The sequence below is a fragment of the Carnobacterium sp. CS13 genome, from assembly GCF_016653495.1.
GTDB lineage: Bacteria > Bacillota > Bacilli > Lactobacillales > Carnobacteriaceae > Carnobacterium_A > Carnobacterium_A antarcticum.
In genome coordinates this window covers 1940318-1997988 of record NZ_CP067364.1, presented here as the reverse complement: position 1 = coordinate 1997988, position 57671 = coordinate 1940318, and the positions used below count along the sequence as shown (strand labels likewise).

Sequence of the window (57671 nt, the reverse complement as noted above, 5' to 3'; positions counted from 1 at the left end):
CTAAATTGCGTTACTCAGCGATTAAAACGGGAGATATCAATATGGTTGATGCATATTCGACTGACAGTGAATTGGCTCAATATGATTTAACGGTTCTAGAAGACGACAAAGGGTTGTTTCCACCTTATCAAGGGGCACCTTTATTGTTGACTAAAACGTTGGAAAAACACCCTGAGCTGGAAAACGTGTTAAATCAATTAGGCGAAAAAATCACAGATGAAGAAATGCGCCAGATGAACTATGAAGTCAATGTAAACAATGCGAATCCGCAAGCAGTCGCGCATCAGTTCTTAATAGAACAACAATTAATAAAAAAATAAATCTGTAAAGTATTCTAATGACGAATTAGAATACTTTATTGATTTTTGCGGCTTAAAAAGTTACTGTAAATGAAGCAGTTAGGTAAAGAAATGGGGCAAGACAATGAAAATTGGTGTATTATCAGATTTGCATATCGATACAAACGGGAAGCATTTACCCGAGAATGAGACATTTGCGACTTTGTTGAATAATCAGATAAAAAAACAGCAAATCGATCTTTTCTTAATAGGTGGAGATATTAGCAGCGATTACCGCGTGTCGCAAGCTTTTTTAGATGAACTTGGGCAATTAAGCGGTATTCCGATATTGTTTGTACCTGGCAATCACGATTATTGGTCTAGGAACAATGGAGAAACCGATACGAAAAAAATTTATGATTATTTTAAAAGCCAGCCGGAAAGCATTTTAGAGCGGCCTTATATTATTAACGATCAATGGGCTGTAGTGGGCAATTCAGGCTGGTATGATTATGGGTTTGCAGATACAAACCAATACGATGACCTGGATTTTCAAAAAATGAAATTGCGTGTAGGTACTTGGCAAGACAAACGGTACTGTGACTGGGACGAATCAGACCAAGCAGTAGCTCAATGGATGTTGGAAAAAATGGAAGAAGATCTGGAAAAAGTCGGAGATCGAAACGTTATTTTAATGACTCATGTAGTGACACACCCTAAATTTGTTGTAACTTTACCGCATAAAATCTATGATTATTTCAATGCTTTTTTAGGCAGTTCTTCTTATGGCAAGCTGTATGAAGAGTATCCTAACATTGTTTACAGTGTTATGGGACATGTTCATTTCCGAAAAACTTTTTTTGCAGACCATGTTCAATTTATTTGTGCTTGTTTAGGCGGTAAAAAACATTGGCCGACGAAAAGCACAGAATCAGAAATTCTAAATGCCATGTTTACTTTCAATTTGCCGGACTAAAAACAACGATAGTTTAATCGTTGTTTTTTTAGAGGGATACATGCATCAAAAGCAGTTAAAAAGAGTTTTTTTGAGAAAACGAGTAAGTATCTTGAAAGAATATTTTCTAGAACGTATGGAACAGCTTGGAGAATTCTCTAAAAAAGGATAGAAAAATTAGGAAAGATTAAATGTTTTATAGCACGTTCATTTTGTTTCTCAGTTAATAAAGGGTGAAGTGTCAGTTAGAGGCGGTCTAGCGAACAAAAGAACTAGAAGAACTAGGAAAAAAGCTCCTCTTAAGAAATAAAGAGGTTTTCAAGTGTTAGTCGATTCGGATTATTAAAGCGTTATCATTCAGTCTTTTTATTTTCTAATTCATCAAAGATTTCAAGCAGCACGCGTATGTACTTAGGTGATACAATGTTAATTTACTTATTCTCAGCAAGGCTAAAAAAATTCAATTGTTTCAACATAGTTCTAAAGGTGCTTTTGTGAAACAAAAAGATATATGCTAAAATAAGACGGGTAAGATGGAACGAGAGAGGAAGAACTGAATGACTGAAACAGCTGAAAAAATAGTTTTAGATTTATTAAAAAAAGAATTAAAAACGTACTCTACCAAACAATTAACTACTGTTTTAAACTTATTAGCAGAAGGCAATACAGTGCCTTTTATTGCCCGTTACCGAAAAGAAATGACAGGCACATTAGATGAAGTACAAATCCGTGAAATCGAAGAACGGTATACGTATTTACAAACTCTGGAAAAACGCAAAAGCGATGTTATCCGGACAATTGAAGAACAAGGAAAATTAACTGCAGAATTAAAACAAGCTATTGAAAAAGCAGATAAAATGCAATTAGTGGAAGACTTATATCGTCCATTCAAGCAAAAGCGCCGGACGAAAGCAACGATTGCCAAAGAAAGCGGCTTGGAACCATTAGCAGATTGGTTGCTGACTTTTTCAATGGGTGATGTGACAGCAGAAGCAGCCAAGTATATAGACGCAGAAAAAAACGTAGCTTCAGTTGAAGCTGCTTTGGCAGGGGCTCATGAAATTATTGCTGAGAGAATCAGTGATGAACCGCGTTACCGGACTTGGATCCGTGATTACACAGCTAAAAATGGCACAATAACAACAACGGTTAAAAAACAAGAAAAAGATGAAAAAGGCATTTTTGAAATGTACTATGATTACAATGAGCCGGTTAATAAATTGGTTTCACATCGAATATTGGCCATCAACCGCGGTGAAAAAGAAGGAATTTTAAAAGTAGCCTTGTTAGTTGACGAGCCTAGCATCCTTAAGTATATAGTTAAGGAGATGATTAAAGAGGAAAAGTCGCCTGCTGCCCCATATGTGACAGCAGCTATTGAAGACAGTTATAAACGGTTTATTGGGCCGTCGATCGAACGTGAAATTCGGTCTGAGTTGACGGAACAAGCTGATGAACAAGCGATTAATATTTTTGGCGAGAATTTGCGCAACTTATTGTTGCAACCGCCGTTAAAAGGTAAAATGGTATTGGGATTAGATCCGGCTTATCGGACAGGCTGTAAATTAGCTGTTATCGATCCTACTGGAAAAGTTATCGATATTGATGTAATCTATCCGCATAAACCAGCTGGCAACGAAGCTCGAAATCAAGCAGCCGTTAAATTTAAACAATTAGTCGAACAATTTGATGTAGAAATGGTGGCAATCGGAAATGGCACCGCTAGTCGAGAATCTGAAACGTTTGTTACTGATAATTTAAAAGAAATCGATCGACAAGTTTTCTATGTTATTGTCAACGAAGCAGGAGCCTCTGTTTACTCAGCTAGTCCGGTTGCTCGTCAAGAATTTCCAGATCTGCAAGTGGAACAAAGAAGTGCTGTCAGCATCGCCCGTCGTTTACAAGATCCTTTAGCCGAATTGGTGAAAATCGATCCTAAATCGGTCGGTGTTGGCCAATATCAACACGATGTGTCACAAAAACGTTTAGAAGAACGGTTGGATTTTGTTGTCGAAACAGCGGTTAACCAAGTAGGTGTCAATGTGAATACTGCAAGTGCACAATTGCTGCAACATGTGGCCGGTTTAAATAAGACAACTGCCAATAACGTTATTGCTTATCGTGAAGAAAATGGGCGTTTTGAGAGCCGAGCACAATTAAAGAAAGTGCCGCGCTTAGGACCAAAAGCGTATGAACAATCGGTTGGGTTTATGCGAATCGTTGATGGAAAAAATGTATTGGATAATACTGGAATTCACCCCGAAACGTATAAAGAAGCTAAAGAGATTCTAGAATTAGCCGGTGTAACGTTAAAAGACGTCGGCAGTATGAAAGCTAAAAAAGCTTTAGAACAATTAGATCAAGCAGAATTGATGCAGGCAACAGGATTAGGCAAGGAAACACTAAAAGATATGCTGCAAGCCTTATCCACACCAGGGCGTGATTTGCGTGATGAAATGCCGGCTCCTTTGTTACGGACAGACGTGCTAAGCATGGAAGACTTGCAAGCGGGAATGGAATTAGAAGGAACCGTCCGGAACGTAGTCGATTTTGGTGCATTTGTCGATATCGGCGTGAAACAAGACGGGCTAGTGCATATTTCAAAATTAAGCAAAGGTTATGTCCAACACCCGACAAATGTAGTAGCTGTCGGTGATGTGGTGACGGTTTGGGTAGAAGACATTGATGTCAATAAAGGTCGTATCTCTTTAACAATGCTGCCGCCTAAAAAGCAAGACTAAAGCAATAGAACACATAAGGAAAATAAAAGGAATTTGCTTTTTGGAGCACGTTTAAGAAAAATAGTTCAGAAAGAGGATGAGACTTTTGTCTCATCCTCCTCCTTTTTGTCTAACGGAGGAAAAAAGCTTTTGGAAGTAGTGAATAGTATAGGAAGGAATAGGAAAATTGAATCAAAAAGAATTGCAGAAATTAGTAGAAGAAACGTCAATAAACGATTTTGGACAACCATTTAAATACCAAGCGACTTTTAATAACCGTCTGCGTACAACCGGAGGAAGGTATCACTTAGCAACACATAATTTGGATTTTAACCTCAAGATCTTAGAAACTTTCGGCATGGAAGAGTTTATTAAAGTGATAAAACATGAATTATGTCATTATCACTTACATTTAGCAGGTAAAGGCTACCAACACAAAGATGTTGATTTTAAGCAGCTGCTGAAAAAAGTAGACGGAACGCGTTATGTTCAATCATTAGCACCCGTGAAACAACCGAAAAAATTTTGGGTTTACCAATGTCAAACATGTCAGAATGCTATCTATCGGCAAAGACGTTTTAACACAAAACGATATGTTTGCGGAAAATGTCGTGGGAAGCTCATTCTTTCAGGGCAGACAGAATGAGCTTCAAAATAAAAGAGACTAAAGCTGATACGAGTTATTAACAGTTAAACAGCTAAATTTGTTATGCTGATAGCAGTAAGCATAAGCAAAATTTACCGCATGGGGGACGACCGTATGAAACAAACAACCGTCATTCAAGAATTATTAAGTGCAACGTTTCCAGATTATTCTCAAGTAGCTAAAAAGCAAGTAGCGATCGAGGAAACAGAAAAGCAATTTAACCTGTTAAAGGGGTTAAATAAAATTAGAAAGAAGCCTGCCCGTTATTTGAATAGCTTTATATGGTCTAAAGAAAAAACTGATTTTACAACAGAGCCGGCCGTAACGGTCGATGCTGCTGGTCAAGTTTTCCCAATCTGGAAAAGCCAGTTAGACCAGGCAATGACTCGTTTAAGCCAGCAAGTCAGAACAGTATCTGTTTTGGATTATGGAGCAGTTGGGGATGGGAAAACAGATTGTACTGCAGCTTTTAAACGAGCTATTTCATCTGGCAGGCGTCGGGTAATCATTCCACCTGGAACGTATCGAACAAGAGGGATTAAGCTTCCTTCTTATACAGAATTGATTGGCAGCGGATCAGGAACGACTACTTTGGTTTTGGCTGATTCCGCGCCAAAAAGAGAACGATTGGTCAGCAATTTAAGTTATTTAAAAGGCAACCATTTTCTGAGGATAGAAGGTCTGTGTTTAGATTGGAATATCCAACGGTTTTCTGAAGCGGAAAGAAGTGCCTCAGGTGGGACAAGTTCGAGCGGACTTACACTAGCTCATGTCCAGTATGCTCTCGTTCGGGATATCATTGTTAAAAACCCTGGACTTCATGGCGTCGATGTTACTTCAGCTTTTTATAATTATTTTGGTGATGGCAAACGTGCTCGTTTAGGCAGCCGTTATGTTTGGATCGATCAAGTAGAAGTTTCTGGTTTCGGTGATGATGGGATTACAACTCATCACAGTGATCATATTCTGATTTCAAACAGCTTTTTACATCATCCATCCGGCCGTGCGCACAAAACAGGGCAATCCAATTCAAATGGCATTGAGGTAGATGATGGATCCCAACACGTGACGTTGACCAACAATCTTACCGCTTATTGTTTTGGAGGGATTGAAATCAAAGCTCATGAAACAAGTTCAGCTGCTTCGGATACACAAATTATTGGACATTATTCTTATCATGACAATCGGTCGTATAACTTTAGACATATTGGGCACCATAGTCTGACAGATAAAGCGTCTCGATCGGCTTTTGGAATACGAGGGACCTATCTAGCTGCTTATTATCCACAAGAAACGCAACTTTATACAGCATCATCACCAAGAGCTCTCGTTATTTCAGCTTATCAAAAAGTAGCGATCAATCATTTTTTTGCGCAAGCACAACCAGTTGATGATGCTAATCATATTGCTATTTCAATACAATATCGAGCAGGAGAAGTCAAAATCAAAAATATTCAATTGGAAAATTACTCTAAAAGGAATCGAATAGTTCGAGTTAGTGATACAACTTCTCATGTTCAAATAAACTATAAATAAAAAACAGCATCACATATTTTTTGTGTGGTGCTGTTTACTGTATTTGGGATAGTTTACGAAAGGTCAGCTTTTATCGTAAAGTTCAGATCTTATTCTTTAACCTCTTTTTTTAACCATTTTGCAGTCAATGTATTAGCTAGCAATAAGTCTTTAGGAAGTCCTTCAAAAATAATAAAACCGCCTTTTTTTCCGCCTTCAGGTCCCATTTCAATAATCCAGTCGCTTTTAGCTATAAAATCAAGATTATGTTCAATAATAATCACAGAGTTTCCTTTATTTACAAGATTTTGAAAAACTTCTAAAAGTTTCGCGTTGTCTTTCATATGCAAGCCTAGTGAAGGTTCGTCTAAAAGATAAATTTGACCTTCTTTTTTTAGATAACTTGCAAGCTTAAGTCGCTGAATCTCTCCGCCGCTTAAAGAACTTGTCGTTTGACCTAGTGTCAAATAACTTAAGCCGACCTCTTTTAGTGTGCTTACTTTTTTTATGTTTTTTTCTTTTTCAAAGTAATACAGAGCTTCGTCAATGGTAAGTTCCAATATTTCAACAATATTTTTTCCTTTATACTGATAAGAGCGTGCTTTATCTGAATAACGTGTACCGCCGCAAGCTTCACAGACGACAGTTACCGGATCTGCAAAAGCTACATCAGGTTGAGTAACACCTTTTCCATGACATACAGGACAAGCGCCTAAAGAGTTGAAACTAAATAATCCAATTGGCTGGTTAGTAACTTTCGCGAGAATAGCGCGTATATCGTCCATTATCCCCATATATGTGGCAAGCGTAGAACGGCTGGATATTCCAATGCTGCTTTGGTTTACACTGATTGTTTCTGGATACTTTTGCATAAATGCTTCTAACATTAATGAACTTTTGCCAGAACCTGACACTCCCGAAACGGAAACCAAAACGTTTTTAGGAATGCGTACACTCACATCTTTTAAGTTATTATTAGTAACATGATCAAGCGAAAAAAAGGTGTCTGTTTTTCTAGGGTTTTTATTAATTTCTAATTGTTTTTCTAAAGAGGTCGAAGCTCGTTGGCTATTCTTTAAGCCAAGAGGAGTGCCTTGATAAATAACTTCTCCACCTTTGATACCTGCACTTGGTCCCATTTCAATGATTTCATCAGCAGCTTTTATAATGGATAAGTCATGTTCAATTACAATGACTGTATTATGCTTATTTTTTATACTATTTAGCATACTGATTAGCATACCGACTTCTTCAGGATGCAAACCAGCACTAGGTTCATCAAAAATATAAGTCATATTATTTAAGCTGCTGCCTAAATGTCGAGCAATCTTTACTCTTTGAGCTTCGCCTCCTGACAACGTCTCCATTTTTCTCGATAAGCTTAGATACCCTAAACCCATTTCTATCAGTTGTTCTATTGGAGAGACAGCTTGTTGTGCAATAGATTTCCCAATAGAATCCGTTATATGATTGAGCTCGTTGATTAGTTTTGTCATTTCTAAATCAGAGTATTCCAAAATGTTGAACCCATTAATTTTAGAGTCTAAGACTTTGGGATTTAGTCCCGTTCCGCCACAAAGCGGACAGACAGAATGTGTAGAGACTGCCAAAACGTCAGCTTGAGACACTTGTTTTAGCTTTGTAACATCTCTATTAATATAAAGTCTTGTAAATCTAGGCAACAGTCCGTCCCATTGTGCATTTTGAGGACCGTCTTTAGTATGGAATGGTGCATAAATAGTACCGCCGCCAGGAGGTCCATATAAAAATAAATCTTGATTTTCTTTTGAATAATTCTTAATAGGCTTATCCGGATCAAATAAACCACAAGTCATCATCCATTGACCTTGCCAACCTGAAGGTGATAAAGGTTTAAATTGAACAGCATATTCTCTAAGAGACTTATCAAAATCAACTAACTTACTTAAATCAGCGGTTACTACTTCTCCAAAACCGTCACACGTTGGACATCTCCCGAAAGTGCTTTGCCTGGAAAAATCCGTAGCACTTCCAATTTGAGGTTCTCCAATTCTAGAAAATAAAAGCCGAATAAGCGGATCAATGTCCATATAAGTTCCGACTGTTGAATGAGAATTTGATCTTATAGATCGTTGTTGTATTACCACAACAGGACTTAAATTTTGCATTAGATCCGCGTGAGGTCGTTCGTATCTTGGCATCTGATTTCTAACATATAAAGGATAATTTAAAGTCATCTGCCTTCTGCTTTCTCTTGCAAGCGTATCAAAAGCCACTGAGCTTTTTCCTGAACCAGACAGACCTGTAAAAACAGTGATTAAATTTTTGGGGATAGTTAAATTAATATTTTTTAAATTATTTTCTTTAAGTCCTTTTAATATAATTTCGTCTTTTTTATTTGGCATATTATATCCTCCTTGATATTTTTTATTGATCATCTCGTTGAATATTAAATTATTTCATTATAAAAGTTGTATCAAATCAAATTTCACCTATAAGGTTAACAGAAATAGAATAAAGGTGGAAAATATTAGCTTAAATAAGAGGACTGCTTTTTATCAGATCTGCTCTTATTTTGGCTTTGTATGTTGCGGTATGTGTAAAATAGTTCTCGAGAGTTAATAATTTTACTAGCAAAAAGAAAGAAGGCGTTCTATCATAAATGTATGCTTGACCGGCAAATACATAAATGAAAGAGGCCTTCTTATGAATAAGATTATATCAAAGGTTTACCAAATAATAAAGGATTCAAGTAACTTAATAGAGACAGAAGAAGCTATTCAAGTTTATATGTATGAAGTATTTTCTGAATTAGTAGGAGATGTCTTCACTCATATCAATCAGGTGATCAAAGAGGAGAAACAACTTGAAGGTTGGAAAGTGAAACGAGAAGATTGGAAAACGGTCCAATTTATTTTCGGTCCCGTTCGGTACTATCGTACCTTAATGGTAGATCACACGGATCAGAATCATTATCCACTAGATGAGTGGTTAGGCATTCGAAAATATCAGCGTCATAGTCCATTAGTAGAAGTAAAAGTGGCTGAGTTGGCGAGTAAAGCTACTTATCGAGATACTGCAACTATTCTAAATGAATGGACGGCTGTCACGATCAGCCACCAAACAGTTGGCAGTCTTCTTAAACGCGTTGGATCAGCACAAGCACGTGAAGATGAAGAAAGCGTATTGGAGCTAGAAGAAGCAGCTGAATTGCCTGAAGGAAAAAAAGTGGACTATTTCTATGCCGAGGCTGATGGAGTTTTTGTTCGTGGAACAGAAAAGAAAAAAAGCTTAGAAGTTCGTCATGCCATTCTTTACGAAGGCTGGAATAAAAACGGAGAACGCGTTTCCTTAAAGGAACCTAAAGCCATTATGACGACTAAAAAAACCGCTGGTTTTTGGGCAGAGGTCCAAGCCTTTACAGCGAATCATTATGCCTTACAACAAGCCCAAGTCATTACCAATAGTGACGGTGGACAAGGCTATACTGCAGATAGATTCCAAGAAGCTTTTTCTCAATCGAATTATCCCGTTTTCAATCAGCTAGACTCTTATCATGTCTTTCAAGGGTTAAATCGTGCATTTGGTGTGAAAACGACTGTCTTTAAACAACAGGTCAAGCAAGCGATAAAAACACACGATTTAGATGATTTAACTATTTGGTTAGATACGTATGAAAGTACGTTAGACGAAACTTCAGCAGTGGAAAAACTGAATACATTTAGAACCTATGTCTTACGGAATTGGGATCGGATTTTCGATTGGCGCGAAAAAGTAGAACAAGCACCAGAGGATGCAAGAGGTTTAGGCGCAATGGAATCGAATCAACGACACATCTCTTTTCGCATGAAAAAGCGTGGGATGCATTGGAGCGCAGAAGGTTGCGAAGCTATGGTAAAGGTAAAACAAGGGATGTTCAATCACACCTTGCGTGAAGCCTACCTTCATCAACAAAATAGAAGTGCGAGACAACAGCGCAAGCTGAACCAAACGGTTCGTTTATCGTCGTTATTGCATGAGAAAACACGGCAGTCAGTCGGGGCAAAGAATGGGACCATTCCCTTGTATGCCTCTCGTTCATCGGCAATAGGACAATTAATTAAAAGTTTTCGTTAATTCCTGTCTTTTGGGAGAAGGTTCCTGGTTTTAGGAACGTTCTTCCAAAAGATGGGCCAGCAAGCGGCGGAGCCGTGCGGTAGCTGATGGGTGTACAAAAATAGAGTGCCTAAACTAGTGAAGGAATAGGACACTCGAGAAAAACTTGACACAAACTATGTTGCGGTACCTATTGCAAAATTACTTTTGTAAATGTATAGTTATGACTATAAGAAATAAACTGAGTTTTAGAAGGGTTAGACTAAGCGGTCGTGGCGGAATTGGTAGACGCGCCAGCTTGAGGGGCTGGTCGAGAAATTCTTGGTGGGGGTTCGAGTCCCCCCGACCGCATATTGAGAATAGCAAGTTAATAGGGTTTTACCCTTACAGGTACTTTTTTCTCTTTTATTAAAAGGGAGAAAAGTACCTGTTTCTTTGTGAAGAGAGAAATGCAGGACTCTTATTTTATTAAAAGTTTAATTTTTCGATTCGATCAAAAGCTTCTTTCAATAATACAAGATTTTGTGTTGCTGCAAGTCGAATATATTGATCGCCAGATTCGCCAAAAGCTTTGCCAGGAATCACGAGGACTTGAGTTTCTTTTAATAATTTTTCTGTAAAAGCAACAGAATCCAAACTGGTTTTTGAAATATTAATAAAAGCATACATACTGCCTTTAACTGGATGCAATGACAAAAACGAAATTTCAGCGACACGCTCAGCAATATATTCAAGACGTTCTTGGAAAACAGAGGTCACTTTAGGCACCAATTCATCTGCATGGTCTAAAGCATAAATTCCAGCACGTTGAGAGAGAGTTGGTGCCGAGTAAGTAATGCTTTCGTTGATAAGTTTGGCGGCTTCATTTAAATAGTCTGGGGCAATCATATACCCAATTCGCCAACCTGTCATCGCAAATGCTTTTGAAAAACTGCTGAAGGTAACTGTATGTTCAGGCGCGAATGTTGCCATAGGGACAAAATCATTATAAAAAGTAAAAGCTTCATACACTTCATCAGATAAAATATAAAAATTGTGTTCGATAGCCAAGTCAGCAATTTGTTTGAAGAGTTCCGGACTAAAAACGGCGCCCGTTGGATTATTTGGCGAATTGATGATGATAGCTTTGGTTTTATCTGTAATAGCAGATTTTAAAAGTTCGATATCAATTTGAAAACCATCTTTTTCATAAGTTGGCATGAAGACTGGAATCCCACCAGAAAAAATTACTTGATCCTTGTAAGGAGAGAAGTAAGGCTCGTGAATAATGACTTCATCACCAGGATTTAAAATAGTTTTCAACGTCAAATACATACCATGAAGTGCGCCGACTGTAGCCCGAACTTGATTCGGTTTGAACGTTAATTGGTAATGTTTTTCATAAAAATCAATCACTGCTTGTAAAAAGTCTTGGCTGCCGCCAGAAGCCGTATACTTCGTATGTCCTTGTTTTGCTGCTTCGAAGGCAGCATCAATGATAGCTTCATCGGTGATTAAATCTGGATCACCGATCGATAGATCAATGAGGTTTTCTGTTTCACTTGCGAGTGTCGCAATTTCCATCAGAATGTTTTCATCAGGAAACTGGTGAGCTAAGGCTGTATATGTTTTATCCACTTTTAAAACTCCTTTTCGATTTGCTTCTGCTTTATAGTACTTTGCTTAGAAAATCCTGTGTTCGGGCATGCTGCGGATTAGAAAAAATATCTTTTGGTTTTCCTTGCTCAACAATCATTCCGTCATCCATAAAAATCACTCGGTCAGCTACTTCACGGGCAAAGCCCATTTCATGCGTAACAACGACCATAGTCATACCGCCTTCAGCTAAGTTCTTCATTACAGCTAATACTTCGCCAACCATTTCTGGATCCAACGCTGAAGTCGGTTCATCAAACAACATGACGTCAGGTCCCATCGCAAGCGCACGAGCAATCGCTACCCGTTGCTGCTGACCACCAGATAATTGGACAGGAAAGCTGTCGCTTTTATCGCTTAGGCCAACTTTATTCAATAATTCTAAAGCATTTTTTTTGGCTTCTTCAGGATTTTGCCCTTTAACTTTAAGTGGACTGATGGTTAAATTTTCTACAATCGTTTTATGTGGAAATAAGTTGAAGCTTTGGAAAACCATTCCCATTTTTTGACGCAATTCATTGATGTCGGCATTCTTTTCTAACAGATTTTTACCTTCAAATTCAACGCTGCCCTCAGTTGGCTGCTCTAATAAATTTAAACAACGGAGGAAAGTACTTTTCCCGCTGCCAGAAGGGCCAATGATAACAACGACTTCACCAGTTTTGACTTCTAAATCAATGCCTTTTAATACTTCATTTTTACCAAAATTTTTCTTTAAGTTTTTAATATTAATCACTAGTATTCATGCCCCTTTCAGCAAAACCTAATAGACGAGATAAAGTAAAAGTCAAAATGAAATAAATGACCGAAGCAATCAAAATAGGTAAGAAGGGCTTGAAACTAGCACCGGTTACCACACCTGCTTGGAACATTAATTCAGATACTCCAATGACAGAAACAACAGAAGATTCTTTGATAACAGAGACAAATTCATTTCCTAACGCAGGTAAAATATTTTTAATGGCTTGTGGAAAAATAATATAGCGCATGGCTTGTGTATGGTTCATGCCTAGAGAACGAGCAGCTTCTAGTTGGCCTTTGTCCACAGCATTGATTCCAGAACGGATAATTTCGGCCACATAGGCACCGCTATTTAAAGCAATCGCGATACAACCAGCAGTGAATGCTGAAAGATCTAGACCTAGAAATGGCGAACCAAAGTAAACTAAGAAGATTTGAACTAAAAGCGGTGTGCCACGAACGTATTCAATATAAGCAACGGAAATAGCTTTTAAGGGAAGCTTCTTCGATAATTTCATTAAAGCCAGCGCACTGCCGATTATGGAACCGAAAAGTACCCCGATGAAGGCTAAGACTACTGTATAACCGGTTCCTTTAAGGTAATACGAACCGTATTTCTGGAAGAATGGACGATCGTCTCCCATATGAGTCGCAGCTTCTTCAATATAACCTGGTAAAAGATTTTCGTCACGAATGACTTTGATGGTTGAATTGATTTTTTCTAATAAATAAGGTGCTTCTTTAGAAATGGCGACAGCTGTTTGTTTATCCGCATCCTCAAATTGGACATCGGCAAACATAATATCATTATTTTGAGAAATATAAGCTTCCGCAACAGGTCCTTCTAAAATAATCGCATCAACTTTCTTTTGTTGCAGGTTAACGATAACGTCAGGTACTTTTTGAAGTGAGACAACAGTTGAACCGATTAGTTCGCTATGAGCTAATTCTTCTTGTGTGGATTGTTTTTGTGCACCTACTTTAACACCGTTGAAATCATCGACACTTGTAAAGCGATCTATATCGGTTTTCCGAACGACAACTCTTTGCTGTACATCCATATAGGCGTCAGAGAAGTTAACTTCTTTTAATCGTTCAGGTGTTGGCGACATTCCTGAAATAATAATATCGATTTTGCCAGTTTCCATAGCCCCTAACAAACCATCGAATCCTAATTCTTCAATTTTTAATTCTACGCCTAAATCATCAGCGATCTTTTGGGCAATTGAAATATCGAAGCCAGCGATTTTATCTTGCCCATCTACGGTAGCATGAAATTCATAAGGAGCATAATCGGCAGATAAACCAACAATCAACGAACCTCGTTCTTGAATTTTTTCGTAGACTGGATCAGTATCCGCTGCAGAAACGGATGTGAGAGGTACTAAAGTTAATAGTAGTGTCATAACAGAAAACAGGATAGCAACTAAGGTGTTTTTTTTATTTTTCATTTATCTTTCGCTCCCTTTTTTATCTTGTTTCATACTATAAATGAAAGTGTAATAATATGCAATATTTATTCTTAATAAACATTATTTATGCATGGTTAAATACAATTAGAACGATTGTATTGATGAGTTAAATATCTTAATAATGTTTTTATTTATGCATTGTTAGGTTTTTTTGTTTGGTTGAACTAAAAAAACACAAAATATAATATTCATTAAAATATTCATTTTAAAAAAGTTATTATTTAGAAAGACTCATTACTAGAAGCTTAAAAGAAATTAAAGGCTAAAAAACAGCTGAATAAAGGCAGCAACTATGAAAAAAATAGACGAATAATCAAGAAAGAAAAACCTTTCAGCACTTACCATTAGGCTGACAGGAGATTAATCACTCACATCCCATTATTATTGGACAAAGCAAAAAAAGCCTAAATTTACCAATATCCTTTACAATGGGATATATAATAGCAAAAACCGATGATAAAGGGATTTAACGTTAAAGAGAAAAAAGATGTGAGGAAGCGATGCAGATGAATAAAATTTTTTTCCTGAGATTAATATTAGCCAGTGTTCTCGGGGAGCTATTGGAATCAATCGTGAGTTGCGCGCAAAAGAAGCCGGTATAAGAACACATTTTTTAGTTTCATTAGGAAGCGCATTAATAATGATTATTTCTCAACATGGCTTTAATGATGTGATTGATTTAGCTGGGTATGAGCTGGATCCGGCTAGGGTTGCAACTCAAGTAGTAAGCGGAATCGGTTTTATTGGAGCTGGGATGATCATTATTCAAAAACACACGATCAAAGGACTGACAAGCGCAGCCGGAATATGGACAACAGCTGGAATTGGTTTGACAGTAGGCGGAGGTTTGTACTTTGTAGGAATCAGTGCGACTATTTTAATGCTTATCGGTTTTGAATTGACCACAATCATTTTCAAACAAATTGGCACAAAAACTACTGCTTTTGTCGTTTCGACAACCGAAAAAGAGGCGTTGCAAGAAGTCATCCAGCTGCTTCGAAAAAAGCACAAATATCTTCAAAAATATGAAGTGTCGGATAAAATGACTGGAGATGAAAAAGTATATTCTGCGACTTTTGAAGTGCGATCTAACAGTACGCGAGACGGAACGGTTTTGTTGGAAGAAATACAAGCTATTCCTCATGTGATCGTAGAAAAAGCTGATTTTACTGTAGGCGAGTAAGCCAATCTTTTGACAGAAAACCGGAACATCGATAAACTGAGCATAGTTTAAAAAGCAACTGTAAGCGTTTAATTCTGTTGAATAGGACGTGAATAGAAAGGAAGAGTGTAATGAAAAAAAGAAAATTTTTAATGGGGTTGGTCACTTTGACTACTCTAACCGTTTTATCTGCTTGTTCATCCGGAGACAATAATGAAAATTCTAGCAGCGAATCAAGTATCGATTCCATCATACCTTCAGTTTCTAGTGAAATGAGTGATGCTGATATGGAAAGTATGGAGAGCATGGAACATGAAGATTCAGGAGAAATTCCAGATGGACTAAAAGAAGCAGAAAACCCTAAATATAAAGTAGGCGATAAAGCGATTATTGAAACAACGCATATGGCCGGTATGAAAGACGCTGAAGCAACGATTGTAGGTGCATTTGACACAACAGCCTATGAAGTCACTTATACTCCGACCAATGGAGGCGAAAGAGTAGAAAACCATAAATGGGTCGTCCAAGAAGAAATTGCGGATGCAGGTCAAGAAATGTTGGAACCTGGCACTGAAGTAGAGTTGGAAGCGAATCATATGGAGGGCATGAAAGGCGCAACAGCAACTATTGAAGACGCAGAACAAACGACAGTTTATATGATCGATTATATGCCGAAAAACGGCGGAAAAGAAGTCAAGAATCATAAATGGGTGACAGAAAGCGAACTTTCGGAAAAATAAGGTTTCAATAAATTAAACGAAAAGAAAAAACCATTCCGATAGGGTTCAGAGAATACTGAGCTCCATCAAGAATGGTTTTTTTATAGAAAATTATAGTTAATTGTTTTTTTAATTTACTTCGTTTAGTTAGTCTCGTCTTAACGATTCAACTGGATCTAATTTCGCAGCCTTAGTAGCTGGCATGACACCGGCAATCATACTGATCACGATACTTAAAACAATTCCAGCAATAGCAAACGTAGGTGGCAATGTAACAATACTGACATCGAATAAGTTATTGGTGGCAATGTTGGTTACTAAAGCCAATAGAGCAGCGATACTAACACCAATTGCTCCACTGAATAAGCCAATCACAAATGATTCAGAAAAGTGATCTTCCGATTTTGTTTGAGGAGAGATGTCTTTTTCAGAAATATAATCCATAATAGAAGACATAATAAAACGGAAGGTAACAGGATTCGGCCAATCTTCGATTTGCCCATTTTTTTGTAATGATCCAATATGTTGAAAAGCGAGGTCAAGGTATTATTCGGTACCAACGCCAGCATTTTTTCCGCATGTCTTCATGATAGATGAGCTTGGTAAAGAAAATTTTTGTCATTTTATAGTGTTGATCGACTACTTGCAATCGGTCGTAAACGATGTAATGTATAAAATCTTTGAAACTGAGTTCTTTTAAATTAGGTTGTTCAGCTTCTGCTTTTTTGATCATTTCAGGTAAAACGTCGGTCATCATTAAAGGAATAACCGTTGCGTACAACAAAAATTTCTTTATTTCCAAAATGCTTGAAAATCGTACCTTCAGCCACATTAGCTTGTTTGGCGATTTCATTCGTAGATGTATTAGCAAATCCTTTTTGTGAAAAGAGATCGATACTGACTTTTAAAATTTGCTGTTGTTTTAAAGTCATTTTTTTATTATTGCTTACTTTCTGTTTGAACAATTCAATAAAAGAATCCATCGTTTGTGTCAACCGCTTTAATTGTAATTAATGATTCATCTCTTACATCCTACTCTATTAAGAATCGTAAATGCAAGAGGTTGGGACAAAAGTCCCAACCTCTTGCATTTACGAATATTTATTCTAGAACGTGTTCCAAAAAGCAGACCAGACGTCCACTTCACGAATAAGCGCAGTATGGTCTGTGACCATACTGCGCTTATTCGTTCCAGTTTCATTAGCCCTTGCAGCTTTAGCTGCTTAGGGATACGGTATGCGAAGTAGAAGATTCGGGTCTAAACGCTTTTAGTCTCACTCCCTTTAAAACGAAGCTATTCAGTTTGCTTTCTAACTAATTTTCTTCGAAATAATTATTTTCTATTAAAAAGTTTTCTGCAACAATAGAAGGTTCCGTTAAGTTGTTGTCTGCTTGATAATTCAAATTCTGCATAGTTTCTGTTGTGATCTTTCCAGTTAATTTCGATAATGTAGCTTTTAGTCCGGGATATTTGTTTAAAATCTCTTCTGTAGCAACTAGGCTGGCATCATAAGAGGGGAAGAACTGGTGATCATCTTCAAGAATCTGCAAATCGTAACTGCCGATTCGCCCATCTGTGGAATATCCTAAAACAACGTCCATCTCGCCAGCAGCCAGAGCATCATAAACCAATCCTATTTGCATCGGATAAACGCGTTTAAAGTCAAAGCCGTACTCTTTAATGAATGCAGGGTAACCATCTGCTTCTCGTTTCAGCCATGTGGCGTCGACAGCTGCTTCTAAGTCGCCTGCGACAGCTTCTAAATCACTTATAGTCGTTAAATCATACTTTTCAGCGGTTTCTTTAGTGACCATAAAAACGAAGTTGTTAGCAAATCCATAAGATGGAAAGTACACATGATGGTAACGTTCATAGAACTCTTTTTGAACTAATGCCATAGCTTTTTCAGGATCCTTTTCAGCAGGAAGTTGAAGCAGCCCGGTCACATCCGTTCCAGTATACCGCGGAGCAGCAATATCGACATCACCGCGTAATAAAGCATTGTGATTGATATTAGCAGAACCCAAATTGCTGACGATTTCAACGGGCAGGTCTAAATCATGCTCGATCATACCGCCTACAATACTTGCTAGGATTTGAGATTCTGATGTAACACCACCTGCTACTTTGATACTGTCTTTACCTGAACCAAGACCTGGTAAGGAACAGCCACTCAACACAAACAAAATTAAGACAAACAAACCAACGATTTTTAGTTTCATAGTTTAAACTCCTCCCAAAAATTCTTAACAAAATATTATGACTTTACAGCTTCTTAGACAAGCTCTATTCTTTCCAACCTTTTAAGTATACCATTTTTAGCCTGAAAGATAAAAAAATAGTTGCTACCTATGACATTCCACTTATAGGTCACTTCTGTTATGATGGTAATTAGCATAAAGTTTAAAGAGAAAGAGGATGAGAATGAAGCATTTAGTAGATTTGTTAAAAGGTATGGTTATTGGAGTAGCTAATATTATTCCAGGTGTAAGTGGAGGAACGATGGCCGTTTCATTAGGCATTTATGATCGTCTGATTTCCTCGATCAGTCATTTATTTAAAGATTGGAAAGATAGTTTGAAAACCTTGCTTCCGATTTTAGCAGGAGCAGGAATTGGAGTTGTTGCGTTTACCTATACAATTGAATTTTTATTGAGTACCTATACGTTGCCGACCGCTTTAGCTTTTGTAGGATTGATTTTAGGCGGCGTTCCGATTTTATGGCAATCGTTTCAAGAAGGTCTAAAAAAGCACAATCAAACCTTCTCACTTACCCACGGTTTGGCTTTTGTTCTTATGTTTGCGGTAGTTACAGTCCTGCCATTACTGCAAGGGTCGGAAGCTTCTTTTACAGCCATTCAATTAAATCCTTTAAGTTTGCTCAAATTATTTGTTATAGGGATCATTGCATCTGCAACGATGGTGGTACCAGGGATGAGCGGCTCGTTAGTTTTGATGGTCTTAGGTTATTACTATTCGATCATCAATACAATCACAAGTTTCTTAACGGCTTTACGGACAGGTAATATGGATTTGATTCTGCCGAGTTTCATTGTTCTGTTTATTTTCGGAATAGGTGTTTTGATTGGGATATTTTTGATCAGTAAAGCGATAGAGTTTTTATTTGAAAACTATAGCGCGTTAACGTATAGCGGAATTCTAGGTTTGGTATTGGCTTCGCCATTTGCTATCTTGTACAATACACATGCACTGAATGATTTACAGGGTTCCGATGCATTACCGTTTGCTTTGGTGGGTATAGTGCTATTGGTTGTTTGTTTTTACGGAATTTACCAATTAAGCAAAAAAGAAGCTCGTTAAACAAAAACATTCATTTAATACAGCAGAACCAATGATATGACACATTGGCTCTGCTTTTTTTCTGGCTAACAGTCTTCTCAAAATCTTTTTTATGTTAAAGTTAAAAGAAAAAGAACGGTTTATCCAAACATAAAAGAATTTCGTTCAAAAAAAGAGGAGGTCTACAATGCAAAGCAATCAAAACAGAATCAAAACATTTCTCGAAGATTTAAGTTTGTTTACTGCAACACCGGGAACAGGGACCACGCGGTTAACGTATAGTCCTGAAGATCAATTAGCTAGAACCTATCTGAAAGAACAGATGAAACAAGTGGGTTTAAAAGTTCGGGAAGATGCGGTTGGCAATATTTATGGTCGGTTGGAAGGGAAAGATGCATCTTTGCCAGCGGTTATTGTCGGTTCGCATTTTGATAGCGTACCCAATGGCGGTGCATTTGATGGTCCAGCTGGTGTTGTGACCGGATTGGAAGTTGCGGCTTTATTCCAAGAAAATCAACTACAACCGGTCTATCCATTGGAAATTATAGCAATGGTTGAAGAAGAAGGTTCCCGTTTTGGGTCTGGTTTATTAGGTTCCCGAATGCTTGCCGGTCAAGTTTCAGCAGAAAGTTTGATCAGTATGAAAGACGCTTCTGGAGTTTCAGTGAATGAAGCCATGCTTGCATTAGGCTTTAACGGCAATCAATTACCCGAAGCAAGACGGACAGGCAAAGATGTTAAAGCGTTCATTGAATTGCATATTGAGCAAGGGCCTGTTTTAGAAGATGCTGGTGAAGATGTAGGGATCGTAGAGACGATCGTCGGAATGACGGAACTTAAAGTCACCATCACTGGGCGAGCAGGACATGCTGGAACGACACCAATGGATGCTAGACGAGATGCGTTGGCTGCAGCGGTTCAGATACTAGCAGATTTGCCCCAGTTAGCAATAGAGGCTGAAGAAGCTACTGTACTGACAGTTGGCAAATTAACGGTTTACCCGAACGGTGCAAATGTGATTCCGAATATTGTTGTATTCACTGTAGACATCCGCTCTAAATCAGAAGCGTGTGTTCAAGCCGTTGACCAACAAGTTAGAACCATCATTCAAACAAAAACTCCCATGGGGATAACGGCTGAAATCGAAGAGATGTTGTATCAACAGCCGGTTCAATTGTCTGGAAAAATTCACCAGCAATTAACGGCCAATTCGGAGGCATTAGGATTAAAATCACGGTCGATGGTTAGTGGTGCTGGACACGATGCTATGGTTTTTGCCGGGTTTACAGAAGTTGGATTAGTATTTGTTCCAAGTAAAGACGGTTTAAGTCATACACCTGAAGAGTGGACCGATTATGAACAAGTACAAAAAGGTATTGAAGTGGTCTATGAAACAGTTAAACAGTTGACAGAAGCGGAAATTTAAAAACACCCTAGAAAGCCCGTCTCAGCAATAGACACTGAGACGGGCTTTTGGTCTTATAATTTAAAAACAAAATCAGATAACATCAGTATCAGCGGCATAGTAATAATAGAGAGCGAAGTAGACAAAATGACTAATCGCGCTCCATACTCATAATCACCGCCGTAAATTTGTGAGAAAAGTGCAGTATTAACGGCTATCGGCGCACAGGAAGCAATGGATAAGACCATCAAAATCAAATAATCGTCAATGGGCAGCAGCCAAAGAATGCCTAATCCAACGATTGGCAAAATCACTAAGCGTAAGAGACTCACCCAATAGGCTTTTAATGAAGTGAAAACCTCGAGCAATTTACTGCGGGCTACGTAACTCCCTAATAAAACCATCGCTAAAGGTGTGTTCAAATTTCCTATCGTGTACAATGCTTCAGAAACGACAAAAGGCAATTTTATTTGTAAGACATAGAGCGTTAAGCCGATAATAGCTCCAATCGTTGCAGGATTAAAGATAGCTTTTCGTGGTGTAATCAGGTTGCGGTCTCCTGACAGAGTATAAATGCCATACGTCCACTGAGAGAGAGTTGTTGCAGTCATATAAGCGGTCATATAAAAAACACCTTCGTAGCCAAGAACAGCCATAACCAAGGGAATACCAACGAAAGCTGAATTCGAAAAAATAGCAGCATAACGGTCAATTCGCTCCTCTTTTTTTAAAACAAGTCGATTGACTGCGATTCTTGATCCAATTAAGAGAAAGCCAGTCCCCATGGTGATGAAGAGCCCTTTTAGTTGTTCCCACTCGTAGTCTTGTTGAAAAGACATGATCAGAATGGTGGGAGTTATGTAGGTTGTTAGCATACTAGCGATTTGTTTGGTTCCTGAAGTATCTAAGACCTCTTTTTTTACCAGCAGGTACCCAAATAAAATCAGTAGGAACATAATGCCTAATTGTTCTGAAATGATGCCGGAAACATTCACTTATTTTTCACATCCAGTCTTTGAAAAGTTACATAGTACTAGTATACATGATTCTTATTTTAAAAGAGTAAGAAAAAACCAATCGTTTGAACTACAAAACAAACAATGGTTTTCAGCAATATACTGAAAACCATTGTTACAGTAAAGGGTTCTTAGATTGATAACATTAATGGTTGCGGACTGGAATCAATTTTTTAGTGTGTACAAGACGGAAGAAATAAGAAGCAATGAAGAGTGGGAAAACTAAACTAAGAGTGAAAATGAATTTTAACAATAACATTGCATTCAAAGTAGTCATCATTGATCATCCTTTCTACGGCAGTACATCAAGTTTAAATCAAACGACAGTTGACAGAAGCAAGATTCTTTATAGGTTAATTATGTTGTTTAAACAAAGAATAATCAAACGATATGCAAAGCGGACCAAGAAAACCAAAAATCAAAAAATAGGTTCCTGGTCTTTATCTAAATGCAGATTCAATTGCCAATTGACACCGTATTTATCGGCGATCCAGCCGAATTTTTTTGCATACGGCAAAGGAGCAAGAGGCATCATCACAGTGCCGTTGTGTTTCAGTTTAGTAAAAGTCGTTTCCAGCTCTTCTTCGTTAGCACAAGTGACGAACAAAGACATAGCCGGTGAAAAGTGATGAGTATCTCCATTTGTATTATCGATGGCCATAATTTGCTGTCCTTTAATAGAAAAAATAGCGTGAAGCACAATACCGTCATTTTCTTTCATAGAAATCAGGTTGAAATCTTTGAAGACAGAGGAATAAAAGGTTAAAGCTTCTTTTGCATCGCCATTAAACATGAGAAATGGAAAAACAGATTGAGTCATAGAAATCGCTCCTTTTGATAGTAGTACCTTTATTTTCTCTCGAATAAAAAACAGAGTCAATTTTTAACACTTTAAAAAGAAAACTAAATTTCTGTCACGAGTTATTAAGAACTTCTGTCTCTTCCAATAGATTGTTTTCTTTAGTTGAAAGCGTTATAATAAAAATGAAAGAGAATAGACCAAAGAACTGGAGTGGTTGAATGTATCAAGCAGCAGAAGATCGTTACAACAATATGATTTACAATCGTGTAGGGAACAGTGGATTAAAATTGCCAGCATTGTCTTTAGGAATGTGGCACAATTTCGGTGACGTGGATTTATTTGAAAACAGCCGTAAAATGATTCACCGTGCATTCGACTTGGGAATCACGCATTTTGACTTAGCCAATAACTACGGTCCTCCAGCGGGCAGTGCCGAAGAAAATTTTGGCCGTATTTTAAAGAAAGATTTGCTTCCATACCGTGATGAACTGATCATCTCAAGTAAGGCTGGTTATTATATGTGGCCAGGTCCTTATGGCGAGTTTGGTTCTAAAAAGAATTTGACGGCTAGTATTGATCAAAGTTTGACACGGATGGGATTAGATTATGTTGATATTTTTTATTCTCACCGTCCAGACCCGGATACACCTTTTGAAGAAACAGCGCAAGCATTGGACTTAATGGTTCGCCAAGGCAAAGCCTTATATATTGGAATCTCTAATTATTCTGCCGAACAAACAGCTGAAATTTCAAAAATTTTCAAAGAATTAAAAACGCCATTCATTATTCACCAACCCTCTTACAGTATGTATAACCGTTGGATAGAAGATGGTTTACAAGACGTTTTACAAGAAAACCAATTAGGGTCCATTGCGTTTAGTCCTTTAGCGCAAGGTATGTTGACAGACCGTTATTTGAACGGTATTCCGAAAGATTCACGAGCTGGTCGGACAACGAGTCAATTCTTAGATGAAGAAAAAGTGAAAGCTACGTTAGAGCAATCAAGAGCGCTAAATGAAGTTGCGAAACGCCGCGGTCAGACATTAGCTGAAATGGCTGTATCTTGGATTTTAAGAGATGGCAAAGTTACGAGCGTTTTGATTGGAGCCAGCAAAGTAAGCCAAATCGAAGATAATGTAAAAGCATTAGATAACCTTGATTTTTCTCTTTCAGAATTAGCAGAAATTGAAAAGATTTTGAAACGTTAGTCAAGTGAACTTTTAATTGGGCCTTTTTGTTCTAGATAACAATAGAATAAGAGGGTTCAATTTTATGGAGAGGTGTTTTAAATGAACTTTAAACGAATTCATCATGTCGCTATCATTGCTTCTGATTATCAAAAATCTAAAGACTTCTATACCAATATTTTGGGATTGGAAATTATTCAAGAAAATTACCGTCCTGAAAGAGACTCTTATAAATTAGATTTAAAAATTGGCGAAAGTGAAATTGAGTTATTTTCTTTTCCTGACCCGCCAGAACGTCCCTCTATGCCGGAAGCTGCTGGCCTGAGACATTTGTGTTTTTACGTTAACGATATTGATGAAGCAGTAGCTGAATTAAACCAAAAAGGAGTCGAAACTGAGCCGATTCGCCGAGACGAATATACAGGCGGGTATTTTACTTTTTTTAAAGATCCAGACGACTTGCCGATCGAGCTACATGAGTAACTTTTGTATAAAAGCGTGAGATACGTTAAAATGAGGATTGTAGGCAATAAAATAAGAGATAGGAGTTTTTGTTAAATGGCTAAAAAAATGTTGCACACTTGTGTGCGTGTAAGAGACTTAGACAAATCGATGGATTTCTATACGTCTGTTTTAGGGTTTAAAGAAGTTCGTCGCTTGGATTATCCAGAGTTTAAATTCACATTGGTTTATCTAGCTATCGAAGAAGGCGGCTATGAATTAGAGTTGACTTATAACTATGGTCAAACAGAACCATATGACTTAGGAAACGGTTATGGTCACATTGCTGTTGGTGTGGATGACTTAAAAGCAACACACGAAGAATATACAGCATTGAAGTGCGACATGACAGATATAAAAGGTTTATCTGACGGCGCAGCAAGTTACTTTTTTGTGATGGACCCAGATGGATATAAAATTGAAGTTATTCAAAACTAAAAAAGTTAAAAAGAAAAAACAGTCCATTTTTATGGTCTGTTTTTTCTTTTTAAGAAGCTATTTTTCGGATCCGAATTGTTCAATTAAATGCATCAAGTTTTTGCTGTGCCAAGGAGTAGCGGCATATTCTTGTGGAATAAAATAATGTTCTGCAGGTTTTTGAGTGTTTTTATAATCCACAATCAATTCATTATCAGCTGCCGGCTTTTCAAACCGTATTTTTTCAATCTCACTTAAAGGAATTTGATTGTAAACTCCTTCTTTTAATGAATCAGTTTTTGTATCTAAGGGCATGAGTACGAGTTCATGTTTAGAAAAGTTAATGCAATAGGGTTTGTTTTTCTCCATTCCAAGTAACTTTTTAAACCAATTTTTTTTAGTGGGCAGTTTTTCAGCAAAGATTGTTTGTCCAGGTATGGCTTCTAAACCATGCCGTTTTAAATAATCCAAAATAGTCTTTTCGTTCATATTGTGATGCCTCCTCTTGCTATCTGACGTCACGGTTGAATAAGAAAACCCTAGACTAAGTATAGAGCAGAAAAATAGTAAATACCAATAAAACGCATATCAAAAGGAATAAAAAGATAGAATGTAAGGGTTTTACTTTTGTCTAGCTTTTTTTAAAAGAATAGCTTATTCTTATAGAGAGGAGTGTGACAAAATGACATTATTGACAATCGATATTGGCGGAACGTCTATCAAATATGGCGTTTGGGAAAATGAAGAGTTAAGCCATAAAGGCAATTTAAAGACGCCAGCTACTTGGGAAGAAATGAAAAGCAGTTTAATAAGAATCAAAGAGACAGCAGAAGAAACGTTTACGATCGATGGAGTGGCGTTTAGTTCTCCTGGGGCAGTGAACCAAGAAAAACGCATTATTGAAGGTGCGAGTGCTCTGCCTTATTTACATAACTTTCCAATCTATGATGAACTGGAAACCGTTCTTAACTGTCCCGTAACTTTTGAAAACGATGCCAATTGTGCCGCTTTAGCCGAAATTTGGAAAGGGGCGGCTAAAGGATTAAAAAATGTCTTATTTGTTGTGGTCGGAACAGGAATCGGCGGAGCGGTGATCGTAGACGGTCAAATTCAACACGGCAAGCACCTATTCGGCGGGGAATTTGGGTTTATGTTAATGACAGAAAATGAAACATTCAGTACTTTAGCGACAGCTGTTAATATGGCTAAACGTTATGCGAAAAGAAAAGGCTACGAACCTGAAACGATTTCAGGAAAAAAAATGTTTCAACTTGCAGATGAAGGCGACCAGATAGCGCAAGAGGAAGCAGCGACCTTCTATACCTATTTAGCCCGTGGTATTTATAACTTGCAATATAGCTTTGACCCAGAAGTTATTTTAATTGGAGGCGGAATTTCAAATAAGGCTGGTTTAGTAGAAAAGTTAGAAGAAGAATTTGAAAAAATTTTAGAAACAGTTAAAATTGCACCATTCAAACCATTGATTAAAACCTGTGAGTTCAAGAATGATGCAAATTTAATTGGCGCAGTAGCTAATTATTTACAGTAAGCGAAAAAACAGTCAGAAGGGTGTATTACATGGAACTAAAGAAAGAAGCGACCATTTTATTTATTGGAGACAGTATAACCGATGCAAATCGCAGACGTGAAGATCCAACAGATTTAGGCTGCGGTTATCCTTTACTGGTAGCGGCTGCTTTATTGGAACGTTATCCTGAATTAAATCTGTCGCTAGTAAATCGCGGTATAGGCGGCAATAAAATCACTGATTTGGCAAACCGGTGGGAAGAGGATTGTTTAGCTCTGGATCCTGATATTGTCTCGATTTTGATTGGGATCAATGATACCTGGCATAATGTGGGAACGGAAGCGTTTGGAACACAAGAGTCTATCGATAGATTTGAATTCTACTACCGTATCTTATTACAAACTGTTAAAGAACGAACCAACGCCCAAATTATCTTAATGGAACCTTTTGTTTTACCGCATCCCATAGATAGAAAGGAATGGCGGATAGATTTAAATTCAAGAATTCAAGTTATTCGCAAACTAGCAAAAGAATATGAAACAGATTTTGTGGCATTAGATGAGAGACTGAATGCGCTGGGGATGAAACAAAGTTATGCTTATTGGACTGGTCAAGATGGCGTTCATCCAACGCTAGCAGGACATGCAGTCATTGCAAAAGCCTGGTTAGAACAACTTGAGAATTAATAGTTCGAAATATTTTGAGAGTTTTTTTTATTTTGTGCTTTTCGGCTACGCCCGAAAAGGTCCGTCTTGATTGGATTGGTGGAGCAATTCTTGTTAAGGACCCTATCAAGGATGGAATAACTGACTTAAGGTCCTTAAAACCAGGATATGGACCTTAACTAGTAGGGAAAACATTGGATAAGGTCCGCAAACTCCTTTTGAGTACTGTAGGATTTTAAATTCACATTTTTAATAAAGAGGTATAAGAAAGAATTTTTTGAAAAAAATTTATCCGCACATTTATTCCTTCTAATTCTATAAAATTTTCTATTGCAGTACGATCCTAAATAACACTCGATATATAAGGGGGATTTGACAAAGCAACAAGCTTCTATGAGCTTTTGAAGTGCTTTTTTGTATTCAAGGTCTCTCCTTGTTAGAACAACTTGGAAATCATTTTAAAAAAAATCAATAAGACTTGTAAATAAAGATATCCTGTGGTATAGTACTATACATGCGATGAGTTGACTCTGACCAGGTGACTTCGGTCATTTCGCTGCGGCGACTAGTGGTTAGAATTAGACAAGGCACACCGTACTTAGGTACAACTGCGAGATGCAGGTGTTTGGACCCCTCTGTTTTGTGGAATTCATGGGACCTATTTATGAAAATAAATATTGTCGGAAAAGGTACTGGCTTTTGTCAGTGCCTTTTTTTTTGCGATAAAAATAACGGTTGCAATTAATGTTATTGCGAAATGAATTAAAGAGCAAGTTTAAGGCAATCATAAAAGAGTAGGAAAACCCTTCTTTTGATTGAAAACCATTCGTTGCAATTTGTGATCCACAAGGTAAAATAAAGAGAACAGTATCTGTTATCTTGAAGGGAGTACAAAAGTTGGAAACAAATGCATTAGGAGTTATTTGGTCATTGGTGTATGTGAGCGTCATCTTAAGCGGCGTTTCGCTGATGCAAAAAAAATGGCACTTGAAAGAAGAAAGTTCACGCAAACTTATCCATATCCTATTAGGGAATTTGGTTTTTATTGCATTGTATTATTTTACGTCGCCTATAGCAGCAGCAATCGTTCCTATGCTAGCGATCATAATGAATTACCTGTCTGTTGAAAAAGGTTTGATCAAGGCCATGGAACGGTCAGAAAATAAAACATTTGGAACGGTCTGGTACGCAGTATCTTTGTTGCTGCTTATTAGCAGCGCTTTGTATTTGGATAAGCCTTATTTAGCTTTAGGCGGAATCTTGAGTATGGCTTATGGTGATGGTTTAGCAGCAGTCGTAGGAACAAAATGGGGCAAAATTAAATTACCCGCTAAATTTGGCGACAAAACACTAGAAGGTTCAGTAACAGTTTTTAGTGTAGTAGCCGTCATTACTGGTTTTCTTGCTTATATCTATTTACCGGTTCCTTTCATTCTGGTTGGAGTGGCGGCTGGCTTTTGCGGCATGCTTTTAGAGTTATTTACGACTAGGGGTTACGACAATTTAAGTTTTCCAATTGGAATAGCCGTTTTATTGTATTTATTTAGTTTTCCGCTGCTGACCGGTATGATTGTTAACAGTGTTTTGACTGTATTCATTCTATTTGTAGCTTGGTTAGTCGATGCACTAACGGCCAGATCTTGTCTAACAGCTTATCTAGTCGGAACAGTGTTGTATGTGTTCGGCGGGTGGACGGTTTATTCAGCAATGATCCTTTTTGCGGGTCTCGGAAGTGGTTTGAGCAAACTTGGCATAGAGCAAAAAGTTGCAGCGACTCAGTTACACGAACGAAAAGGCACACGTGGTTCTGTACAAGTGATTGCGAATGCTCTTCCAGCTGTTCTTTTTGTACTTATTGCCTGCTTAACTCAAAATGATGCGTTTAAATTGGCAGCGTTGGTTAGTTTTGCTGCAGCTAGTGCCGATACCTTTTCTTCAGAGGTAGGCATGCTGAGCAGCAAGCCGCCGATTTCGATTTTAACGTTGAAGACTTTACAAACAGGGTTGTCTGGCGGAATAAGTGTGTTGGGTCTGCTTAGTGGTATCGTAGGTTCAGGTATAATCGCTTTATTAGCTTTAGGTCAGTATTCTGTCCGAATTTTTTTGATGGTGTGGTTATTCGGTTTTATTGGAACAGTGATAGACAGTGTATTTGGCAGTACTTTGCAAGCCAAATATAAAAGTGCCAGTGGGATAACAGAACGCAAAACTCAAAATGGTCAACTGCTCGAACAGGTTTCCGGCTTAGGGTTTATTACCAACGATGTGGTTAACTTTGTGACCGTAATGGTGACGGGACTTTTATTTGTCTTATTTGTTTGAGTAGTTGCGTTCCATTAACAAGGATGTGTTAAAATAAAAGCAGTTAATGAAAAATGAGGAACCAATAGAAAGTAGGGAAAACGATGAATGTGATCGATTTGCATTGTGATGCATTATTAAAACTACAAGAAGCTAAAGGACAACTAAGTTTTAAAGATTCAAAAGAATTGAATGTCAACCTAAGCCGTCTAAAAGAAGGAAAAGTAAAAATCCAAGCTTTTGCTATTTTTCTTGATCCCGCTATTGTCGTAGAAGAAAAGTACGCAGCAGCTTTGGAACAAATCACTTATTATCAAGAAGAAGTATTAGCTAAGAATCCTGAAATGAAACAAATCAAGCAATGGGAAGATATACATACTCTGCAAGAAAGCGAAATTGGTTCCTTTTTAACGTTAGAAGGAGTTGAAGCGATTGGAAATGATTTGACAAAGCTAGACCACTTGTTAGATTTAGGGGTGTTATCCGTAGGGCTGACATGGAATCCTGCTAACTTAGCCGCAGACGGTATTCAAGAACCAAGAGGCGGGGGGTTAACATCTTTTGGTTTTGAAATCGTTAAACGCTTAAATGAACGAAAAGTCTTTACGGATGTGGCTCATTTAAGTGTCAAGGGTTTTTGGGACGTCATGGAAGCAGCGAAATATCCGATTGCGACACATTCCAATGTGTTGCGTTTATGCCGCCACGTTAGAAATTTAAACGACGATCAAATCAAAGCTTTGGTTAAAAGAGATGCCATGATACACGTCGTTTACAATCCGCCTTTTACAGTTGACGAAGGAGAATTAAAAGGAGCCGCGATACCGGACCTAGTGCGTCATATTGAGGCATTAGTGGATTTAGGAGCGGTTGCTAACATCGGTTTTGGATCTGACTTTGATGGAATCAGTTCGCATATTGAAGGATTGACACATGCAGGCGAAGTACAAAACTTGATTTTGGCTTTGTGCGAAACATTCACTAAAGAAGAAGTTGCAGGTTTTACCGGCCGAAATTTTTTAGAACATTTGCCTAAATAATGAACTGCTGGACTGAACTAGTTGTGATAGTTAAAACAACTGGTTCTTTTTTATCAAAATTATACTGATTTCATAAAGAATGAATTAGAACAAACTTTCACATGGCTGCTTTCTTATCCTTGAATTAATCCTTTTTTTGGCGTATGCTACTAAAAGAGCTGAAAAGAAATAAAGTAGGTGAGGAAGGTTATATGAAACAATTAAAAAAATACAGTTTGATCATCATTGGCTTGGCGTCATTTGTTCTTGGAGCTATTGGCTCGTTCTTACCGTTACTGCCTACTACGCCGTTCTTGCTATTAGCACTTTACTGTTTTACTCGGAGCTCAGAAAAGTTCAACTGGTGGTTGAAATCAACAAAACTTTACCAAAATTATGTGGGGGAATATTTAGAGCACCGCTCTATCTCAATTGATAAAAAAATAAAGATGTTGATCAGCATTTATATTATGGTAGGAATATCTATTTATTTTGTTCCTATTTTATTGATTAAAGTGATGTTGGGCCTGATGCTTGTTACTCAAACCGTTGTTTTATTATTCTTTGTTAAAACAAGAAAAATCAATGAAAACGAATAAATAAAAGGCTCAGTAAGGGTTATTCCCTTTGCTGAGCCTTTTTTAATTTTTTGTTGTTAATAGCCCATCGGCAATTGTTTTTGTAATTCTTGCAGTTCTAACTTCCGGACATCTCGAGGTAAGAACCGGCGAATATCTTCTTCGTTAAACCCGACTTGCAGCCTTTTTTCATCGATTAAGATGGGGCGGCGAATTAAACCTGGGTTTTTCAGAATCAATTCGAGCAATTCTTGTAAAGGCATCTCCTCTAAAGAAATATTTAAACTTTGAAAGACTTGCGAACGAAAAGAAATAATTTCTTCCGTACCATTTTCAGTCAGCCTTAGAATTGATTTAAGTTCAGCGATCGATAACGGTTCATTGAAGATATTCTTTTCTAAGTAATCTATGTGGTTTGCTTCCAACCATGCACGCGCTTTTCGGCAAGACGCACAACTTGGGGATGTATATAAAGTAATCATTTTTATGTCCTCCTTATTAAGTCAAAACAGATGTTGAGCTAAGCAAGTGGAGCGAAGAAGAAAGGATTAAGTAAACCCTTACAATTAATAGTATAAACTAAAAAAAAAAAAATACAATAGGTTTTGCCACATTTCGGCCACAATTTTAAACATTTATCCTAAAAAGAAACATTTGCCACGAACGCAATCTAGTTTCGTTAACTAGTTTGCATAGTTATGTGTTCTATGATAAAATAAAAAAACAAAGAACGTTGCTCTCGAAAGAAGCGCGTTGGAATCAAATGACAGGGAACGGAGGAAGCAAGATGAAAAAAAATGAAGTTTTTTCTAAACGATACTTAATCACAAATGAAGTTCTAAACGCGGTCACTCATGGTATTGGTGTCGGATTGAGTATCGCTGGATTAATCGTCTTACTCTTAAAAGGGGCGCAAACAGGTTCCACGTTGGAGATAGTATCCTATAGTATTTTTGGTGCTTCTTTGATTTTGCTGTACTTATGTTCGACCCTTTACCACAGTTTGATTTTCACGCGCGCCCGAAAATTATTTAAAATTTTTGACCATAGCAGTATCTATGTCTTGATTGCTGGAAGTTATACACCGTTGTGTTTGATCACAATAGGCGGCGCAAAAGGCTGGGCATTATTCTATGTCGTATGGGTCATTGCTATCTTAGGAATTATTTACAAGAGTCTTTGGATTGAAAAGTTTAAAAATTTATCGACAGTGTTGTATATTGGCATGGGTTGGTTGTGTATGGTAGCGATCAAAGAACTTTATGCGGGATTAGGCACGAATGGCTTTGGCCTATTGTTAGCTGGCGGATTGGCTTTTACCATTGGAGCAGCTTTCTACAGCATGCGTTCCGTAAAATTTATGCATGTTTTATGGCATTTGTTTGTAATGACCGGAACTGGATTTATGTATTTTGCAATCTTGTTATATACCTAAACAATAAAAAAACTAAAAAATGATCAACTCAAGTTCCTACATAAAAGAGAAAGGAGCTTGAGTTTTTTTGTCGGTTGGTTTATCTAAATTCTTTCATAAAGTAAGTACTTTAAAATTGACAGTCATAATTTAGAAAGCTAAGCTAAAACTATATGCTGTTAGGTTAGAAAAAGGAATGTTAAGCTCATAAAAGGAGGGTCTTTATGAAAAAGAAGTTGAGGGTTACCAGTTTTTTGATGATGGGGATTTTTATGTTAGCAGCTTGCGGCAATGGGGAAAGTTCAACAGGTTCAGATACTGCTGAAGTTCCGCAAAAAATGGTCGCAACGGCTACAGGAGAATTAGCTACATTAGATAGTGCTTTGTATAGCGATGTTACGAGTTCTGATGCTATTGGGCAAATTTTTGAAGGGCTGTATCGGATTGATGGCAAAAATAATCCCGAGCTAGGATTAGCTGAAAGTGAACCGGATGTAAGTGAAGATGGCAAAACGTATACATTTAAGTTGAGAGAGGCTGTGTGGTCAAATGGAGATGCTGTTACAGCAGAAGACTTTGTTTATGCTTTTCAAAAAGTCGTTGATCCTGAAAATGGTTCACCTAGTTCAAATCAAATGGATATCTTTAAAAATGCTGCAGCTATCCGTAATGGAGAAATGGCTTTAGAGGAATTAGGGGTAAAAGCAGTAGATGAAAAAACACTGGAGTTAACTTTAGAAAACCCGATTACTTATCTGCCAAAATTATTAACAGGCACCCCGTTTTTCCCGCAAAATAAAAATTTTGCTGGCGATCAAGGACAACAGTATGGAACGCATAGCGATAAAGTCGTCACGAATGGACCTTTTACCATTTCCAAATGGAACGGAACCAATTTGAACTGGACCTTTACCAAAAACCCTGAGTATTGGGATGCCGAAAACGTTAAAATGGAACAAATCGATGTTGAAGTTATTAAAGAAACCAGTACCGGCGTGAATTTGTTTGATAGCGGAGATGTTCAATACACCACGTTAGCCAATGAATATGCCAAACAGTACCAAGATTCACCGGATTATCATGATCAATTAAAGTTTTTATACGGATACGTTTCATACAATGAAAAGCGCGAGACCACTGGAAATGTGCACTTGCGAAGAGCTTTATCTTTAGCAGTCGATAAAGAAGTCTTTACCAATACTGTTTTGAATGATGGTTCTCAACCGTTAAATGGAATCATACCAGCGGGTTATGCCAGCAATCCCGAAACCGATGAAGATTTTCGTGCTGAAAACGGGGATTTTTTAGCCTACGATGTTGAAGCCGCACAAGCTGAATGGGAAACAGCAAAAAAAGAGTTGGGACAGACAGAAATACAATTGGAATTATTAACATCGGACACAGAAGCATCTAAAAAAACTGGCGAATTTTTACAAGCACAATTCGAACAGAATCTGCCAGGTTTATCCATTAGTTTGCGAAATGTGCCGTTAAAAAATCGTTTGAATTTAACCGAACAAGGCGAATTTGATATGGCCTTTTCAACTTGGACACCTGATTATGAAGACCCTATTAACTTTTTAGAAATTTATCAATCTACCGGCGGTTTAAATACAAGTGGATATGTGAGTGAAGCCTACGATCAAGGCATTAATGAGGTCAAATCTACATTAGCCATCGACCCATTAAAGCGTTGGGAAAAAATGTTGGAATTAGAAAAATTATTGATCGAGCAAGATGCCGTGATCACGCCTATTTATCAAGGAGCCCAAGCGTACTTATTAGCGCCAGAAGTCAAAGACTTGTTGGTTTTGCCGTTAGGACGTACGGTTTCTTATCGCTTAGTCTCAATCGAGGAATAAACTGAAAAGTATGTTTGGATAAGAAGAGAGAGAAAACAGCTTGTTTTCTTTCTTTTTTTCTCTTAGAAAATATTTTCTTTTTAAATGTATTGACGAAAACATTTTCATGAAGTAGAATAAAGCAACAGAAATGAAAATGTTAAAGGAGCGAAAAAAATGAAAACATTCTTTGAAAAAGCACAACAATTTGGAAAATCATTTATGTTACCGATTGCAATTTTACCAGCAGCAGGTTTGTTGCTTGGAATTGGTGGCGCTTTATCAAACCCGAACACCGTTAGTGCTTATCCGGTTTTAGATGTGAGTTGGCTGCAAGCTATTTTTACAGTCATGAGCAGTGCCGGAAATATCGTCTTTGCTAATTTACCTGTCATCTTTGCAGTCGGTGTCGCTATTGGACTAGCTCGTAATGATAAAGGGACAGCTGCGTTGGCTGCTTTGATTGGTTATCTAGTGATGCATTCAACAACGAATGCTATTCTAGGGCTTACGGGTCAGTTGGTTACGGAAGATTTGGCAGCTGTTGGTCAAGGAGTTACACTAGGAATTCAAACTCTTGAGTCTGGTGTTTTTGGTGGTTTAGTAGTAGGGATCATGGCTTCTTGGTTACACAATCGCTATTATAAAATTGAGTTGCCGCAGTACCTCGGTTTCTTTGGAGGCTCACGGTTTATTCCGATCGTCACTTCTTTTGGGGCTATCATTTTAGGCACGATCATGTATTTTGTATGGCCTTTCTTCCAAGGAATCATTTTTAGTATCGGAGACGTTGTTAACGCGACAGGTTACCTTGGAACTTTTTTCTACGGTTTTATCTTACGGCTTTTAGGACCTTTTGGACTACACCATATTTTCTACTTGCCTTTCTGGCAAACCGCTTTAGGTGGAACATTAGAAGTTGGTGGCCATCTAGTTCAAGGAACACAAAATATCTTCTTCGCTCAATTGGCGGATCCTTCAACAATACAATTCTTTGAAGGAACTTCACGTTTCATGTCTGGCCGTTTTATCACAATGATGTTTGGTTTGGTAGGAGCTGCTTATGCGATTTACAAAACCGCTAAACCTGAAAATAAAAAAGTTGTCGGCGGGTTGATGTTATCTGCAGCTTTGACTTCTTTCTTAACCGGGATCACTGAACCGCTTGAGTTCTCGTTTTTATTTATCGCACCTCCGTTATACGTTGTACATGCATTTTTTGATGGTTTAGCTTTCATGTTAGCTCACATTTTCGAAATCACCATTGGACAAACATTCTCTGGCGGATTTATTGACTTTATGCTTTTTGGGGTCTTGCAAGGAAATGCCAAAACACATTGGATGTATGTTATCGTTATTGGGATCGTTTGGTTCTTCTTGTATTACTTTACCTTCAAGTTCTTGATTTTAAAATTCAATTTCAAAACGCCTGGACGGACAGATAAACTAGAAGTAGCTGAAAGCAAAGAAAAGCCAGAAGGACGAGCACTTAATATCATCAACGCTTTAGGCGGAGAAGAGAACTTAGTCAATGTAGATAACTGTGCTACTCGTTTACGTGTCACAGTTAAAGATGGGACAAAAGTTAACGAGGCTCAGTTGCAGGAAACCGGCAGCAAAGGCGTCGTGATCAAAGGAAATGGAGTTCAAGTTATTTATGGCCCGCAAGTGACGGTCATCAAAAATGAAGTAACCGAATTATTAGGAGATGAATAAGTAAATGAATATGTTAGAACAAGTAAAATCAAAATTAATCGTTTCATGTCAAGCTTTAGCACACGAACCATTGCACAGTTCATATATTATGGGCCGCATGGCAGTAGCTGTTGAAGAAGGCGGCGCTAGCGGTATCCGTGCCAATTCAAAAGAAGATATCATTGAAATCAAAAAAAATACGAAATTGCCTATCGTTGGAATCGTAAAACGCGATTATGAAGATTCAGAAATTTTCATTACCGCAACAATGAAAGAAATAGACGAGTTAGCGGAAACGGGTTGTGAAATGATTGCGCTGGATGCAACTTGCCGCAAACGTCCCCATGATGAAAAGTTATCAGATTTTGTTCAAAACATTCGTGTAAAATATCCAGATGTTTTATTGATGGCAGATATTTCAACGATCGAAGAAGCTGTTGAGGCAGAAAAATTAGGTTTCGATTGTGTTTCAACGACTTTGATGGGTTATACAAAAGAATCAGAAGGCCACAATATCGCTGATGAAGACTTTGCCAGACTAAAAGAAATTTTAAAAACAGTCAAAATTCCGGTAATTGCAGAAGGACATGTGGATACTCCTGAAAAAGCAAAACGTTGCCAAGAATTAGGCGTTTATTCAATGGTGGTCGGAAGTGCTATCACAAGACCACAATTGATCACAAAAGCATTTGTAGACAAAATGAACAGTTAATAAATAAGCTCACAGCTAGAAGTCAAAACCGACTTCTAGCTGTGAGTTTATTTAGTTGTAAAGAGACGGATTTTTTAAATTGTTTTTTGGTCTTTTTTAAGTGAATGTGCAGACAGCTTCAAGAAATATCTAGAAAAACTGTTGCAAACTATTTGAACAAGTCATAAATTAAGGAAAGATGGCCCATTTTTTATTAAAAGAATCATATAGTTGCGAAAAAAAACTCCATCAGCTATGTTAAGACTAGAATGTTTACCTATAGAGTGATAATATAGCGCATGAATGGTTTTTCTGAAAAGCATTCTGTGACTATTTTGTTTCAATTTAAATAGGAAACAAAACCACATTTTTTATTCTTAAAAAGGATATATATAAATATAAAATAGCTTGGAGGATACAAGGTACTATGAAAATCGTTATTGTAGGTGGAGGGAAAGTTGGAGAATTTCTTTGTACTGCACTTTCCACAGAAGGAAATGATGTGGTCCTCATTGAAGCAAATAGTAGAATTTTAGATCGAATCACAAATAAAACCGATATTATCGGCATTGTTGGCAATGGAGCAAACTATGATGTCCTGATAGAAGCAGCTGTTTCTGAATGTGACATATTTATTGCAGTTACAGAAAAAGATGAAATCAATATGATTTCGTCTATTATAGCCAAGAAGTTAGGGGCTAAAAACACTATTTTAAGGGTCCGGAACCGAGAATACTCTTCTCATATGGATTTTGTACAAAAGAGTCTAGGTTTGACAATGATGATCAATCCGGAACTAGAAGCTGCTAAGCATATGGCTAATTTGATTAAATTTCCTTCAGCTCTAAGCGTCGAATCTTTTGTTAATGGTCGAGTAAGCATGGTAGAAATGGAAATTGGTGAAAATAGCTCATTAATTGATATTAGTTTAATTGATTTTAAAAATCACTATAAAAACATTATGGTTATGATCGTTCTAAGAGGGGAAACGGCTTTTATTCCTTCTGGTGATGCTATTTTAAAGAAGGGTGACCGCATTTATGTAACAGGAGCCCAAAAACACTTGAACAAGTTCTATAAAGCTGTTGGGACTTATAAGGAAAAAATCAAATCAGTCTTGATTATTGGAGGCGGCAGGATCACCTATTACTTGTTAACCTTACTAGCCCCTTCAAACTTAGATATTAAAGTCATTGAGCAAAATGAAGATAAAGCATTTGAATTAAGCAGTCATTTTCCAGAAGTTGTGGTGATCAATGGCGATGGAACCGATCAAAGCTTCCTAGATGAAGAACGAATGGAAATGTATGATTCAGTTATCAGCTTAACAGGTGTCGATGAAGAAAATGTCATTAATTCCATGTATGCTGCTAAAAAAGATATGAAAAAAATCATTACTAAAATCAACCGCATCTCATTGATGAAAATTTTAGGAAGCGTAGGGTTACAGTCTATTGTGACACCAAAACGAATTATCGCAAACAGCATCATTCGTTTTGTTCGTTCACTAGAAAATTCTCAAGGTTCAAATGTTGAAGCACTTTATCGTTTGGCCGATGACCAAGTTGAAGTTCTTCAATTCAGAGTAAAGGAAAATAGCCGCATCATTAACATACCGTTACATGAATTGAATACAAAAAACAATCTTTTGATTGCTTATATCATTAGGAAAAAGAAAGTCATTTTCGCTAGTGGAGAAGATGTAATTAAACCAAAAGATCATGTCATAGTAGTTAGTACACAGCGTACATTTAATGATATTGATGATATCTGGGAATCAAAGAAGGTTAAGAAAAATGAATAATGCTATGGTGAAATACATTATTGGCGGGATACTTAGAATAGAAGCTGTTTTAATGATCATTCCTCTAATTGTCAGTTTTATTTATCGAGAAGACAGTTTATATCAATTAAGTTTTCTGATTCCTATTTTATTTTTAACCGCAACCGGTTATTTGTTATCTAGAAGTAAAATAGAGGAAAGGCAGATTTACGCCAAAGAAGGTTTTGTGATCGTCTCATTATCGTGGGTTCTATTATCCTTTTTTGGTGCTTTCCCTTTCGTTATCAGCGGCGACATACCTTCTCTGATAGATGCTTTTTTTGAAACTACCAGTGGTTTTACTACAACGGGATCAAGTGTTATTCAAAATGTTGAAGCCCTTTCGCATTCCATGTTATTTTGGCGCAGTTTCACTCAACTTGTAGGCGGAATGGGAGTCCTTGTTTTTGCATTGGCTATCATGCCGCAAATCGGTTCGGAATCTGTTCATATCATGAAAGCAGAAGTGTCAGGTCCTGTTTTCGGTAAGTTAGTATCTAAACTTTCTTCTTCAGCAAGGATTTTGTACCTGATTTACCTTTCGATGACCGCTATAATGGTTGTCTTGCTGCTTTTTGGCGGAATGAATCTTTTTGAAGCATTGCTGCATGCTTTTGGAGCAGCAGGAACTAGCGGATTTGGCATTCGTAATGGGAGTATAGAGCCTTATGACAGCGCCTATATCGAGACAGTATTAAGTGTGGGAATGATTTTATTTGGTGTCAACTTCAACATCTATTACCTTATTTTGGTCCGACATGTCAAAGAAGCCTTCAGCAGTGAAGAATTGCGTTGGTATTTTATGATTATTGGTTCAGCCTTTTTATTGATTTGTTTGAACTTATTCAGTACCTACCATTCATTTGGAAGAATGTTTAGAGATGTATTTTTTTCAGTTTCTTCTGTGATCACTACAACAGGTTTTTTAACTGTGGATTTTGGACACTGGCCTTTATTTTCACGAGTGATTTTATTGCTATTGATGTTTGTCGGAGCAAGTGCGGGTTCAACAGCGGGTGGTCTAAAAATCTCACGAGTCATTTTGCTGTTAAAATCGGCTTTTGCAGAATTTAAACGGATTCGTCATCCCAATCGCATTGTTGCTGTGCAATACGATAATAAAACAGTCGACCGCGATATCCTTCGTAGAGTACTAAACTATTTATTGGTTTATTTAGTTATCTTTATTAGTTTGATATTAATCGTTAGTCTAGACTTTTCCGACTTTGAAACAGCTTTTGGTACAGTTGTAGCGACGTTTAATAATATTGGCCTAGGATTTAGTACGTTAGGCTTGACCGGCGATTTTTCCGAATTATCCGATTGGCTAAAAGTGTTATTGTCTTTCGTGATGATTGCTGGAAGATTGGAAATCTTTCCGATGATTATTTTATTTTCTCCAAGTACTTGGAAAAAATAAACAAATTGAAAAAAGTACTGCTCTTCGTTTATTCAGCGAAGAGCAGTGCTTTTTTTTCAATGAGGTATTAATGAATAAAATTAAAAGAGAGGCTTAATCTTCCAAGAATAAGCTGCCTTTTTCTACACCAACTTTTTGAGAAGCATAAATACTTGAGTTTCCCGAGCAAAGATAGCTGATGACACAAATCAAAAATAAATAGACAGCATTTTCAGATCCGAATAATTCGATCCCCATTATAAAACAAGCAATCGGCGTATTGGTAGCTCCTGAAAAAACACCTATAAAACCTAGTCCAGCTAAAAAACTGATCGGTAAATGAAGCAAAACAGCTAATGAACTTCCCAAAGTAGCACCAATCACAAATAACGGCGTAACTTCTCCACCTTGGTAACCTGCACCAAGTGTAAAAACAGTGAAAATCAATTTTCCTAAAAAATCATAAGGGCCTGAATCACCGGTAAAGGCTTGAGCAAGCAAAGGCAAGTTCAACCCCAGATAAGCGCGGCCGATGACCCAGACGAAAATTAGAATAACACATCCGCCAATGAATGTTCGAACAGTAGGGTTTGGCATCCATTTAGTATAATATTTTTTTATCAAAACAATTGAGCGGCTAAAAATTAACCCGATAAGTCCAAATGCGATTCCTGCCGCAATCAATTTTACCAATAAAGTAGCGCTAGCATCAGGAGCTGCTTCCATTTCATACACTGCATGCGTCACGCCATAACTTTTAGTAACAAGGTTTGCGAAGTAAGCCGAAAAAAAGCTGGGCAGTAAAGCTTCATGTCTAATCAAACCTAAAGCCAATACTTCCAAACCGAATACAGTGCCCGCTATAGGCGTTCCAAAAACGGCACTAAATCCACCGCTGATGCCGCAAATCACAATGATTTTACGGTCAGGTTTAGTTAAGCGGATCAGTTTTCCGATAGCTTCTGCCAACGCTCCACCCATTTGAACAGCGGTACCTTCGCGGCCAGCAGACCCGCCAAGCAAATGAGTGGTCAGTGTTCCAAACAAGGTTAGAGGAACCAACCGAAGAGGAATGTTCTCTTCATTCCCATTGGCTTGTTCGATAACCAAATTATTTCCGCGAATAGCATTTTTCCCGACTTTTTTATACAAAAAAGAAATTAAAGCCCCTCCAAAAGGCAATAAGTACAGCAGCCAAGTATAAGTAGTTTGTAGTTGAGTGACCCAATCCAAGCTTATTAAAAAGAAAGCTGAAACAGAGCCGATCAAAAGACTCAACACCCCAGCTATACTGATCCATTTAACAAGATAAACAGCGATTGCTATAAAGCTGTTTTTTGAAAAAAATTCTTTCGTTACCATCTTTTTCCTCCTTTTTCTTGCTAGCTCGTTCTAATGAAAAAAAATGACGCCTACTTAAAAAAACATACGGACGTACGTTTTCTTAAGTAGGCGTCATTAATCATAAACTTACTATGATAGTTAAGGGCGAACACCATCGCCTATTTACTTTATTGCACCAAGAGTAGCATGAAAAAAAATAAAATTCAAGAAATAAACGAATGCAGATGTGCAGCTTTACCCTTATTTTTTCAAGCAACTAAAACGGTTTGATGAAACTATTCCAAGTTTAGGGAAGCTAATGTTTTTTTGTGCTTCGCTAAATAGGTCTCATTTTCGAGCAAAGCATAACATAAAATATCTAAAATAAAGTGAATAGGCAACTGACTATTGATAAAACGTTGATCTGTAATGGTTCGATTATCAGAAGCAAACAAAATACCGGTGGCAATATCGGTTAATTTGGTGTGATTGCGATTGGTTATAGCAAAAATAGTCGCAGCTTCCTTTTTAGCAACTTCACAGGCTTCAACAACAGCATCTGTTTCGCCAGAGTTAGAAATGCCAATGAGCAAATCGCCTTTTTGTAATAAAGTAGCACTCATCAACATCATATGCGGATCCGTGATGGCATCAACGGTCAGTCCCATACGTGTCAACCGGGATTTTAATTCCATGGCGCTCAACCCAGAACTTCCTAAACCACAAATCAAAATTTTATTTGACTGTTGAATGGCATTAACCAATTCTCCGATTTTTGTGTGGTCGATTAATTGAGAAGAAGAGTGAACCAATTGGGTATAATAATCGGTTATTTTCTCTGTTAAGTGAACTGGCGCAGGCGCAACAATGGATTCTTGACTGATAAATGTTTTGAATTCTGAAAAACTGCGGTACCCAAGTTTATGGCAAAATCTAGTGATTGTCGCATTGGAAGTTTCCGTGAGACGAGCTAAGTCTTTAATATTCCAGTGATCAATTTGATCTTGTTGTTCTAATATAAACGTTGCAATTTGTTTATCCTTTTTTGTCAAAAGACTATAATTCTGTGAAACTCGATTTGAAAGATTAAGATTGTTTACCATTTGAACTACCTGCCTATGGATTCATTTTCTTTTAGAATACCATTTAAGCAGAGATTACACAAAGCGTGATGAAACGAAGCCGAATAATTATGTTGGTTCAAACAAAGTAATTTACCGCTCTTTTTTAACTTTGGTGCTATACTAAAAGAAAAATAAGCACAAGTGGAGGCGGCATCTGATGAGAGATAAAGTTACGCGAGAAGAATTGGCTCAAATCATTTTAGACGAAGAACTGTTAACCAATGATGCAGCAGAAATCATTGAAATTCTAAAGGATACTAAAGTCTCTAAAGAAGTTAATACAAAACGTACTTCCATGACATTTGGTCAACGCTTAGCCGATCGCATCACTCTTTTTGCTGGCAGTTGGAAATTTATCATTATTTTTTTAGCTACTCTCTTAGGTTGGATCGTATTCAATCAACTTACTGGAAATCATTCATTTGACCCTTATCCATTTATCTTGTTAAACTTGGTTTTGTCTTGTGTAGCAGCGATTCAAGCCCCAGTCATTTTAATGAGTCAGAACAGACAAGCCGAACGCGACCGCAAAACTGCTGAAAATGATTTTAAAGTTAACTTGAAATCTGAAATATTATCAGAAGACATTCATGACAAATTAGACAAGATTCTGATGCAGCAAGCTGATATGCAGAAAAGAATGGACAACTTAGAAAAAAAATACTAAAAATAAGCTGAGCATTGATATGCTCAGCTTATTTTATTGCTTTTCCTTACACGCGCGGATTGTCTTTTCCAACAACAAAAGCTAATGCCAGCATAGCTAAACCAACTAAAATAAAAATAGAGCCGATAATAGGGTCTCCTGATTTAACTGGTCCAAAGTAGCCAAAAATAATTAAAATAAGTCCGATAACGATCATGATCTTTCCAAATATATTAAACATATTCCACCTCCAACAACTGTTGTTTCTTCTTTTTCATTATAGCAAAAAAACTGAAGAAGAGTACTGATATGATTTTGTTCTTCATAAAGAGACGTGTTTATAGATGGAAAATTGCTGCGGTTTTCTAATTTTAAAAAGAGAGAACTATTTTTAAGCGGTCCATGGTAAACTGTTCAATGAAGAAACGCGTAAAGGAGTTAGAAAATGAAAAGAAATCTTGGAAGACTAGGATTATTGCTTGTCACTATTATTTGGGGAGCTGCATATGTTGTCAGTGATGTGGCACTAGATGTATTAAATCCTTACCAGCTTATGACTGGCCGCTTTTTGGTGGCGTTTGTCGTCATGGTGGTATTGTTTTTTAATATGTTAAAAAGAATCACTAAAACAACGTTAGTAAGAGGCGGGATACTAGGTATCTTGTTGTATTTAGCATTTGCTTTTCAAACGGTCGGTTTGACCTACACAACTCCTTCTAAAAATGCTTTTTTAACTGCAATCAGTGTCGTTCTAGTGCCCTTTATTGGTCTGTTGCTATTCAAAAACAAAATTTCTATCAGAGCTTATATTGGCGCTTTTTTATCTATTATCGGTATTGGTTTATTATCATTAGAAGGATTCCATGGTTTTAACATAGGCGACAGTTTAACGTTGATTTGTGCTGTGTTCTTTTCGCTGCAACTTATTTTTACAAGCCGATTTGTCCGCAAAGAAAATATTTTTGCCATTATGATCGTACAAATGGGAGTAGCAACCTTATGCGGCTTGGTTGTTAACGTTTTTAGAGGAGACGCATTTCCATCTCTAACGAATGTGACTGGCAGTTTATCCATTTTGTATTTAGGTGTTTTTTCTACTATGGTTGGATTTATGGTTCAAACAGCTGCACAACGCTTTACCACAGACACCGAAACAGCCATCATTCTTTCGATGGAGTCATTATGGGGCATGTTATTTTCGATGGTCTTATTAAAGGAACAGATAACCCTGCAAATGGCTATCGGGGCAGCAGTGATTTTAATGGGGGTTTTGGTTTCTGAAGTTGATTTTAAAAAAATGAAGCATAGAAAAACGACACATTATGAAAGAGATTAAGAATTTATTTGGAGGAAGTACCATAAAAACTGGCAAGGATGCACGTTAGAAACTCTCGGCTAATTGTAGTTCGTCCTTATCTTAGTTATAATTAAAACAGTTAGATCAAGCTGGGAAGAGTAGGAGCGGATAAAATTGATTGATGTCAGCAAATTGATTCAAGGAAAAAACCTAACTGAATTAGATATCAAAATTTTAAAGTACATCCTCGAAAATATTGACGATGTTTTACAAATGGGGGTTCGAGAGATTGCGAAAGAAAACTATACCTCTCCGTCCACTGTTATTCGGTTAGCTCAAAAATTAGGGTATACGGGTTTTATTGACCTTTATTACCAATTGCTGCCAATGGTGAAAAAAGCAGCAGTTGATCTCAATGATTACACAGATGGGCTATTTAGTATTAACCAACAAGATTTATTAAAAGATCAGACTTTACAAGATGTTGAATTGTTTATCTCCAACGTTTTATCTTTGCCGCAAAAACATATTTTTATTTATGCAACAGGTTTTTCCGCTATTGCTGGAGAATACTTATATAAAAAGTTATTGGTATTAGGAAGAAAAGCGACTATTGCAACAGGAACCGACTCAATAGGTGTTTTTGAAAACAATCTACAAGATATCGGTGCATTAGTCGTTATTTCAAAATCTGGGGAAACACAGCAAGTTATTGAAAAGTTGACGATTGCTAACGAAAGCAATATTTTTACGGTCTCCTTTACTAAGGAAACAAAGAACAGGGTTGCAGAATTGTCCGATCTCAATTTTAAAATAATGGACAACAATAAGTTAGACGATCGCAATATGTTGCCGACGGTCTTTTTTCCAAGATTGCTCATGTTGTTCGAGTACTTAATGAAAGAATACCTACAGCTATTAAATTCAGATAAAAATAAAATTGAGTTGTGAAACGTGTTTCAGTTTACTGGAACACGTTTTTTAAATGCCAAAAACGCTATACAACGAAGCGCTTACACGATAAACTGAAACCATAAAAGATAACAGGGGGGAAAAAATAATGAAGACAAAATTGATGGACGGCATGCAGCGATTTTCAAAAGCGATGTTCATTCCAGTACTGATTCTGCCGATTGCAGGGATTCTGATTGCACTCGGAAATTTGTTTACCAATGCAAAACTCATTGAAACAGTTCCGTTTTTTGACAATCCAATCACAACAGGATTTGGAATGATATTATCTGGATCATTGGTGTCGATCTTAAATAACTTAGGGCTGATATTTTGTGTTGGTTTAGCTGTAGGATTGGCTAAAAAGAAAAAATCAGAAGCAGGGTTTACCTCTTTGCTGGGTTACTTGGTATTTATCAATGCAATGAACAAATTTATGGAACTAAAAGGAATTTTAGTTGAAGTAGACTCATTACAAGGAACTGGACAATCATTAGTTATGGGTGTTCAAGTACTGGATATGGGTGTTTTCTTGGGGATCATCTTAGGAATCGTGACCGCATTCGTTCATAATAAATTTGCGGATAAAGAATTTAACAACGCTTTCCAAATCTATGGCGGTTCTCGATTTGTCTTTATTGTCTTGATTCCAGTTGTGGTCTTATTAGCAATTGCGTTTACTTATATTTGGCCTTTCTTCCAAAACGGAATCAACAGTTTAGGAACATTGATCAATCAAAGTGGAAACTTCGGTATTTTCTTATACGGTACATTAGAACGCTTGTTGATCCCAACGGGTTTGCATCATTTAGTGTACACACCGTTCTTGTATACTTCGTTAGGCGGAATTCAGGAAGTGGGAGGACAACTGCTAGAAGGAGCAAGAAATATTTATTATGCTGAAATTGCTGATCCGAGTGTAAGCGTTCTTTCTCCAAGCGTTATCTGGGATGCGCGTGGTATTTCTAAAATGTTTGGTTTGATCGGTGCCTGTTTAGCCATGTACCAAACAGCTAGTCCTGAAAATAAAGGAAAAGCTAAAGCCATTTTGATACCAGCTGTTGTGACGTCATTTATTGCTGGTGTTACAGAACCAATTGAATTCTCGTTCATGTTTATCGCACCTCTTTTATTTGTTATTCATGCGGTGTTTAGCGGACTAAGTATGGTCGTTCTGAATCTCTTAAATGTTAGAGCTATCGGGCCGAATGGGTTTATTGATTTCTTATTATACAATTTGCCATTGGGAATCGAAAAGACCGGCTGGCCAATGTATATTTTAGTTGGACTTCTGTTCTTTGTTCTTTACTATGTTACTTTCCGCTTTTTGATTTTGAAATTCAATTTTAAAACGATCGGACGCGAAGAAGCCGGCCAGGAAACAAAATTGTACTCTAAAAAAGAATACAATGAAGTAAAAGGCAAAAAAACTGCTGGTGTTCAACCTCAAGAAGGAACCGGCATGGCCAGTATTATTGTCAATGCCTTAGGAGGCGCGGGAAATATCAATACAGTAACCAACTGTTATACGAGGTTAAGGCTAACGCTGAATGAGCCTGGGATGGTTGATGAAGCTATTTTGAAAAATGAAACGGGAGCTAGCGGGGTCATCATTAAAGACCAAAATGTTCAAGTGGTTTATGGACTGCAAGTCAATAGTGTTAGAAAATCTGTAGACCAGTACTTGGGCAGAGAAGAAGACGATGAATAGAAATTAGAAAGGAAGATATAAATGAAGAATTTTTCAGTAGTGATTGCAGGAGGCGGAAGTACCTTTACACCAGGTATCGTCATGATGATGTTGGATAATTTAGATAGATTCCCAATCAGAACATTAAAATTATACGATAATGATGAGGCAAGACAAGCTGTTTTAGGAGAAGCGTTGGCAATCTTATTAAAAGAACAAGCACCAGAAATCGACTTTTCTTATACAACGGACCCTGAAGAAGCCTTTACGGATATGGACTTTTGTATGGCTCATATTCGGGTAGGAAAATACGCGATGCGTGAACAAGATGAAAAAATTCCATTAAAACATGGGGTTGTCGGACAAGAAACATGTGGTCCTGGAGGCATTGCTTACGGAATGCGAAGCATAGGCGGCATGCTGGAAATTATTGATTACATGGAAAGGTATTCGCCAGATTGCTGGATGTTGAACTATTCTAATCCAGCAGCTATTGTTGCTGAAGCATGTCGTGTGCTTCGTCCAACGGCTAAAGTATTGAATATTTGTGATATGCCGGTTGGAACATTAAGAAGAATGTCTCAAATCATTGGCAAACAACCTGAAGATCTAGAAGTTCGGTACTTTGGATTAAATCATTTTGGCTGGTGGACAAGTGTGAAAGACAAGGAAGGGCATGAATATTTGCCGCAAATCCGCGAGTATGTTGCAGAGAATGGTTATTTGACTCAGGTAGAAGTTGATACGCAACACATGGATCAAAGCTGGCAAGAGACCCATAAAAAAGCCAAAGACCTCTTAGCTGTTAACCCGAGGTACTTGCCAAACACTTATTTAAAATATTACCTTTACCCTGATTACGAAGTAGAACATTCAGATTGCACGTATACTCGGGCGAATGAAGTAATGGATGGACGAGAAAAAACGGTCTTTACAGCTGCTAAAAACATTATTGAAAAGGGAACAGCTGAAAATAGCGACTTTACAATTGATAGCCACGCTTCGTTTATCGTGGATTTAGCAAGAGCGATTGCGTTTAATACGCATGAAAGAATGCTGATGATCGTAGAAAATAATGGAGCGATTGCAAACTTTGATGACGACGCTATGGTAGAAGTACCTTGTATTGTAGGTACTGACGGACCAGAGCCGTTAGCTCAAGGGAAAATCCCGCCATTTGAAAAAGCTTTGATGCATCAACAAGTAACCGTAGAAAAGCTAGTTGTAGCAGCCTATGTCGAAGGTAGTTATCAAAAACTATGGCAAGCTCTAACGCTATCCAAAATGATTCCTAGTGCAAAAGTAGCAAAAGATGTACTGGATGATTTAATTGAAGCCAACAAAGGATTTTGGCCAGAACTAAAATAAGATAATTAGTTAAGACAAGAAAAGCGGGTTTGCTCCGCTTTTCTTGTCTTTTTCAATTTATAAAGTACTCACGAGCAATGAAACTGTGTTCCTATTTAATTGGAAACCTCGGAGCAAAACTTATACAATAGAAGCAGGAGAAAATACTGGAGACAATTAAGGCAACTTGGACAGAAAAGGGGTACAATCAAATGGATATGAGAGATGTGAAAAAAGCGACTAGTGTATTGACCAGCGTAGTAGGTGTAACGATCGTTGCATATGGTATTTTCTTATTGACTGAAAGAAAAGATCCTCCACTAGAACCAGAACCGCCGTCTTCAATAGAATCCTTTAGGGAAGAAAGCAGCGAAAAAACAGCATCTGAAAAAAATGATAAAGCATCTTCAACGAATTGAAAAATAGCGAGGCATAAAAGCGTTCTTTAAAGGGAATTTAAAAGGAAGACCAATCCTAATTTTAAATAGGTTAATTCAACGATAACCTTTAATAAACCGAAGATTTGAATTATAATTTGCTTGAAGAACAAAATGTGTCTTGCTATTGATGTTTAAGTTACATAGTAAATTTTTTAACTAACGGAAGGAGCGAAATAATGTCTTCAGAAACCACATTAAAACAAACGCCAATGTTTGAATACTATAAGAAACAAGGGGTTAAATTAATTGATTTTGGCGGCTGGGCGATGCCAATCCAGTTTACAGGTATTATTGAAGAACATAAGGCAGTGCGCAGTCATGCCGGTTTATTTGATGCTTCTCATATGGGAGAGTTTTTAATTGAAGGAAAAGATGCAGAGTCTTATTTGAACCATCTCTTGACTAATGATGTAACCCAAGTAGCACTAAACCAAGCACAATACCATGCGATGTGTTATCCGGACGGAGGAACGATTGATGATTTGATTCTTTCAAAACTAGCAGAAAACCGTTATTTGATCACAACTAACGCCGGCAATACTGAAAAAGATTTCAAATGGATGCAAGAGCATTTGACGGGTGACGTGAAACTTGAAGACTATTCTGATTCGATTGGGTTACTGGCATTGCAAGGACCGTCTGCCGAAAGTATTTTACAAAAATTAACAGATGTTGATTTAGGTGCCATAGGTTCCTTTCGTTTTGTCCAACAAGCAACGGTAGCAGGGATCGAAAACGTTTTAATTTCTCGAACAGGGTACACTGGCGAAGAAGGATTTGAGTTGTATGTAGAAGCTGTTCAAACAGAGAATCTGTGGCGCCAATTGGTTGAGGTGGGAGAAGCTGAAGGATTAAAACCATGCGGACTGGGTTCTCGAGATACATTGCGTTTGGAAGCGGCGCTTTCGCTTTACGGACATGAATTATCAGCAGAAATCACACCACTGCAAGCTGGCATCGGTTTTGCTGTGAAAACCAAAAAGGACAGTGACTTTATTGGGAAAACGGTTCTTGCAGCTCAACGAGAGAGTGGAGTGAAGAAAAAAATCAGAGGATTTGAATTGACAGGTAAAGGAATTGCACGTGAAGGCTGCAAAGTTTATACTGAATCCGGCAAAGAAATTGGCGTAGTGACTTCCGGAACACGGTCTCCTTCTTTAGGGAAAAGCATTGGATTAGCGTTGTTGGATGCCGCTGAAAGCAACTTTGGAACATCTATAAAAGTTGAAGTGCGCAATAAACTGGTAGATGCACTAGTGATGAAAACGCCTTCTTATCGCAGATAGAACAATAAAATAAATTGTTTTTGAGTAGAGATAAAAAATTGACTAAAATTTGATAATAGAAGAGGAGAAATGAAAATGACTGAAAACGATATGAAAAGATACTATACAGAAGAACACGAATGGGTGATGCCGATCGGAAAAGATAAAATACGTTTAGGTATCACTGAATATGCGGCGAAAGAGTTAGGGGACGTTGTTTATGTAGAGTTGCCTGAAGCAGACAGCAGCGTTAGTGCAGGAGACGAAGTGGGGACTGTTGAATCAACAAAATCGGCTTCCGTTATCTTCTCGCCTGTTTCTGGAAAAATTGTAGCTGTTAATGAAGAACTAGAAGATGCTCCTGAATTAGTCAACGAAGGACCGTTTAAAGAAGGCTGGATGTCTGAAATTGAATTGTCTGATGCAAGTGAACTTGAGGAACTGCTGAGTGAAGAAGACTATGCTGCATTAATTGCTGAATTGGCAGAAGATGAAGCGAATGCAGAGGAGGAATAACTGTGGGAAATGATTTTAGATACCTGCCGGATACGCAGCAAGACCAAGAAGAGATGCTGGCAGCCCTAGAGATTTCATCAATTGCTGAACTGTTTGCTGATGTCCCTGCTGATATTCGCCTAACAGAAGAGTTAGCTATTCCAGCAGCCGTTCATGAATCTGCTTTAATGAAAAAAATGGAGCAGCTCGCGAATAAAAACAGCCATACGAATGGTTTTTCGCTGTTTTTAGGAGCTGGAACGTATGACCACTATATTCCAAGCGTAGTCGATCATGTGATTTCACGATCTGAATTTTATACAGCTTACACCCCTTATCAAGCAGAAGCCAGTCAAGGAGAACTGCAAGCTATTTTTGAATTCCAAACAATGGTCTGTGAATTGACGGGAATGGATGCTTCTAACTCATCATTATACGATGGGTTCACATCGATCGGAGAAGCGGCAACAGTGGCTGTTCGAACAACTAAGCGTTCTAAAGTGGTCATTTCGAGAGGTGTCCATCCACAAGGCCGTGAAGTACTAAAAACCGTCTCTGGAGGATTCGATTATCAAATGGAAGAAGCTGTGTTAAGCAATGATCTAACCGATTTAACTGCATTGAAAGCACAAGTGACTTCAGATACAGCCGCTATTATTGTGCAATACCCGAACTTTTTTGGTTCAGTTGAAGATTTAGCAGAGATCAAAGCTATTGCTGAAACGCAAAAAGCGTTATTGATCGTTGTTGCAAACCCATTAGCATTGGCTTTATTGGAAGCACCCGGAAATTTAGGAGCCGATATTGTTGTGGGGGACATGCAGCCAATGGGCTTAGCCATGTCATTTGGAGGACCGCATTGCGGTTATTTTGCTGTCAAGAAAAAATACATTCGCAAACTGCCTGGACGCATTGTCGGGCAATCGGTAGATAAAGAGGGCAAACGCGGATTTGTCTTGACCTTGCAAACACGAGAACAACACATCAAACGCGAAAAAGCAACGTCGAATATGAGTTCCAACCAAGCTTTGAATGCATTAGCTTCAGCTGTATTTATGTCAGCATTAGGAAAAGAAGGCATTCAAAAAATGGCTCAGTTGAATATCGAAAAAGCTGATTATATGGCAAAACGGCTACAAGAAAAAGGCTTTGCTATTAATAACCAGGCTCCATTTTTCAATGAATTCGTCGTTGAATTGCCTTTTTCAGTGCGGCAAACCAATGAAAAACTGCTTGAACACAAAATAATCGGCGGATATGATTTAGAATCAGAGTATGGATTCAAAAATCATATGTTGGTAGCTGTGACGGAACAACGAACCAAAGAAGAAATAGATGGATTTGTTGAGGTACTGGAAGGGATGATAAATTGATGGACTACAATGACTTGATTTTTGAAATTAGCCAACCGGGTCGAATCGCTTCTAGTCTTCCTGAAAGCGATGTAGCTTCAATTGATTTGACGGCTAAATTTCCCGCGCATTTGGTTCGCAAAGCGCCTGCAGAATTGCCGGAAGTTTCAGAACCGCAATTGATGCGCCACTATACGGCTTTATCGAATAAAAATTTTGGTGTAGATAATGGTTTCTATCCTTTAGGCTCTTGTACAATGAAGTACAATCCGAAGATTAATGAAGACGTCGCACGTTTAGCTGGGTTTGCCAAGATCCACCCGTTCCAACCGGCTGAAACGGTGCAAGGCGCCTTTGAATTGATGTATGAGCTACAAGAAGATTTAAAAGTTATTTCTGGTATGGATGCCATCTCATTGCAGCCTGCTGCCGGAGCACAGGGCGAGTGGACTGGGTTGATCATGATGAAAGCCTTTCATCAAAAAAATGGAGATGGGGAGACGAGAACAAAAATTTTGGTGCCTGATTCGGCTCATGGAACCAATCCGTCTAGTGCTTTTATTGCTGGTTTTGATGTGATTGAAATTCCATCTAATAAAGAAGGTACGGTTGATTTGGAAGAACTGAAGAAACAGGTTGGACCGGATACTGCTGGACTGATGTTGACCAATCCAAATACTCTGGGGATATTTGAAAAAGATATTTTAGCGATGTCTGAAATCGTCCATGAAGCAGGCGGCTTGTTGTATTATGATGGAGCAAACTTAAATGCAATCATGGGAAAAGTAACGCCTGGAGCAATGGGATTCGATATCGTTCATTTGAATCTGCATAAATCTTTTAGTACACCTCATGGCGGCGGCGGTCCTGGTTCGGGTCCAGTTGGAGTCAAAGCCTTTTTAGAACCGTACTTGCCGATTCCTCGCATTGAAAGAAAAGGGGAACAATTTGGCTTAGCAGAAAATTATCCTTTGTCAATCGGACGCGTTAAAGGTTATTTTGGCAACTTTGGAGTGAATGTTCGTGCTTATACGTATATCCGTACAATGGGTCCTATTGGGCTGCGTCAAGTAGCGGAAAGCGCAGTGCTGCACGCTAATTACTTGCGCAAACGACTAGAACCGTATTTTGATGTCTCGCATAAACAATTTTGCAAACATGAATTTGTTTTGTCTGGTTTAAGACAAAAGAAACTCGGAGTCCGCACGATGGATATGGCAAAACGTTTATTGGACTTTGGGTACTATGCTCCGACAGTCTACTTTCCGTTGATTGTAGAAGAAGCGATGATGATCGAACCAACTGAAACTGAAACCAAAGAAACGTTGGATGCTTTTGCAGATACGCTGATCCAAATTGCTAAAGAAGTTGAAGAAACGCCGGAAGTTGTTTTGGAAGCTCCGCATCAAACATTTGTTAAACGGATGGATGAAGTACAAGCTGCTAGAAAATTAATCTTAACGTATAAAAAAGAATAAAGAATAGAGCTCTCTCAAAAACTAAAAGTTGAGAGAGCTCTATTTTGTTTAAATCACTTTAGTTGGGTTCAAGCGCCCATCTGGATCGAAGACTTTTTTGATTTGGCGCATAAAATTCAAATAATTAGGATCGAACATTTTTTCGAAATGGTGTTTTTTGATAATACCAATGCCGTGTTCAGCAGAAGGCAAGCCGCCAAGTTCTTTTATTTTAGCGTACAACAGGTCCAAGACCTCATCGCGTTTGGTTTCCCATTCTGTTTGGTCAGTGATATCGCCACGTGTTACACACGTATGCAAATTCCCGTCACCAGCATGTCCAAAGCTGATCATTTTCAAGCCGCTATTTGCTTCGAGGTCTTTGGTGTACTGGTAGAGAGTTGAAATGTGGTTGATCGGAACCGATTCATCAAGAGTTACTTGTTCCGTATAGTTCACTACGGCAGTCAACAGTTTATCTCGCAGCAACCAAGCCGTTTCTTCCAGCAGCGGATCCGTTAAAGAAATAAGTTCTACCGCGTTATGCGGCAAAATGCTGGCTTCGAGCAACGTTACACGGCGCTGGATCGATTCAAGATCATCGCCATCTAATGTGATCAATAAATAGGATTGACCTTTTTGGCTAGGAAATTTAAGATTATTTTCCTTTTCGCTTAATTCAATGACATCGCGTTCAAAAAATTCTAATGCAGTGGGATCAACGCCGTTTTTCAAAATAGTCAAGACAGCATCTGTAGCTTCTCTTAAAGAAGGAAAAGCAGCTGCCAAAGATAAGCTGGTTTTAGGCAGTGGAATCAGCTTCAATTTGATTTGAGTCGTGATGCCAAGTGTTCCTTCAGAACCAATGAATAAATCTTTCAAATCATAGCCTGAACTGTTTTTGATGTTCAAACTGCCTAAACTCAGCTCCTCGCCATTCGCTAAAATGACCTCTAATGCACGGACGTAATCTCTGGTCACGCCGTATTTGACAGCACGCATACCGCCAGCATTAGTCGCGACATTTCCGCCAATTGAAGAATGTTTAGAACCAGGATCAGGAGGATAGAAGTATCCGCGGCTCTCAACGTATTCTTGAATATCTTGCAATAAAACTCCAGGTTCTACAGTCAACGTCATCGTTTCTGTATCTAAGTCAAGAATCCGGTTCATTAAGTGTAAATCAATGATCAATTCGCCTTTTACAGGAGAAGTTGCTCCAGATAACCCCGTTCCAGCACCGCGTGCAATAATCGGTAAATCTTCTTTATTAGCAAATTTAACTAATTCAAGAACTTCTTCTTTTGTTTTCGGCAATGCCACAGCATAAATCGCATCCGTTAAGCCGACGTATTCATCGTAACGGTAAGTATCGGGTATAGCCTTTCCAGTGAAAATTCGTTCTTCATCTTGAATGATGTCTGTTAATAACATATAAAAAACCTCCTTTAGTAACTAGGGAATGTGAAAAAGAAACCCTTTACATTCAGTGTGCACCATAAAAAAGCAAACTTCAAGAAAAAAGTAAGTTTCATTTTTATTTTTTGAAAACGAGCAGCTTAAAATAACATCGCGATGCAACGAACTAGCTAAATCTACAGTGGCTGGAGAACTAAACTCTATACAAAATAGATTAGGACCTTAAGAACTTTTTCAAAAAGAAGAGTGAATAGATTAAGTTTTTTTAATGTTTCTTTTTTTTTCTTGATTTCTTTTCTGAAAAGGAGTAAATTCAATCATAGACATTGGAAGTCCATAATGGATATTGAATGTATTTGAATATGAAGTGAAAATGAAAAGGGGCGAGAGTGTGAATTTGACTAAGGGATTGGAACAAGCGGTTTGTATCATCACTTTGTTGGCGACTCAAGACAAAAAATTTCCAATTGCTTCACATATTATTAACCAAAGACTAGAAGGAGCATCTCCTTCTTATGTAAAAAAAATTATTCGGAAATTAGTTGTGAATGGACTAGTAACATCTGTTTCTGGCAGTAATGGAGGCTTTCTGCTTGCGAAGAAGCCGGAAGAAGTAAACTTGTTAGAAGTCGTTGAAGCGCTGGAAGGACCGATTGTGACGTACCCCAATACAGGCATGATCAACCAGGTTTTTTCAGATATGGGACCAACAGCAAACCAAGGAGAAAAAGTGCTGACAGAAGTTTTTAGACAAGCTGATGAGCAATACACAAATCTTCTTCGTCAACAAACAGTGGCGCATTTGATTTACGAGTCTCTCGGACGTCGAGAAATTCCAGTAATAAATTGGAACGAAGTGATTGAAAGTTAACACACGTTAAGAAAGGCGTTGAATGGTTTTGATAGAAATGATAAAAAGCGAATGGAAAAAAATAACCAGCAACAAAATGTTGCTGATTTCTTGTTTGGTGATTTTATTTATCCCCATCTTATATGCCGGTTTCTTCTTGAAATCGAACTGGGACCCTTATGGCAATACGGACAAATTGTCAGTAGCAGTTGTGAATTTGGATGAAGCGGTCGACTACGAAGGCAAAGAATTGGATGTCGGTCATGAAATGGTGGATAATTTAAAAAACAATGACGCATTAGATTGGCATTTTGTTTCAGAAAGCGAAGCACAAAAGGGCTTGGCAGATCGTGATTACTATATGGTAATGACATTGCCCAAGGATTTCTCTAAAAATGCTGCTACATTGATGGACACCAAACCTGAAAAGATGAACATTACTTATGAAACAAACGGTTCATTGAACTTTATCGGTGAAGTTATCAGTAAATCGGCTGTTAAAGAGATTCAAACTGAAGTTTCAGCCAATGTGACCAAGGCTTATACTGAAGCTGTATTTGACCAAATCGGAACGATCGGTGAAGGTTTTTCAGAAGCTGCTGATGGTTCTAGTGAACTAGACGAAGGGGCAGATAAATTAAGTACAGGTAATGGAGAAATTACTGAAAACTTAAAAAAATTAGCGACAAGTACACTGACCTTCAGTGAAGGAGCTGAAACGTTAGAAGTTGGTTTAGAACAATACACAGATGGTGTAGCACAACTTAGTACAGGAGCTGCCCAATTGAATGAAGGTACCGGACAACTAGCTTCTAATGTCGGACCATTAAAAGACGGCGTTACTCAATTGAATAATGGGGCATCTGATTTGGCAGGTGGTTTAACGGCTTATACAGCAGGTGTCAGTCAGCTAGACGCTGGAGCAAGCCAACTAACGGCTAACAACGCTAAACTCCAAAATGGCGTTGCTAGTCTCAGCGGTGGAGTAGGTCAAGTCAAAGCAGGCAGTGATCAATTACTGGCTGGATTGAAAGAACTGTCAGGACAAATCGGAAGCAGTATGTCTGGTGAGAACCAATCTAATTTAGATGCTTTGAATGCTGGTTTGCCGCAGATCAATGCCGGTATTCAAGAATTAAATGCTGCTCTAAATGGAGAAGAAAGTTCAATAGATACCGAATCGATTACTGGATCGTTAACCAATGTCGGTGCAAATTTAGAAGGTATGAAAGCTGATTTGACAACAGCTGGTACAAACCTAACAGGTATGAAAGATAATTTAACAACTGCCGGCGCCAATCTGGCAGGCATTGGAACAGATACAGCAGCACTAGGAGAAAAAGCTCAAACGGATGCTGCTAGTACACTTAGTGCCATTCAAAGTACTGCAGCGTTTCAAAGCTTAGACGAAACTCAACAAGCAGAATTGTTAGGAGCTTTACAAGAAGAACTGCAGGCACAAGGAACAGCTACTGCTGCTTCACTTGAAAGTATCGGTGAAAAAACAGCAGCAGCAGCTGAACATGTGTCAGCTGTAGGAAAACAAGCAGCAACAACTGGAGAGAGTGTTGCTGCAGTCGGAGAAAAAGCTACCAATGCAGGAGCGGCGGCTACCGAACTAGCAAATCAAATGACAAGTCTGAAGAAATTGACTGAAGAATTGCCTACGTTAATGGCTTCTGTCAATGAATTAGCTGAAAACTCAAATGTTGCTTTACCTGGCGCAGCTCAAGCTATTACAGAATTGCGTGTCGGATTAACAGCTGTTCAGACGGCTTTAAACCAAACTGGTGAAGGATCTAATAAAGGCGTCATTCAAGGGATGTCTGAATTGAATCAAGGCCTAGCAACCATTCAAAACGGATTGCAAGGCGACAGTGGGTTAGTGGCAGGAATTACTGAATACACAAATGGCGTCAGCACATTGCAAAATGGTGCGGATCAGTTAACAGCCAACTCTGGAGCTCTAAATTCAGGAGCAACAGAATTAAGCGGCGGCATCAACCAAATAGCTGGTAAATTGCCAACACTGATTGATGGAGTCAACCAATTAAATGCTGGTTCGGCTCAATTGGCGCAAGGAACCAATCAATTAACTCAAAATTCTGGAGCCTTGCTTAGCGGGGCCGGTCAATTAGCAAATGGAGCAGACCAAATCAATGATGGTTCTACTCAATTAGCCGATGGATCAGAAACCTTAGGTGAAGGATTGGATACATTGAAAGATGGCACCCACACCTTAGCCACTAGTTTACTAGACGGGGCAGAAACAGTGAATGACATCAATCCAACAGATGCTAATTTTACGATGTTCTCAGACCCGACTAAATTAACACACAAAGAATACAGTCATGTACCAAATTATGGTGCAGCGCTGGCTCCTTACATTATGTCGATGGCCTTGTATGTCGGCGCAGTGGTGTTTAATACGATTTACCCTGTTCGTAAAAAAGCCGTCGCTGGTAAATCTGGATTGGCATGGTGGGCTAGTAAAATGTCAGTTGCACTGCCAGTCG

The 57671-nt window shown here is 38.0% G+C and carries 51 protein-coding genes, 1 tRNA gene and 1 riboswitch (2 of these 53 running past the window's edge); of the genes, 37 read left to right on the top strand and 15 right to left on the bottom strand.

Annotation, left to right across the window (positions count from 1 at the left end):
• The 5 genes from JHE06_RS09430 to JHE06_RS09410 form a co-directional block, all read left to right on the top strand.
• Positions 1-320, top strand: partial view of an ABC transporter permease/substrate-binding protein gene (locus JHE06_RS09430; protein WP_201088611.1) — the end only. The gene continues 1198 nt to the left of window position 1, outside the view; 320 of the gene's 1518 nt are visible here — the last part of the coding sequence; the start codon falls outside the window, past its left edge; its stop codon occupies positions 318-320.
• A 103-nt stretch (positions 321-423) separates the two neighbouring features.
• Entirely contained in the window at positions 424-1254 is an 831-nt protein-coding gene (locus JHE06_RS09425; RefSeq protein ID WP_201088610.1) for a metallophosphoesterase, read from the top strand.
• A 536-nt stretch (positions 1255-1790) separates the two neighbouring features.
• Entirely contained in the window at positions 1791-3974 is a 2184-nt protein-coding gene (locus tag JHE06_RS09420) for a Tex family protein (RefSeq protein ID WP_201088609.1), read from the top strand.
• Positions 3975-4140: 166 nt separating this feature from the next.
• Positions 4141-4599 (top strand): SprT family protein, encoded by a 459-nt coding sequence (locus JHE06_RS09415; protein ID WP_201088608.1) that lies wholly within the window; start codon positions 4141-4143, stop codon positions 4597-4599.
• Positions 4600-4713: 114 nt separating this feature from the next.
• Positions 4714-6135 carry a glycosyl hydrolase family 28-related protein gene (locus JHE06_RS09410; protein ID WP_035032092.1) on the top strand — a complete coding sequence of 474 codons (1422 nt, stop codon included), beginning with the start codon at positions 4714-4716 and terminating at the stop codon, positions 6133-6135.
• A gap of 89 nt (positions 6136-6224) precedes the next feature.
• On the opposite strand, the gene JHE06_RS09405 is transcribed toward JHE06_RS09410, so the two are convergent.
• On the bottom strand, positions 6225-8498 hold the full coding sequence (locus tag JHE06_RS09405; RefSeq protein WP_035032096.1) for an ATP-binding cassette domain-containing protein: 2274 nt from the start codon (positions 8496-8498) through the stop codon (positions 6225-6227).
• A gap of 301 nt (positions 8499-8799) precedes the next feature.
• Here JHE06_RS09405 and JHE06_RS09400 point away from each other — a divergent pair, with 301 nt between their 5' ends.
• Positions 8800-10209: an ISLre2 family transposase gene (locus JHE06_RS09400; protein WP_201088607.1), complete on the top strand. Its 1410-nt coding sequence runs from the start codon at positions 8800-8802 to the stop codon at positions 10207-10209.
• Positions 10210-10454: 245 nt separating this feature from the next.
• Positions 10455-10539, top strand: a tRNA-Leu gene (locus JHE06_RS09395).
• A gap of 117 nt (positions 10540-10656) precedes the next feature.
• Here the strand turns inward: JHE06_RS09395 and JHE06_RS09390 are convergent.
• Genes JHE06_RS09390 through JHE06_RS09380 form a run of 3 tightly spaced genes read right to left on the bottom strand, consistent with a single transcriptional unit; the run spans position 10657 to position 14015 of the window.
• Entirely contained in the window at positions 10657-11805 is a 1149-nt protein-coding gene (locus JHE06_RS09390) for a pyridoxal phosphate-dependent aminotransferase (protein WP_201088606.1), read from the bottom strand.
• A gap of 31 nt (positions 11806-11836) precedes the next feature.
• Positions 11837-12559 carry an amino acid ABC transporter ATP-binding protein gene (locus JHE06_RS09385; protein WP_201088605.1) on the bottom strand — a complete coding sequence of 241 codons (723 nt, stop codon included), beginning with the start codon at positions 12557-12559 and terminating at the stop codon, positions 11837-11839.
• Positions 12552-14015 (bottom strand): ABC transporter substrate-binding protein/permease, encoded by a 1464-nt coding sequence (locus JHE06_RS09380; RefSeq protein ID WP_201088604.1) that lies wholly within the window; start codon positions 14013-14015, stop codon positions 12552-12554. Before JHE06_RS09380 ends, JHE06_RS09385 begins: the two co-directional genes overlap by 8 nt.
• A gap of 598 nt (positions 14016-14613) precedes the next feature.
• Between JHE06_RS09380 and JHE06_RS09375 the strand changes: the two genes are divergently transcribed.
• Entirely contained in the window at positions 14614-15219 is a 606-nt protein-coding gene (locus tag JHE06_RS09375) for an MgtC/SapB family protein (protein ID WP_236253497.1), read from the top strand.
• Positions 15220-15329: 110 nt separating this feature from the next.
• A complete protein-coding gene (locus tag JHE06_RS09370; protein ID WP_201088603.1) occupies positions 15330-15938 on the top strand; it encodes a YdhK family protein in 609 nt (202 codons plus the stop codon).
• A gap of 126 nt (positions 15939-16064) precedes the next feature.
• Here the strand turns inward: JHE06_RS09370 and JHE06_RS09365 are convergent, their stop codons facing one another.
• The 3 genes from JHE06_RS09365 to JHE06_RS09355 all read right to left on the bottom strand — a co-directional run bounded on the left by JHE06_RS09365 (position 16065) and on the right by JHE06_RS09355 (position 18140).
• The gene (locus JHE06_RS09365) at positions 16065-16361 is read right to left on the bottom strand and encodes an ABC transporter permease (protein WP_201088602.1); all 297 of its coding nucleotides are present in this window, start codon (positions 16359-16361) and stop codon (positions 16065-16067) included.
• Between the two features lie 290 nt (positions 16362-16651).
• A complete protein-coding gene (locus JHE06_RS09360) occupies positions 16652-16912 on the bottom strand; it encodes a helix-turn-helix domain-containing protein (RefSeq protein WP_236253496.1) in 261 nt (86 codons plus the stop codon).
• Between the two features lie 319 nt (positions 16913-17231).
• Positions 17232-18140, bottom strand: coding sequence for an osmoprotectant ABC transporter substrate-binding protein (locus JHE06_RS09355; protein ID WP_201088601.1), 909 nt, complete (start codon positions 18138-18140; stop codon positions 17232-17234).
• Between the two features lie 202 nt (positions 18141-18342).
• Here JHE06_RS09355 and JHE06_RS09350 point away from each other — a divergent pair, with 202 nt between their 5' ends.
• Positions 18343-19239: a DUF368 domain-containing protein gene (locus tag JHE06_RS09350; protein ID WP_201088600.1), complete on the top strand. Its 897-nt coding sequence runs from the start codon at positions 18343-18345 to the stop codon at positions 19237-19239.
• Positions 19240-19405: 166 nt separating this feature from the next.
• Positions 19406-20644: a Zn-dependent hydrolase gene (locus tag JHE06_RS09345; protein WP_201088599.1), complete on the top strand. Its 1239-nt coding sequence runs from the start codon at positions 19406-19408 to the stop codon at positions 20642-20644.
• A gap of 53 nt (positions 20645-20697) precedes the next feature.
• Here JHE06_RS09345 and JHE06_RS09340 read toward each other — a convergent pair whose 3' ends face one another.
• Both JHE06_RS09340 and JHE06_RS09335 read right to left on the bottom strand, forming a co-directional pair.
• Positions 20698-21618, bottom strand: a complete 921-nt coding sequence (locus JHE06_RS09340) for an AEC family transporter (protein WP_201088598.1) — start codon at positions 21616-21618, stop codon at positions 20698-20700.
• 439 nt (positions 21619-22057) lie between these two features.
• Positions 22058-22459 carry a VOC family protein gene (locus tag JHE06_RS09335; RefSeq protein ID WP_058919080.1) on the bottom strand — a complete coding sequence of 134 codons (402 nt, stop codon included), beginning with the start codon at positions 22457-22459 and terminating at the stop codon, positions 22058-22060.
• 200 nt (positions 22460-22659) lie between these two features.
• Here JHE06_RS09335 and mgrA point away from each other — a divergent pair, with 200 nt between their 5' ends.
• The 3 genes from mgrA to gloA all read left to right on the top strand — a co-directional run bounded on the left by mgrA (position 22660) and on the right by gloA (position 24567).
• Positions 22660-23649, top strand: a complete 990-nt coding sequence (gene mgrA, locus JHE06_RS09330; protein WP_201088597.1) for an L-glyceraldehyde 3-phosphate reductase — start codon at positions 22660-22662, stop codon at positions 23647-23649.
• A gap of 81 nt (positions 23650-23730) precedes the next feature.
• A complete protein-coding gene (gloA2, locus tag JHE06_RS09325) occupies positions 23731-24111 on the top strand; it encodes an SMU1112c/YaeR family gloxylase I-like metalloprotein (protein WP_058919078.1) in 381 nt (126 codons plus the stop codon).
• Positions 24112-24186: 75 nt separating this feature from the next.
• The gene (gloA, locus tag JHE06_RS09320; protein WP_058919077.1) at positions 24187-24567 is read left to right on the top strand and encodes a lactoylglutathione lyase; all 381 of its coding nucleotides are present in this window, start codon (positions 24187-24189) and stop codon (positions 24565-24567) included.
• 57 nt (positions 24568-24624) lie between these two features.
• Here the strand turns inward: gloA and JHE06_RS09315 are convergent, their stop codons facing one another.
• A complete protein-coding gene (locus JHE06_RS09315; RefSeq protein ID WP_201088596.1) occupies positions 24625-25035 on the bottom strand; it encodes a hypothetical protein in 411 nt (136 codons plus the stop codon).
• Positions 25036-25228: 193 nt separating this feature from the next.
• Between JHE06_RS09315 and JHE06_RS09310 the strand changes: the two genes are divergently transcribed.
• The 5 genes from JHE06_RS09310 (at position 25229) to JHE06_RS09290 (ending at position 30658) form a co-directional block, all read left to right on the top strand.
• Positions 25229-26095, top strand: a complete 867-nt coding sequence (locus tag JHE06_RS09310) for an ROK family protein (RefSeq protein WP_201088595.1) — start codon at positions 25229-25231, stop codon at positions 26093-26095.
• 29 nt (positions 26096-26124) lie between these two features.
• On the top strand, positions 26125-26760 hold the full coding sequence (locus tag JHE06_RS09305) for an SGNH/GDSL hydrolase family protein (protein WP_201088594.1): 636 nt from the start codon (positions 26125-26127) through the stop codon (positions 26758-26760).
• 876 nt (positions 26761-27636) lie between these two features.
• Positions 27637-29061, top strand: a complete 1425-nt coding sequence (locus JHE06_RS09300; protein WP_201088593.1) for a DUF92 domain-containing protein — start codon at positions 27637-27639, stop codon at positions 29059-29061.
• A gap of 83 nt (positions 29062-29144) precedes the next feature.
• Entirely contained in the window at positions 29145-30080 is a 936-nt protein-coding gene (locus tag JHE06_RS09295) for a dipeptidase (RefSeq protein ID WP_058919073.1), read from the top strand.
• 191 nt (positions 30081-30271) lie between these two features.
• A complete protein-coding gene (locus tag JHE06_RS09290; protein ID WP_058919072.1) occupies positions 30272-30658 on the top strand; it encodes a YbaN family protein in 387 nt (128 codons plus the stop codon).
• A 56-nt stretch (positions 30659-30714) separates the two neighbouring features.
• Here JHE06_RS09290 and spxA read toward each other — a convergent pair whose 3' ends face one another.
• On the bottom strand, positions 30715-31119 hold the full coding sequence (gene spxA, locus JHE06_RS09285; protein WP_058919071.1) for a transcriptional regulator SpxA: 405 nt from the start codon (positions 31117-31119) through the stop codon (positions 30715-30717).
• Positions 31120-31424: 305 nt separating this feature from the next.
• Between spxA and trhA the strand changes: the two genes are divergently transcribed.
• From trhA to JHE06_RS09255, 6 genes are all read left to right on the top strand, one after another.
• Positions 31425-32072: a PAQR family membrane homeostasis protein TrhA gene (gene trhA / locus JHE06_RS09280; RefSeq protein ID WP_058919070.1), complete on the top strand. Its 648-nt coding sequence runs from the start codon at positions 31425-31427 to the stop codon at positions 32070-32072.
• 203 nt (positions 32073-32275) lie between these two features.
• Positions 32276-33913, top strand: coding sequence for a peptide ABC transporter substrate-binding protein (locus JHE06_RS09275; protein ID WP_201088592.1), 1638 nt, complete (start codon positions 32276-32278; stop codon positions 33911-33913).
• Positions 33914-34069: 156 nt separating this feature from the next.
• Positions 34070-35608 carry a maltose/glucose-specific PTS transporter subunit IIC gene (locus JHE06_RS09270; protein ID WP_201088591.1) on the top strand — a complete coding sequence of 513 codons (1539 nt, stop codon included), beginning with the start codon at positions 34070-34072 and terminating at the stop codon, positions 35606-35608.
• Positions 35609-35612: 4 nt separating this feature from the next.
• Complete coding sequence (locus JHE06_RS09265; RefSeq protein WP_201088590.1) at positions 35613-36299, top strand: N-acetylmannosamine-6-phosphate 2-epimerase; 687 nt, start codon at positions 35613-35615, stop codon at positions 36297-36299.
• A 406-nt stretch (positions 36300-36705) separates the two neighbouring features.
• Complete coding sequence (gene trkA, locus JHE06_RS09260) at positions 36706-38082, top strand: Trk system potassium transporter TrkA (protein WP_058919067.1); 1377 nt, start codon at positions 36706-36708, stop codon at positions 38080-38082.
• Positions 38075-39520, top strand: coding sequence for a TrkH family potassium uptake protein (locus JHE06_RS09255; protein ID WP_201088589.1), 1446 nt, complete (start codon positions 38075-38077; stop codon positions 39518-39520). Before trkA ends, JHE06_RS09255 begins: the two co-directional genes overlap by 8 nt.
• A gap of 93 nt (positions 39521-39613) precedes the next feature.
• On the opposite strand, the gene JHE06_RS09250 is transcribed toward JHE06_RS09255, so the two are convergent.
• Positions 39614-40861, bottom strand: coding sequence for a voltage-gated chloride channel family protein (locus JHE06_RS09250; protein ID WP_201088588.1), 1248 nt, complete (start codon positions 40859-40861; stop codon positions 39614-39616).
• An 80-nt stretch (positions 40862-40941) separates the two neighbouring features.
• Positions 40942-41011, bottom strand: a riboswitch (Fluoride riboswitch).
• 107 nt (positions 41012-41118) lie between these two features.
• Complete coding sequence (locus JHE06_RS09245; protein WP_058919064.1) at positions 41119-41925, bottom strand: MurR/RpiR family transcriptional regulator; 807 nt, start codon at positions 41923-41925, stop codon at positions 41119-41121.
• Between the two features lie 178 nt (positions 41926-42103).
• On the opposite strand from JHE06_RS09245, the gene JHE06_RS09240 reads away from it, so the two are divergent.
• On the top strand, positions 42104-42613 hold the full coding sequence (locus JHE06_RS09240; protein ID WP_058919063.1) for a DUF1003 domain-containing protein: 510 nt from the start codon (positions 42104-42106) through the stop codon (positions 42611-42613).
• A 46-nt stretch (positions 42614-42659) separates the two neighbouring features.
• Here JHE06_RS09240 and JHE06_RS09235 read toward each other — a convergent pair whose 3' ends face one another.
• Positions 42660-42833: a hypothetical protein gene (locus JHE06_RS09235; RefSeq protein ID WP_197408980.1), complete on the bottom strand. Its 174-nt coding sequence runs from the start codon at positions 42831-42833 to the stop codon at positions 42660-42662.
• 204 nt (positions 42834-43037) lie between these two features.
• Here JHE06_RS09235 and JHE06_RS09230 point away from each other — a divergent pair, with 204 nt between their 5' ends.
• The 9 genes from JHE06_RS09230 to gcvPB all read left to right on the top strand — a co-directional run bounded on the left by JHE06_RS09230 (position 43038) and on the right by gcvPB (position 52907).
• Positions 43038-43928, top strand: coding sequence for a DMT family transporter (locus JHE06_RS09230; RefSeq protein ID WP_058919062.1), 891 nt, complete (start codon positions 43038-43040; stop codon positions 43926-43928).
• 135 nt (positions 43929-44063) lie between these two features.
• Entirely contained in the window at positions 44064-44840 is a 777-nt protein-coding gene (locus tag JHE06_RS09225; RefSeq protein ID WP_082664197.1) for a MurR/RpiR family transcriptional regulator, read from the top strand.
• 109 nt (positions 44841-44949) lie between these two features.
• Positions 44950-46551 (top strand): PTS transporter subunit EIIC, encoded by a 1602-nt coding sequence (locus tag JHE06_RS09220; protein WP_201088587.1) that lies wholly within the window; start codon positions 44950-44952, stop codon positions 46549-46551.
• A 21-nt stretch (positions 46552-46572) separates the two neighbouring features.
• Positions 46573-47898, top strand: a complete 1326-nt coding sequence (locus JHE06_RS09215) for a 6-phospho-alpha-glucosidase (RefSeq protein ID WP_201088586.1) — start codon at positions 46573-46575, stop codon at positions 47896-47898.
• A gap of 191 nt (positions 47899-48089) precedes the next feature.
• Positions 48090-48296, top strand: coding sequence for a hypothetical protein (locus tag JHE06_RS09210; RefSeq protein WP_201088585.1), 207 nt, complete (start codon positions 48090-48092; stop codon positions 48294-48296).
• Positions 48297-48493: 197 nt separating this feature from the next.
• Positions 48494-49603 (top strand): glycine cleavage system aminomethyltransferase GcvT, encoded by a 1110-nt coding sequence (gcvT, locus tag JHE06_RS09205; protein ID WP_201088584.1) that lies wholly within the window; start codon positions 48494-48496, stop codon positions 49601-49603.
• Between the two features lie 75 nt (positions 49604-49678).
• Positions 49679-50098 (top strand): glycine cleavage system protein GcvH, encoded by a 420-nt coding sequence (gene gcvH / locus JHE06_RS09200; RefSeq protein ID WP_058919057.1) that lies wholly within the window; start codon positions 49679-49681, stop codon positions 50096-50098.
• Between the two features lie 2 nt (positions 50099-50100).
• Positions 50101-51450, top strand: a complete 1350-nt coding sequence (gene gcvPA, locus JHE06_RS09195) for an aminomethyl-transferring glycine dehydrogenase subunit GcvPA (RefSeq protein ID WP_268905208.1) — start codon at positions 50101-50103, stop codon at positions 51448-51450.
• Complete coding sequence (gcvPB, locus tag JHE06_RS09190; protein ID WP_201088583.1) at positions 51450-52907, top strand: aminomethyl-transferring glycine dehydrogenase subunit GcvPB; 1458 nt, start codon at positions 51450-51452, stop codon at positions 52905-52907. Before gcvPA ends, gcvPB begins: the two co-directional genes overlap by 1 nt.
• Before the next feature lie 48 nt (positions 52908-52955).
• Here the strand turns inward: gcvPB and JHE06_RS09185 are convergent, their stop codons facing one another.
• Positions 52956-54320, bottom strand: coding sequence for an FAD-binding oxidoreductase (locus tag JHE06_RS09185; RefSeq protein ID WP_201088582.1), 1365 nt, complete (start codon positions 54318-54320; stop codon positions 52956-52958).
• 376 nt (positions 54321-54696) lie between these two features.
• Here JHE06_RS09185 and JHE06_RS09180 point away from each other — a divergent pair, with 376 nt between their 5' ends.
• Both JHE06_RS09180 and JHE06_RS09175 read left to right on the top strand, forming a co-directional pair.
• Entirely contained in the window at positions 54697-55176 is a 480-nt protein-coding gene (locus tag JHE06_RS09180; RefSeq protein WP_058919054.1) for an Rrf2 family transcriptional regulator, read from the top strand.
• A 22-nt stretch (positions 55177-55198) separates the two neighbouring features.
• Positions 55199-57671, top strand: the 5' portion of a protein-coding gene (locus tag JHE06_RS09175) for a YhgE/Pip domain-containing protein (RefSeq protein ID WP_236253495.1). The gene runs 449 nt beyond the window's last position; 2473 of the gene's 2922 nt are visible here — the first part of the coding sequence; the start codon lies at positions 55199-55201; the stop codon falls past the right edge of the window.

Excerpts from the sequence above, each read along its gene's own strand:
- JHE06_RS09220 (WP_201088587.1), top strand. The coding sequence starts at position 44,950 with ATGAAGACAAAATTGATGGACGGCATGCAGCGATTTTCAAAAGCGATG.
- JHE06_RS09245 (WP_058919064.1), bottom strand. The coding sequence starts at position 41,925 with ATGGTAAACAATCTTAATCTTTCAAATCGAGTTTCACAGAATTATAGT.
- JHE06_RS09215 (WP_201088586.1), top strand. The coding sequence starts at position 46,573 with ATGAAGAATTTTTCAGTAGTGATTGCAGGAGGCGGAAGTACCTTTACA.
- trhA (WP_058919070.1), top strand. The coding sequence starts at position 31,425 with ATGAAAAAAAATGAAGTTTTTTCTAAACGATACTTAATCACAAATGAA.
- JHE06_RS09310 (WP_201088595.1), top strand. The coding sequence starts at position 25,229 with ATGACATTATTGACAATCGATATTGGCGGAACGTCTATCAAATATGGC.
- JHE06_RS09420 (WP_201088609.1), top strand. The coding sequence starts at position 1,791 with ATGACTGAAACAGCTGAAAAAATAGTTTTAGATTTATTAAAAAAAGAA.
- JHE06_RS09230 (WP_058919062.1), top strand. The coding sequence starts at position 43,038 with ATGAAAAGAAATCTTGGAAGACTAGGATTATTGCTTGTCACTATTATT.
- gcvPB (WP_201088583.1), top strand. The coding sequence starts at position 51,450 with ATGGACTACAATGACTTGATTTTTGAAATTAGCCAACCGGGTCGAATC.
- JHE06_RS09270 (WP_201088591.1), top strand. The coding sequence starts at position 34,070 with ATGAAAACATTCTTTGAAAAAGCACAACAATTTGGAAAATCATTTATG.
- JHE06_RS09265 (WP_201088590.1), top strand. The coding sequence starts at position 35,613 with ATGAATATGTTAGAACAAGTAAAATCAAAATTAATCGTTTCATGTCAA.
- JHE06_RS09185 (WP_201088582.1), bottom strand. The coding sequence starts at position 54,320 with ATGTTATTAACAGACATCATTCAAGATGAAGAACGAATTTTCACTGGA.
- JHE06_RS09355 (WP_201088601.1), bottom strand. The coding sequence starts at position 18,140 with ATGAAACTAAAAATCGTTGGTTTGTTTGTCTTAATTTTGTTTGTGTTG.
- JHE06_RS09410 (WP_035032092.1), top strand. The coding sequence starts at position 4,714 with ATGAAACAAACAACCGTCATTCAAGAATTATTAAGTGCAACGTTTCCA.
- JHE06_RS09370 (WP_201088603.1), top strand. The coding sequence starts at position 15,330 with ATGAAAAAAAGAAAATTTTTAATGGGGTTGGTCACTTTGACTACTCTA.
- JHE06_RS09380 (WP_201088604.1), bottom strand. The coding sequence starts at position 14,015 with ATGAAAAATAAAAAAAACACCTTAGTTGCTATCCTGTTTTCTGTTATG.
- mgrA (WP_201088597.1), top strand. The coding sequence starts at position 22,660 with ATGTATCAAGCAGCAGAAGATCGTTACAACAATATGATTTACAATCGT.
- JHE06_RS09290 (WP_058919072.1), top strand. The coding sequence starts at position 30,272 with ATGAAACAATTAAAAAAATACAGTTTGATCATCATTGGCTTGGCGTCA.
- gcvT (WP_201088584.1), top strand. The coding sequence starts at position 48,494 with ATGTCTTCAGAAACCACATTAAAACAAACGCCAATGTTTGAATACTAT.
- spxA (WP_058919071.1), bottom strand. The coding sequence starts at position 31,119 with ATGATTACTTTATATACATCCCCAAGTTGTGCGTCTTGCCGAAAAGCG.
- JHE06_RS09400 (WP_201088607.1), top strand. The coding sequence starts at position 8,800 with ATGAATAAGATTATATCAAAGGTTTACCAAATAATAAAGGATTCAAGT.
- JHE06_RS09365 (WP_201088602.1), bottom strand. The coding sequence starts at position 16,361 with ATGGATTATATTTCTGAAAAAGACATCTCTCCTCAAACAAAATCGGAA.
- JHE06_RS09255 (WP_201088589.1), top strand. The coding sequence starts at position 38,075 with ATGAATAATGCTATGGTGAAATACATTATTGGCGGGATACTTAGAATA.
- gloA (WP_058919077.1), top strand. The coding sequence starts at position 24,187 with ATGGCTAAAAAAATGTTGCACACTTGTGTGCGTGTAAGAGACTTAGAC.
- trkA (WP_058919067.1), top strand. The coding sequence starts at position 36,706 with ATGAAAATCGTTATTGTAGGTGGAGGGAAAGTTGGAGAATTTCTTTGT.
- JHE06_RS09335 (WP_058919080.1), bottom strand. The coding sequence starts at position 22,459 with ATGACTCAATCTGTTTTTCCATTTCTCATGTTTAATGGCGATGCAAAA.
- JHE06_RS09240 (WP_058919063.1), top strand. The coding sequence starts at position 42,104 with ATGAGAGATAAAGTTACGCGAGAAGAATTGGCTCAAATCATTTTAGAC.
- JHE06_RS09305 (WP_201088594.1), top strand. The coding sequence starts at position 26,125 with ATGGAACTAAAGAAAGAAGCGACCATTTTATTTATTGGAGACAGTATA.
- JHE06_RS09350 (WP_201088600.1), top strand. The coding sequence starts at position 18,343 with ATGAAGCATTTAGTAGATTTGTTAAAAGGTATGGTTATTGGAGTAGCT.
- JHE06_RS09250 (WP_201088588.1), bottom strand. The coding sequence starts at position 40,861 with ATGGTAACGAAAGAATTTTTTTCAAAAAACAGCTTTATAGCAATCGCT.
- JHE06_RS09235 (WP_197408980.1), bottom strand. The coding sequence starts at position 42,833 with ATGTTTAATATATTTGGAAAGATCATGATCGTTATCGGACTTATTTTA.
- JHE06_RS09275 (WP_201088592.1), top strand. The coding sequence starts at position 32,276 with ATGAAAAAGAAGTTGAGGGTTACCAGTTTTTTGATGATGGGGATTTTT.
- JHE06_RS09315 (WP_201088596.1), bottom strand. The coding sequence starts at position 25,035 with ATGAACGAAAAGACTATTTTGGATTATTTAAAACGGCATGGTTTAGAA.
- JHE06_RS09425 (WP_201088610.1), top strand. The coding sequence starts at position 424 with ATGAAAATTGGTGTATTATCAGATTTGCATATCGATACAAACGGGAAG.
- JHE06_RS09405 (WP_035032096.1), bottom strand. The coding sequence starts at position 8,498 with ATGCCAAATAAAAAAGACGAAATTATATTAAAAGGACTTAAAGAAAAT.
- JHE06_RS09345 (WP_201088599.1), top strand. The coding sequence starts at position 19,406 with ATGCAAAGCAATCAAAACAGAATCAAAACATTTCTCGAAGATTTAAGT.
- gloA2 (WP_058919078.1), top strand. The coding sequence starts at position 23,731 with ATGAACTTTAAACGAATTCATCATGTCGCTATCATTGCTTCTGATTAT.
- gcvH (WP_058919057.1), top strand. The coding sequence starts at position 49,679 with ATGACTGAAAACGATATGAAAAGATACTATACAGAAGAACACGAATGG.
- JHE06_RS09210 (WP_201088585.1), top strand. The coding sequence starts at position 48,090 with ATGGATATGAGAGATGTGAAAAAAGCGACTAGTGTATTGACCAGCGTA.
- JHE06_RS09295 (WP_058919073.1), top strand. The coding sequence starts at position 29,145 with ATGAATGTGATCGATTTGCATTGTGATGCATTATTAAAACTACAAGAA.